The sequence below is a fragment of the Halovibrio variabilis genome (genome assembly GCF_007991175.1).
Taxonomy (GTDB): domain Bacteria; phylum Pseudomonadota; class Gammaproteobacteria; order Pseudomonadales; family Halomonadaceae; genus Vreelandella; species Vreelandella variabilis.
The window spans coordinates 1-57100 of the sequence record NZ_BJXV01000005.1 but is presented as its reverse complement, the minus strand read 5'-3'; the positions used below and the strand labels follow the sequence as shown (position 1 = coordinate 57100).

General features: G+C 57.0%; 51 protein-coding genes. 35 read left to right on the top strand and 16 right to left on the bottom strand.

Features of this window, described 5'->3' with window-relative positions:
* Nucleotides 1-69 precede the first annotated feature (69 nt).
* The 8 genes from nrdF to HVA01_RS05685 all read left to right on the top strand — a co-directional run bounded on the left by nrdF (nt 70) and on the right by HVA01_RS05685 (nt 6673).
* Complete coding sequence (nrdF, locus tag HVA01_RS05720; protein WP_146873821.1) at nt 70-1041, top strand: class 1b ribonucleoside-diphosphate reductase subunit beta; 972 nt, start codon at nt 70-72, stop codon at nt 1039-1041.
* A gap of 34 nt (nt 1042-1075) precedes the next feature.
* The gene (locus tag HVA01_RS05715) at nt 1076-1477 is read left to right on the top strand and encodes an NUDIX hydrolase (protein ID WP_146873819.1); all 402 of its coding nucleotides are present in this window, start codon (nt 1076-1078) and stop codon (nt 1475-1477) included.
* 209 nt (nt 1478-1686) lie between these two features.
* Entirely contained in the window at nt 1687-2469 is a 783-nt protein-coding gene (locus HVA01_RS05710; RefSeq protein ID WP_146873817.1) for a DUF3450 domain-containing protein, read from the top strand.
* Nucleotides 2470-2561: 92 nt separating this feature from the next.
* Complete coding sequence (locus HVA01_RS05705; RefSeq protein ID WP_246129496.1) at nt 2562-3887, top strand: MotA/TolQ/ExbB proton channel family protein; 1326 nt, start codon at nt 2562-2564, stop codon at nt 3885-3887.
* 1 nt (nt 3888) lies between these two features.
* Nucleotides 3889-4431 carry a MotA/TolQ/ExbB proton channel family protein gene (locus HVA01_RS05700; protein WP_146873813.1) on the top strand — a complete coding sequence of 181 codons (543 nt, stop codon included), beginning with the start codon at nt 3889-3891 and terminating at the stop codon, nt 4429-4431.
* Nucleotides 4424-4831, top strand: coding sequence for an ExbD/TolR family protein (locus tag HVA01_RS05695; RefSeq protein WP_146873811.1), 408 nt, complete (start codon nt 4424-4426; stop codon nt 4829-4831). The genes HVA01_RS05700 and HVA01_RS05695 overlap by 8 nt, the downstream gene beginning before the upstream one ends.
* Nucleotides 4828-5592 carry an energy transducer TonB gene (locus tag HVA01_RS05690; RefSeq protein ID WP_146873809.1) on the top strand — a complete coding sequence of 255 codons (765 nt, stop codon included), beginning with the start codon at nt 4828-4830 and terminating at the stop codon, nt 5590-5592. The genes HVA01_RS05695 and HVA01_RS05690 overlap by 4 nt, the downstream gene beginning before the upstream one ends.
* 4 nt (nt 5593-5596) lie before the next feature.
* On the top strand, nt 5597-6673 hold the full coding sequence (locus HVA01_RS05685; protein ID WP_146873807.1) for a tetratricopeptide repeat protein: 1077 nt from the start codon (nt 5597-5599) through the stop codon (nt 6671-6673).
* Between the two features lie 130 nt (nt 6674-6803).
* Here the strand turns inward: HVA01_RS05685 and xthA are convergent, their stop codons facing one another.
* On the bottom strand, nt 6804-7631 hold the full coding sequence (xthA, locus tag HVA01_RS05680) for an exodeoxyribonuclease III (protein ID WP_146873805.1): 828 nt from the start codon (nt 7629-7631) through the stop codon (nt 6804-6806).
* Nucleotides 7631-7888, bottom strand: a complete 258-nt coding sequence (locus HVA01_RS05675; RefSeq protein ID WP_146873803.1) for a hypothetical protein — start codon at nt 7886-7888, stop codon at nt 7631-7633. Before HVA01_RS05675 ends, xthA begins: the two co-directional genes overlap by 1 nt.
* 144 nt (nt 7889-8032) lie before the next feature.
* On the opposite strand from HVA01_RS05675, the gene rhlB reads away from it, so the two are divergent.
* Together rhlB and dinG are read left to right on the top strand one after the other, a co-directional pair.
* The gene (gene rhlB, locus HVA01_RS05670; protein WP_146873801.1) at nt 8033-9307 is read left to right on the top strand and encodes an ATP-dependent RNA helicase RhlB; all 1275 of its coding nucleotides are present in this window, start codon (nt 8033-8035) and stop codon (nt 9305-9307) included.
* A 5-nt stretch (nt 9308-9312) separates the two neighbouring features.
* Nucleotides 9313-11442: an ATP-dependent DNA helicase DinG gene (dinG, locus tag HVA01_RS05665; RefSeq protein WP_146873799.1), complete on the top strand. Its 2130-nt coding sequence runs from the start codon at nt 9313-9315 to the stop codon at nt 11440-11442.
* Nucleotides 11443-11492: 50 nt separating this feature from the next.
* Here dinG and HVA01_RS05660 read toward each other — a convergent pair whose 3' ends face one another.
* The gene (locus HVA01_RS05660) at nt 11493-12569 is read right to left on the bottom strand and encodes a 3-deoxy-7-phosphoheptulonate synthase (RefSeq protein ID WP_146873797.1); all 1077 of its coding nucleotides are present in this window, start codon (nt 12567-12569) and stop codon (nt 11493-11495) included.
* A gap of 395 nt (nt 12570-12964) precedes the next feature.
* Between HVA01_RS05660 and rpoE the strand changes: the two genes are divergently transcribed.
* The 5 genes from rpoE to HVA01_RS05635 all read left to right on the top strand — a co-directional run bounded on the left by rpoE (nt 12965) and on the right by HVA01_RS05635 (nt 17754).
* Nucleotides 12965-13564: an RNA polymerase sigma factor RpoE gene (gene rpoE, locus HVA01_RS05655; RefSeq protein WP_146873795.1), complete on the top strand. Its 600-nt coding sequence runs from the start codon at nt 12965-12967 to the stop codon at nt 13562-13564.
* 365 nt (nt 13565-13929) lie between these two features.
* Complete coding sequence (locus HVA01_RS05650) at nt 13930-14658, top strand: sigma-E factor negative regulatory protein (RefSeq protein ID WP_146873794.1); 729 nt, start codon at nt 13930-13932, stop codon at nt 14656-14658.
* 124 nt (nt 14659-14782) lie between these two features.
* Nucleotides 14783-15802: a MucB/RseB C-terminal domain-containing protein gene (locus HVA01_RS05645; protein ID WP_146873792.1), complete on the top strand. Its 1020-nt coding sequence runs from the start codon at nt 14783-14785 to the stop codon at nt 15800-15802.
* 42 nt (nt 15803-15844) lie between these two features.
* Nucleotides 15845-16282 carry a SoxR reducing system RseC family protein gene (locus HVA01_RS05640; RefSeq protein ID WP_246129492.1) on the top strand — a complete coding sequence of 146 codons (438 nt, stop codon included), beginning with the start codon at nt 15845-15847 and terminating at the stop codon, nt 16280-16282.
* 59 nt (nt 16283-16341) lie between these two features.
* Nucleotides 16342-17754 carry a DegQ family serine endoprotease gene (locus tag HVA01_RS05635; protein WP_146873789.1) on the top strand — a complete coding sequence of 471 codons (1413 nt, stop codon included), beginning with the start codon at nt 16342-16344 and terminating at the stop codon, nt 17752-17754.
* A 121-nt stretch (nt 17755-17875) separates the two neighbouring features.
* On the opposite strand, the gene HVA01_RS05630 is transcribed toward HVA01_RS05635, so the two are convergent.
* Nucleotides 17876-18376 (bottom strand): MgtC/SapB family protein, encoded by a 501-nt coding sequence (locus tag HVA01_RS05630; RefSeq protein WP_146873786.1) that lies wholly within the window; start codon nt 18374-18376, stop codon nt 17876-17878.
* Between the two features lie 318 nt (nt 18377-18694).
* Between HVA01_RS05630 and lepA the strand changes: the two genes are divergently transcribed.
* The 7 genes from lepA to acpS all read left to right on the top strand — a co-directional run bounded on the left by lepA (nt 18695) and on the right by acpS (nt 25040).
* Nucleotides 18695-20509 carry a translation elongation factor 4 gene (gene lepA, locus HVA01_RS05625; protein ID WP_146873784.1) on the top strand — a complete coding sequence of 605 codons (1815 nt, stop codon included), beginning with the start codon at nt 18695-18697 and terminating at the stop codon, nt 20507-20509.
* A gap of 14 nt (nt 20510-20523) precedes the next feature.
* On the top strand, nt 20524-21327 hold the full coding sequence (gene lepB, locus HVA01_RS05620; protein ID WP_146873782.1) for a signal peptidase I: 804 nt from the start codon (nt 20524-20526) through the stop codon (nt 21325-21327).
* Nucleotides 21328-21394: 67 nt separating this feature from the next.
* Nucleotides 21395-22087: a ribonuclease III gene (gene rnc, locus HVA01_RS05615; protein WP_146873780.1), complete on the top strand. Its 693-nt coding sequence runs from the start codon at nt 21395-21397 to the stop codon at nt 22085-22087.
* Nucleotides 22084-22983, top strand: coding sequence for a GTPase Era (gene era / locus HVA01_RS05610; protein WP_146873778.1), 900 nt, complete (start codon nt 22084-22086; stop codon nt 22981-22983). Before rnc ends, era begins: the two co-directional genes overlap by 4 nt.
* An 8-nt stretch (nt 22984-22991) precedes the next feature.
* A complete protein-coding gene (gene recO, locus HVA01_RS05605; protein ID WP_146873776.1) occupies nt 22992-23687 on the top strand; it encodes a DNA repair protein RecO in 696 nt (231 codons plus the stop codon).
* An 84-nt stretch (nt 23688-23771) separates the two neighbouring features.
* Entirely contained in the window at nt 23772-24614 is an 843-nt protein-coding gene (pdxJ, locus tag HVA01_RS05600; protein WP_146873774.1) for a pyridoxine 5'-phosphate synthase, read from the top strand.
* A gap of 48 nt (nt 24615-24662) precedes the next feature.
* Nucleotides 24663-25040, top strand: a complete 378-nt coding sequence (gene acpS / locus HVA01_RS05595; protein WP_146873772.1) for a holo-ACP synthase — start codon at nt 24663-24665, stop codon at nt 25038-25040.
* Nucleotides 25041-25078: 38 nt separating this feature from the next.
* On the opposite strand, the gene HVA01_RS05590 is transcribed toward acpS, so the two are convergent.
* Complete coding sequence (locus HVA01_RS05590) at nt 25079-27790, bottom strand: ATP-binding protein (protein ID WP_146873770.1); 2712 nt, start codon at nt 27788-27790, stop codon at nt 25079-25081.
* A gap of 91 nt (nt 27791-27881) precedes the next feature.
* On the opposite strand from HVA01_RS05590, the gene cysM reads away from it, so the two are divergent.
* The 8 genes from cysM to HVA01_RS05550 all read left to right on the top strand — a co-directional run bounded on the left by cysM (nt 27882) and on the right by HVA01_RS05550 (nt 38337).
* Nucleotides 27882-28778 (top strand): cysteine synthase CysM, encoded by an 897-nt coding sequence (gene cysM, locus HVA01_RS05585; RefSeq protein ID WP_146873768.1) that lies wholly within the window; start codon nt 27882-27884, stop codon nt 28776-28778.
* A gap of 3 nt (nt 28779-28781) precedes the next feature.
* On the top strand, nt 28782-30179 hold the full coding sequence (gene rlmD, locus HVA01_RS05580; protein WP_146873766.1) for a 23S rRNA (uracil(1939)-C(5))-methyltransferase RlmD: 1398 nt from the start codon (nt 28782-28784) through the stop codon (nt 30177-30179).
* A gap of 61 nt (nt 30180-30240) precedes the next feature.
* Nucleotides 30241-32517 (top strand): GTP diphosphokinase, encoded by a 2277-nt coding sequence (gene relA, locus HVA01_RS05575; protein WP_146873764.1) that lies wholly within the window; start codon nt 30241-30243, stop codon nt 32515-32517.
* Nucleotides 32517-33371 (top strand): nucleoside triphosphate pyrophosphohydrolase, encoded by an 855-nt coding sequence (gene mazG / locus HVA01_RS05570; RefSeq protein ID WP_146873762.1) that lies wholly within the window; start codon nt 32517-32519, stop codon nt 33369-33371. The genes relA and mazG overlap by 1 nt, the downstream gene beginning before the upstream one ends.
* Before the next feature lie 38 nt (nt 33372-33409).
* Nucleotides 33410-36058, top strand: coding sequence for a phosphoenolpyruvate carboxylase (gene ppc, locus HVA01_RS05565; RefSeq protein ID WP_146873760.1), 2649 nt, complete (start codon nt 33410-33412; stop codon nt 36056-36058).
* Between the two features lie 29 nt (nt 36059-36087).
* Nucleotides 36088-36633, top strand: coding sequence for a DUF924 family protein (locus tag HVA01_RS05560; RefSeq protein ID WP_146873758.1), 546 nt, complete (start codon nt 36088-36090; stop codon nt 36631-36633).
* Nucleotides 36634-36958: 325 nt separating this feature from the next.
* Entirely contained in the window at nt 36959-38014 is a 1056-nt protein-coding gene (gene rluF, locus HVA01_RS05555; protein WP_146873756.1) for a 23S rRNA pseudouridine(2604) synthase RluF, read from the top strand.
* Nucleotides 38015-38061: 47 nt separating this feature from the next.
* Nucleotides 38062-38337: a DUF1294 domain-containing protein gene (locus tag HVA01_RS05550; RefSeq protein ID WP_146873754.1), complete on the top strand. Its 276-nt coding sequence runs from the start codon at nt 38062-38064 to the stop codon at nt 38335-38337.
* 18 nt (nt 38338-38355) lie between these two features.
* Here HVA01_RS05550 and HVA01_RS05545 read toward each other — a convergent pair whose 3' ends face one another.
* The 3 genes from HVA01_RS05545 to HVA01_RS05535 are packed head-to-tail and all read right to left on the bottom strand — an operon-like array spanning nt 38356 to nt 40735.
* Nucleotides 38356-39036 carry an anthranilate synthase component II gene (locus tag HVA01_RS05545; RefSeq protein ID WP_146873752.1) on the bottom strand — a complete coding sequence of 227 codons (681 nt, stop codon included), beginning with the start codon at nt 39034-39036 and terminating at the stop codon, nt 38356-38358.
* Entirely contained in the window at nt 39033-40457 is a 1425-nt protein-coding gene (locus HVA01_RS05540; RefSeq protein WP_146873750.1) for an anthranilate synthase component I family protein, read from the bottom strand. Before HVA01_RS05540 ends, HVA01_RS05545 begins: the two co-directional genes overlap by 4 nt.
* Nucleotides 40454-40735, bottom strand: coding sequence for a Trp family transcriptional regulator (locus HVA01_RS05535; protein ID WP_146873748.1), 282 nt, complete (start codon nt 40733-40735; stop codon nt 40454-40456). Before HVA01_RS05535 ends, HVA01_RS05540 begins: the two co-directional genes overlap by 4 nt.
* 101 nt (nt 40736-40836) lie before the next feature.
* On the opposite strand from HVA01_RS05535, the gene HVA01_RS05530 reads away from it, so the two are divergent.
* Nucleotides 40837-42729, top strand: coding sequence for a monovalent cation:proton antiporter-2 (CPA2) family protein (locus tag HVA01_RS05530; protein WP_146873746.1), 1893 nt, complete (start codon nt 40837-40839; stop codon nt 42727-42729).
* Here the strand turns inward: HVA01_RS05530 and HVA01_RS05525 are convergent.
* The 8 genes from HVA01_RS05525 to HVA01_RS05490 form a co-directional block, all read right to left on the bottom strand.
* Complete coding sequence (locus HVA01_RS05525) at nt 42726-43289, bottom strand: hypothetical protein (protein ID WP_146873744.1); 564 nt, start codon at nt 43287-43289, stop codon at nt 42726-42728. The two genes, HVA01_RS05530 and HVA01_RS05525, sit on opposite strands and share 4 nt — an antisense overlap.
* A gap of 150 nt (nt 43290-43439) precedes the next feature.
* Nucleotides 43440-45137 carry an AMP-binding protein gene (locus tag HVA01_RS05520; RefSeq protein ID WP_146873742.1) on the bottom strand — a complete coding sequence of 566 codons (1698 nt, stop codon included), beginning with the start codon at nt 45135-45137 and terminating at the stop codon, nt 43440-43442.
* Between the two features lie 76 nt (nt 45138-45213).
* Entirely contained in the window at nt 45214-46119 is a 906-nt protein-coding gene (locus HVA01_RS05515) for a hydroxymethylglutaryl-CoA lyase (protein ID WP_146873741.1), read from the bottom strand.
* Nucleotides 46120-46129: 10 nt separating this feature from the next.
* A complete protein-coding gene (locus HVA01_RS05510) occupies nt 46130-48244 on the bottom strand; it encodes an acetyl/propionyl/methylcrotonyl-CoA carboxylase subunit alpha (protein ID WP_146873739.1) in 2115 nt (704 codons plus the stop codon).
* On the bottom strand, nt 48241-49065 hold the full coding sequence (locus HVA01_RS05505) for an enoyl-CoA hydratase/isomerase family protein (protein WP_146873738.1): 825 nt from the start codon (nt 49063-49065) through the stop codon (nt 48241-48243). The genes HVA01_RS05510 and HVA01_RS05505 overlap by 4 nt, the downstream gene beginning before the upstream one ends.
* Nucleotides 49066-49077: 12 nt before the next feature.
* Complete coding sequence (locus tag HVA01_RS05500; RefSeq protein ID WP_146873736.1) at nt 49078-50685, bottom strand: carboxyl transferase domain-containing protein; 1608 nt, start codon at nt 50683-50685, stop codon at nt 49078-49080.
* Between the two features lie 23 nt (nt 50686-50708).
* Nucleotides 50709-51878: an isovaleryl-CoA dehydrogenase gene (locus HVA01_RS05495; RefSeq protein ID WP_146873734.1), complete on the bottom strand. Its 1170-nt coding sequence runs from the start codon at nt 51876-51878 to the stop codon at nt 50709-50711.
* A gap of 63 nt (nt 51879-51941) precedes the next feature.
* Entirely contained in the window at nt 51942-52436 is a 495-nt protein-coding gene (locus HVA01_RS05490; protein ID WP_146873732.1) for a MerR family transcriptional regulator, read from the bottom strand.
* 255 nt (nt 52437-52691) lie between these two features.
* On the opposite strand from HVA01_RS05490, the gene HVA01_RS05485 reads away from it, so the two are divergent.
* From HVA01_RS05485 to HVA01_RS05470, 4 genes are all read left to right on the top strand, one after another.
* A complete protein-coding gene (locus tag HVA01_RS05485) occupies nt 52692-53846 on the top strand; it encodes an acyl-CoA dehydrogenase family protein (protein WP_146873730.1) in 1155 nt (384 codons plus the stop codon).
* A gap of 48 nt (nt 53847-53894) precedes the next feature.
* Nucleotides 53895-55010 carry an enoyl-CoA hydratase/isomerase family protein gene (locus tag HVA01_RS05480; RefSeq protein WP_146873728.1) on the top strand — a complete coding sequence of 372 codons (1116 nt, stop codon included), beginning with the start codon at nt 53895-53897 and terminating at the stop codon, nt 55008-55010.
* A 45-nt stretch (nt 55011-55055) separates the two neighbouring features.
* Nucleotides 55056-55949 (top strand): 3-hydroxyisobutyrate dehydrogenase, encoded by an 894-nt coding sequence (gene mmsB / locus HVA01_RS05475; RefSeq protein ID WP_146873726.1) that lies wholly within the window; start codon nt 55056-55058, stop codon nt 55947-55949.
* A gap of 301 nt (nt 55950-56250) precedes the next feature.
* On the top strand, nt 56251-56877 hold the full coding sequence (locus tag HVA01_RS05470) for a glutathione S-transferase family protein (protein WP_146873723.1): 627 nt from the start codon (nt 56251-56253) through the stop codon (nt 56875-56877).
* The last annotated feature ends 223 nt before the right edge of the window (nt 56878-57100 follow it).

Sequence of the window (57100 nt, the reverse complement as noted above, 5' to 3'; positions counted from 1 at the left end):
AAGCCCGGTTATCACCACCGGGTTTTGAAAGCTAAGTTTTGCGAGCTACGTTTTTTTGAGAGTAACGCCATGAATATGATGCAACGTTTATCGCGGGTTGACGCGATTAACTGGAACCGGCTTCAGGATGATAAAGACCTGGAAGTCTGGAACCGCTTGACGAGTAATTTTTGGTTGCCCGAAAAGGTGCCGCTGTCTAACGATATTCAGTCGTGGAACACCCTGACCGAAAAAGAAAAACAGCTGACAATTCGTGTGTTTACCGGTCTCACACTGCTAGACACGATTCAAAGCAGCGTCGGCGCACCGGTATTAATGGAAGATGCTCGCACGCCCCACGAAGAGGCGGTTTACACTAATATCGCCTTTATGGAGTCGGTACATGCGCGGTCCTACAGCTCGATTTTCTCGACGCTGTGCACGACTCGCGATGTCGACGATGCGTTCCGTTGGAGCGAAGAGAACCCGACGCTGCAGGCAAAGTCCCAGCTGATTTTAGAGCGTTACCGCTCGGATGACCCGCTGATGCGCAAAGTCGCCAGCGTTTTCCTTGAGTCGTTCCTGTTCTATTCCGGCTTCTACCTGCCAATGTACTGGTCAAGCCATGCCAAATTGACCAACACTGCCGACCTGATTCGTCTGATCATTCGTGACGAAGCGGTGCACGGCTACTACATTGGTTACAAATTCCAGCAAGCAATGGCAGAAGCCTCCCCAGAGCGTCAGCAGGAAGTAAAAGATTACGCTTACGAGCTGCTGCTGGAGCTTTACGACAACGAAGTGCGCTACACCGAGTCGCTGTATGACGAGGTAGGTCTAAGTGAAGACGTGAAAAAATTCCTTCACTATAACGCTAACAAAGCGCTGATGAACCTGGGCTTTGAGCCATTGTTCCCCAGCAGCGTCACCGATGTGGATCCGACTATCATGGCGGCGCTGTCACCTAACGCCGATGAGAACCACGACTTCTTCTCCGGCTCTGGCTCCTCCTACGTGATCGGTAAAGCCGTTGCCACCGAAGACGACGACTGGGCGTTTTAATATTGCCAGACGTTAGGAGCATAGAGGAGGATGCATGTCAGATAACGCAGCTAACGTACTGGAAATAGCCGCTGCCGTGGTGAGCGATCCCGATGGTCGCCTGCTATTGGTGCGGAAGCACAAGACGTCTTTCTTTATGCAGCCCGGCGGCAAGGTTGACGCTGGGGAAACCGCACTAAGGGCGCTGTGCCGCGAACTGAAGGAGGAGTTGGGCTTGCAGGTTAATGAAGATCAACTGATTCCGCTAGGCGTGCACAACGCTCCCGCTGCCAACGAGCCGGGCATGGTACTTGAAGCGCACCTGTTTAGCCTTGTTATTGATGGGCCTGTCGAGGCGTCGGCCGAAATTGCCGAGGCAAGATGGGTGACCCGTGAAGAGGCTTGGCAGCTACCGCTGGCGCCACTGACAAAAGAGTACGTAGTGGTAAAGCATTGATGTTGGATATTGTGATGAAGGGCGCCGATGGGCGCCTTTTTTGTGCGAGTAAGGCCAGTAAAATCGATTGATTGCTAATGATAAATATTGTCATTTATTCTATTAGTGGTAGGCTATGCAGCGTAAAAGATAAACGCAAATCGTTCTAATACCCAATTAGTTTCTAGTTGGGCGGTGCGCCGCCCGCTACTCAGTAACGGAGAGTCGACGTGCTGAACAGGCCTTTCTTTGCCTTGCGTGGATGGTGGCTAGCGGGAATGCTGGTCAGTGGCACGCTGTTGGCAAGTGAACAAGCAGTGGCTCAAGCGGCCGAAAGTGTAGAAGCCCAGCAGACCCAGGCAGCGCTCCAGGCGCAGATAGATGCCGCCGATGAGCAAACCCGCGAACAGCTGGAAGAGCTGCGCCGCTTGGAGCGCGAAACTCGCCAGATGAAAGCGGACAATGCCTCGCTGACGGGGCGCTTAGCACAAGCGGCCGAGCGCCAGCAGCAGCTGAAGACGGCGCTGGATACGCTGGATGAGACCCGTGCTGCGCTACCCGTGATCGAACAAAATATGTCTGCGCAGTTGAGCCAATGGATCGAGCGCGACTTGCCCTTTCTCCGCGAGGAGCGGTTGGCGCGGGTTGAGCGCCAGCCCGATGAACAGGGCGAAAACACCATCGAACGTATTAACGGGCTGCTCGAAGCGTGGCGCGTTGAGCTTGATTATGGCCAGGAGATGGACAGCTGGCGGGGGCGCTTACGCCAGGACAACAGCGAGCGCGAAGTGGACTTCTTGCGCATTGGGCGTATCGGCTTTTACTACCTAACGCCGGACGGCCGCGAAGGCGGGGTTTGGGATGCCGACAGTGACGCTTGGCAGCCGCTGAGCGACGAGTACCTGCGCGAAGTGCGCAGTGGGTTGCGGATGACCGAAGATCAGCGCGCCCCGGACCTCTTAACGTTGCCGCTCTCGATCAGTGCCAATGACCTGCCGGGAGAGCAGCCATGAGTCGTTTTAGCCAAGCAATCAATCGCTCAGCCATCTATCGGCAACCTGCCAATCGGTTCTCTGTTCGTCGGCTCGCTGCTATTGGCGCGCTAATGATGCTGGTGGCATTTAGCAGCGTGTCGATGGCGCAAACTGAAAGCGCAACGTCATTGCGCGAAGCCCGAGAGGCCGCAGAGCTGCGCGATCAGCAGCGGCTAATGGGTTTCCTGGATGATCAGCAGGCGTTAGAGGCCGCGCTGGAGCAGGCCCGCGCTGAGCACGAAGAGGCCCAGCAGCAACAAGAGGTGCTGGAGCAGCAGCAGGCAGAGCAAGCAGACCAAGCCAGCGAGCTAAACGCACGCCAGGCAGAGCAGGGCGAAGCGCTTTCAGGTCTGTTGAGTAACCTTGTCCGGCATAGCTCTGAGATTCGCAACGCGCTGGGTGAGGAGAGCCTGCTCACCCTCGAAGAGGAATCGCTGCCGCCACGCTTGGATGACGTGGAAGTGCTTGAGCGCCATCAGTTGGAAAACGTGGTAGACCGCTTGGCGACGCTCACCGCGCGTAGCGGTCGTGCCGAGCGGCTTTCCATGCCGGTCGCCGATGCTAACGGCGAGGTCACCACTCGCGAGCTGTTACGAGTGGGCGATTTTGCGGCATTCACCGAGTCTTCGCTGTTACAGCGCGGTGAACACGACGGCAGCCTGACGGTGATGCCGCGAACGCCCCCACAGATTGCTGAGCTGTTGCCGGACTACTATCAGGGTGAAAGCTCGCTGTTGGCCGTCGACCCTACTCAAGGCAGCGTGCTGAACGCCTTGGCGCAGCAGCCTAACCTATGGGAGCGTTTCCAGCAGGGCGGCTACGTTGGTTATGTGGTCGTGGCACTGGGTATTCTGGGCCTGATTATCGGCCTGGGCCAATACGGCTATCTGATCCTGGTCAGCATGCGCGTCAATCGCCAGCGGCAATCCCTCGGTCAACTGCAGGCCAATAATCCGCTAGGGCGGGTACTCCAGCGCTTTGAAGGCATGGATAAGCACCAAACCCCGGAAGCGCTGGAAGCACGGCTGGATGAAGCGGTGCTGGCCGAACTGCCCAAGCTTGAACGCAGTCAGCCGATGGTGAAACTGTTGGCGGCCATTGCACCGCTGCTCGGTTTGTTGGGGACGGTGACCGGTATGATCGTGACCTTTCAGGCGATTACCGTGTTTGGCACCGGCGACCCGCAGCTAATGGCGGGCGGTATCAGCCAGGCGCTGGTGACCACCGTGCTGGGCTTAATTACCGCGGTGCCGCTGCTGTTTGTGCAAACGGCGCTATCGGGCCGTAGTCGTTACTTAACTCATGTGATTGAAGGGCAGGCGAGCGCAGCATTGGCCGACCACCTTGAATCCCAGTCGCAAGCACAGTCGCAAACACACACGCCTGCGGTGACCTAATATGTCCACTCTTCCTCTTTGGCTCGAGCCCGTTGAGCGCCTGGTGGAGGCGGGTGGCGTAGTGTTGGTCGTGTTGGCCGTGGTCGCCGTGCTGGTATTTGCCATGGCCATGGAGCGCTGGTGGTATTACCGCATTACCTGGCGCATGGCGCGACGCCAGCTGCTGCGCCGCTGGGCCGCGCGCAGCGACCACACCAGTTGGAGTGCTCGCACGCTGCGTCAGGTGTGGGCGCAAGCGTTAGTCGCTAGGCTGCGCAAACCCTTGCCCTGGCTAAAACTGTTAGTCGCGTTGTGTCCACTGCTGGGTCTGCTAGGCACGGTAACGGGCATGATTAGCGTATTCGATAGCCTGTCGTTGAGCGAGACCCATCAAGCCCGCGCCATGGCAGACGGTGTTGCCCGGGCGACGCTGCCGACCTTAACGGGCATGGCGATTGCCGTGGTGGGGCTATTATTTATTAGTCGGTTAGAGCATGTCATTCGTCGTGAAGATCAGCGGCTGCATGATCGCCTAGCACGGGCACTGGAGGAGAGTGATGCGTAGACGTCGTTCCATGGACGCCGCAGAGGAGAGCAACGAGGTGAACCTAACGCCGATGCTCGATGTGGTATTTATCATGCTGATTTTCTTTATCGTGACCACCAGCTTTGTCAAAGAGAGCGGTGTTAAAATTGAGCGGCCGGAATCCAGCGCCGCTACCCCGCGCCCGAATGCTCAAGTGTTGGTCGCGGTTTCCCCTGACGGCGCTGTCTGGGTGGATGGTAGCCCGGTGGATGTCCATCGAGTCGGCCAGCAGGTGGCCGATATGCTGAGTAAAGATGGCTCGGTGGTGATTCAGGCGGATCGCCAATCCACCACCGGACTGCTGATCGAGGTGATGGATCGGCTGCGCGAAGCGGGCATTGACCAGGTGGCGGTGGCGGCGAGTCGGAGTGGGTCATGATACGTCATCTGCTGTCGCTGCTGGGCGGTGTGGTGCTTGCCGTCGGGCTGTTTTGGCTGCTTGCTCAGCTGGTGGCGCCCCCCGAGAAAGAGCCTGAGGAGTTAACCATGAGCATGGCGATGACCATGGTTGAAGCGCCGGAGGTGGCGCCTGAACAGGAAGCCCCTGCACCGCAGCCCGTTGAAGCGCCACCGCAACAAGCGCCGCCACCTATGCCAACACCCGAGCCGCCTCCGGTAGCAGAAAGCACGATTAGTTTGCCGGACGTCAAACTGCCGGATGAACCCGTTGAGCCGGTGGAAATGGACAGTGAGCTCCCTGAGCTGACCGAAGTGAAGCCGGAACCTACTCCAGAGCCAGCGCCGGAGCCTTTGCCGCGAGAAGCGCCTGCTGAGCCAGCGCCTACGCAAAACGCTCCTTCAAATATAGAGCAGAGTGAGCCTGCTGAGCGCGAGGCCGCGCCGGTGGCTGAGCCAGCTCCCTCTAACGAACCGGTTAGCGTTGGTCAGGCCACGCCGACCAGTCGGGTGAACCCTAACTATCCTGCGCGTGCACAGCGGCGGGGCATGGAGGGCTTTGTGGAAGTGGCCTTTATCATTCAGCGTAATGGCAGGGTTGATACTTCCTCAATTCGCATTACCAATGCACAGCCGCGGCGTGTATTCGATGATGCCGCGCGGGACGCGATTGCTCAGTGGCAATTTGAACCCAGTAATCGGTTGCGCAATGCCACCCAGCGGATCGAGTTTCAGTTGAGGTAGCCGTATGAAGCGTCCTTTAATGATTTGCTTACTAGGCGTCTGGTCGCTCTCAGCGCAGGCAAGCCCGGCGCTGCAAGGCGATGTGATTGCCGACCTCAACGCGCTGCAGGCCCAGTTGCAAGACGGCGCGTTAACCAGCGTTGTCGAGCGGGCAACCGCTCAGGCCGAGCGTTTCGCGCCGGGCAATCAGTCGGATCAATGGGCCAGCGCGCTCTATCAACAGCTGGCGGCAGGCGCCCTGGCACGGCAGGATAAGCACGCGGCGGCAGCGGATCGGCTTGCGGTTGCGCGTGGCTTAAGCGGCGTTGATGACGCTCAAGCGGCCCGCTGGCTGCGTGAGGAAGCCTCACTGCGTCGTGCGGCCGGCCAGCGCGATCAAGCTATTGAACTACTCAGTGAGTGGTTAGCCAACCGGCAAGATATCGATACTACCTGGCAGTTAACTCGCCTGTTGGCCCACCAGGCGCGCTGGGAAGAAGCTGCCCAGTGGCTCGACCGGGCGCTTGAGCAAATGTCCGCTCGCCATCAAGCGCTCAATGAAAGACAGCAAACGCTGACCCTGGCCGTTTATCGCCATGCGGGGCAGGGCGAGCAGGCGCTGGTCTGGCTGTTGGATGGCTTGAATGCGCAAAGCGATGCCGCCCAATGGCGCCAAGCCGCCGGACTTGCCCAGCAGGCGGGTCAGCAAGGTGTAGCCGCCGGCCTGTGGGAGACGGCGTGGCAATTAGGCAAGTTAACCGAACAGGCAGATTTTTGGCTCTTGATTCAGCTGCATCTTGCTGGCGGGACCCCCGCTCGGGCCGCCGAGCACCTTGAACAAGCGCTGGCGGATGGCGATATCGTGCGCGACGAATCAAATCTGCGCCTACTGGCGAACGCCTGGCAACAGGCTAAAGACGCCGAAAAGGCGCTAAATGCCCGGCGTGCCCTGGCAATAGCAACCCAATCTAGCGATGATTGGCGTGCCTATGGCCAGCTCGCCTACGCTTGGGGAGAAAATGAGCAAGCCCAGCAAGCCTTTACCCACGCCTCCGAGCTAGGTGACGACGAGGCGGAGCAGTGGCTGGCCAGCTTCAACTAGGTTGCTTGGTACTAAAAACAGGCGCCTCGTCACTCTGCAAAGAGTTACCTCTACCAGACTGATAGTTGCATTTGTGGGAGGTAGCTTTAGCTCGCGACTGTTTTAGTGGTGCCTACGAATAAGCTAAAAACTACGATTGAAGCGCAATATCAAAGTCACTCCAGGTGGGCGCGTGATCCGATGGTCGCTCCATGCCGCGCAGGTCGTAGTCGATGCCGGCGCCGGTGGCATGCTCGGCTAGCGCCTGGGTGACTAGGATATAGTCGATGCGCAGGCCACGCTTGGGCTCGCGATCAAACCCTTTCGAGCGGTAATCAAACCAGCTAAAACGGTCATCGCTGTGAGGGTGGCAGAGGCGATAGCTATCGTTAAGCCCCCACGCTTTGATACCCTCAAGCCATTCGCGCTCGATGGGCTGAAAACTGGTCTTGCCTTCGCGCAGCCAGCGCTTGCGGTTGGCCTCGCCGATGCCGATATCCTGGTCTTCCGGTGAGATATTAAAATCGCCCATGATCGCTAACCGCTCGTCAGGACGGCACTGCTGGTTAAGCAGTCGCGCTAACTGGCCGTAAAAATGCTTTTTATAGGGAAACTTGGTCGGGTGAGTGACGTTTTCACCCTGCGGAAAATAGCCGTTCCAGATTGTCACGGCTTCGCCGTCGTCAGCCAGCAGGCGAACGCCAATCATACGGCACTGAGCGTCTTCCTCATCGTCGGGAAAGCCGTAAAACACCTCTTGGGGTGCCTGGCGGCACATTAAGGCAACCCCGTAATGGCCTTTCTGGCCGTGATAAAACACGTGGTAGCCCATGGCTTCCACGTCGGCGATGGGGAATTCGCTATCCTGCACCTTGGTTTCCTGCAGGCCAATCACGTCTGGCTGCTGGGTGTCGATCAACGCCTGCAACTGGTGAAGGCGCGCCCGGATGCCGTTAATATTGAACGAAACCAATCGCATTACGAATCGTCCCCATGAGGTTTGTCGGTGCCGCTGTCATTTTTATCCGGGTGGATGGCGATCTGCTGGCCGCTTTGCTGGCGGGCGAGTTTTTTCACCGCCTGAAGCTTGCGCTGCTGCTGCTTTTTGGCCACAAAACGGCGCGAAGGGGCCACTTGGTCAGGGTTGTCGTGGCGCCACTTTTTATAATCCTTACGCCGGCCGGTACGAATAGTTACCTTGTCGGCCAGTGAACGAGTTTTTTTCTTACGCGTCATGTCGCGCTCCTTACGTCAATTTGACCGCTATTCTAGCAGGCCTTGGGACTCCTTCGACAGCAGGACGCGCTCTTATCGCCAAGCCCTGGTACAATGTGCGCTTCATGATGCCAACTTCCACAGCAATGGACAGATAGATAGCCTATGAGCGAGTCGGAACAGACCACAGCCCCGGCCCAGAATCGCAAGCCAAAACGCCGCCGTCGTAAACCGCGTCGTCGCCAGTCGAGCTGGGATCTTCGTCAGTTTCAGGTGCCTGCCGTGGCCGGCAAGTGGCGCTTTCATGACTTTGATCTGCCGCTACCTTTAATGCGCGCTATTCATGCCCAAGGGTTTGAATATTGCACGCCTATTCAGGCTGAGGCGCTACGCCAAACGCTATTAGGTGGCGACATTGTCGGTAAAGCACAAACTGGAACCGGTAAAACCGCCGCCTTTTTGATCTCGGTGATGGCCTACTTCCTGGAAGAGCCTACGCCAGACGGTCAAAAACCGGGTGCGCCGCGCGCCTTGATTATTGCGCCTACCCGCGAGCTGGCACTGCAGATCGAAAAAGACGCCAAAGCCTTAGCGCGCTTTACCCAGCTCAATGTGGCCAGTGTCGTCGGCGGTATGGACTACCAGAAGCAGCGCGAAAGCCTGGGCAGTAAAATCGATATTCTGGTGGCAACGCCAGGGCGCCTGTTGGATTTCCACCAGAAACGCGATATCGATCTCAACGAAGTTGAAGTGCTGGTGTTAGATGAAGCCGACCGTATGTTGTCGATGGGCTTTATCCCCGACGTGAAGCGGATTATTCGCTACACGCCGAAAAAAGAAGAGCGCCAGACCTTCCTCTTCTCGGCCACTTTTACCGACGATATCTTGAGCCTTGCCAGCCAGTGGACGCTAGACCCGGCCCACGTTGAGATTGAAGTCACCGTTGAGAACCAAGCGGATATCGATCAGCGCGTGTACCTGGTATCCGACGACGATAAACAACGCCTGTTGGTTAACCTGCTCAAGCAGGAAAGCTTTGAGCGCGTGATGGTTTTTTGTAATCGCCGTGACGTAGTGCGCAAGCTGGACGATCTGCTTAGAAAGGCTGGCGTCAGCGTCGCGATGCTATCGGGCGATGTGCCGCAGAATCAGCGTATCAACACTCTGGAAAGCTTCCGCGAAGGCGAAATTCAGGTGTTGGTCGCGACCGACGTTGCTGGTCGTGGGATTCACATTGAAGACGTTAGCCACGTCATCAATTACACCCTGCCCGAAGACCCGGAAGACTACGTGCACCGCATTGGTCGTACCGGTCGTGCCGGTGCCAAGGGTGTCTCGATCAGCTTTGTCGGCGAAGAGGATGCGTTCTCACTGCCGGAAATCGAGCGCTATATCAACGACAAGCTGCCCTGCGTGCATCCGCCGGAAGGTATGCTCTAAGCCACATGCTTGATACAGCCCTCAAAAGCGAGATTCAAGACGCGTACCGTCGTGTGGTGGATACCCTGGGGCTAACCCCACGCTACGGCCAGCGCATGATGATCGCCGAAATCGCCCGGACGCTGGGTAATATCGAAAGCGACGGCGAGGGTAAGCGAACGAGTGATACCCATGTCTGTGTGCTTGAAGCGGGCACCGGTACGGGTAAAACGCTGGCCTATTTGATTGCCGCTTTGCCAATCGCCAAAGCGCGCGGTAAGCGGCTAATCATCTCGACAGCGACGGTTGCGCTGCAAGAGCAGGTGCTCAATCAGGATTTACCTTCGCTGGCCAGCCACAGCGGCATCGCCTTTCGCTACGCGTTAGCTAAAGGGCGTGGCCGTTATGTGTGCGTGGCGCGGCTAGACCAGGCGCTTGAAGGCAGTGAACCCAACCCCACGCTGTCGCTGTTTGAGCAGTCGCTGCAAACGCAGAGCAGCGACTTTAACGTGATTGCCAGTGATATGGCCCAAGCCTATGGCCAGGGCGAGTGGGAGGGGGATCGCGATAACTGGCCTGAAGCGATTGACGATGCCCACTGGCGTCGACTAACGGTAGATCATCGCCAGTGTACGGGGCGGCGCTGCGGGCACTTTGGCGCCTGTGCGTTTTTTCGTTCGCGTCGCGAGCTGGAAAACGCCGATGTCATCGTCGCCAATCACGACCTTGTACTAGCTGATTTAGCGCTGGGTGGCGGTGCCATTTTGCCCGACCCGGCGGACTGCATCTTTGTCTTTGATGAAGGCCACCATCTCCCGGAGAAAGCGCTCTCCCACTTTGCCCATCGTTTTGCAGTGCACGGCTGTTTGCGCTGGTTGAAAACGCTGAAAAGTAGTTTGACCGACTTGCATCAAGCGCTGGCTATTCAGCCCACGGTGGCTCGCTTGTTGGGGAGTTTGCCGGAACTGATTCATAACCTGGAGCCCGCGTTAGGCGATGTGTTTAGCGTGGGGCACCAGTTGGCCGGGCGGCCCAACGGTTTGGCTGACGAAGAGGCCACGCATCAGTCGCGCTTTGAGAAAGGCCAAGTGCCTGGTGCCCTGCGTGAACAGGCGCAACAGCTATTGGTCATGTTTGCTTCGCTGTCGCGCTGTTTGGAGAGTATCAGCGATATTCTGCGCGAGAGTCTTGACCCCGATAAGCAGACCGGTCTTGACCGTGAGCAGGCAGAGGCCTGGTTGCCCTTGGTGGCACTGCTTCACGGGCGTTCTTTAGAAGCCCACGCGCTGTGGCAGGCGTTTAGCGAGCAGGATTTGGCCAATGAAGCGCCTAGCGCCCGCTGGATCACCCTGAGCCGTGTGGCCGGTGAACCAGAAGTGGAGTTTTCGGCCAGCCCGGTGTCAGCGGCGCATACCCTGGCCAAACATTTGTGGGGGCGCTGTCATGGGGCGGTGGTCACCTCGGCGACCTTGACCGCGCTGGGGCGCTTCGAGCGCCTGCAGGAGCGTGCAGGCCTGGCCAATCGCTATCGCTATCAGGCGCTGCCGAGCCCGTTTGATTACGCCAATGCGGTGCTGCGGGTGCCCCCAGAGGCCACCGACCCAGGCGACAGGGAAGCGCACGAGCGAGCCATCGTCACGTTTGTTTCGCAGTTGGCCGACAAAGAGGCGGCGCTGGTGCTGTTCTCTTCCCGTGCCCAGCTGCGGGCGGTGGATAAAGCCTTGCCAGCGACGGTGAAAGCGCGCGTGCTCGCCCAGGATGCGCTGCCTAAGCGAGAGCTTATTGAGCGCCATCGCGCGGCAGTGGATAGAGGCGAAGGCAGCGTGATCTTTGGACTGGCAAGCTTTGCCGAAGGGATTGATCTACCCGGCGACTATTTGACGCATGTGGTGATTACCCGCCTGCCGTTTGCGGTGCCTGACGATCCGGTAGGCGCTACGTTAGCGGAGTGGATAGAGAGCCAGGGTGGTAATGCCTTTATGCGTATTAGCGTGCCCGATGCGTCGATCAAACTGGTACAGGCCTGCGGGCGGTTGATTCGCAAAGAGAGTGACCGGGGGACGATTACCTTGCTGGATAAGCGGGTGATTACCCGCCGCTACGGGCAAGCGCTATTGGATGCACTGCCGCCTTTTCGGCGTGAAATTAGTCGCTAGCCAGCAATAAAAAAACCCCGCTACGGCGGGGTTTTCGACCTGCTTTTGACCTACTTTTCGGTGCGCTTGGTCAGCATGGCGGCAAGTTTGTCGTTCATGCGGTTAAACGCTTCCACCGTGGTGTCCCAGTCGATGCAGGCATCGGTGATAGAAACACCGTATTGCAGCTGGCTTAGGTCTTGGGTGAGTTTTTGATTGCCCCAACCAATGTTGGACTCAACCATCAGGCCAATGATGGAAGTATTGCCTTCCAAGATTTGGTTAGTGACGTTTTCCAGTACCAGCGGCTGAAGTGCTGCGTCTTTGTTGGAGTTGGCGTGGGAGCAGTCAATCATGATGTTGGGCGAAAGCTTGGCTTTCTCCAGCTCTTTTTCTGCCAGCGCAACGCTGACGCTGTCGTAGTTGGGCTTGCCGTTGCCACCGCGGAGGACGACGTGACCGTAGGCATTGCCGCGGGTGCGAATAATCGCCACTTGGCCTGCCTGGTTGATGCCCAGGAAATTGTGCGGGCTGGCGACAGATTGAAGGGCGTTAATGGCCACATCCAGGCTGCCGTCGGTGCCGTTTTTAAAGCCGACCGGGCAGGAGAGGCCAGACGCCATTTCCCGGTGGGTCTGCGATTCTGTGGTGCGCGCGCCAATCGCCGACCAGCTAATGCAGTCTTGCAGGTACTGGGGGGAAATGGGGTCGAGCGCTTCGGTGGCTAGCGGTAAACCGATTTCAGCTAAATCGACCAGCAGTTTGCGGGCGATGTGCAAGCCTTCATCAATCTCGAAAGAGTCGTTGAGGTGCGGGTCGTTGATCAGGCCTTTCCAGCCCACGGTGGTGCGCGGTTTTTCAAAATAGACACGCATCACAATATACAGGCTGTCGCTGACTTGATCGGCTAATTGACGAAGGCGGCGGGCGTAATCAAGCGCTGCTTCCACATCGTGGATAGAGCAGGGGCCGACCACCACCAGTAGCCGCGGGTCGTTGCCATCCAGAATGTTCTGAATGGTATGGCGGCCTTCAATGACCGTCCGTTCGGCCGCATCGGTTAACGGCACGGCGTTTTTGAGAGCTTCTGGCGTGGTAAGAACGTCTTGAGCGAGGACGTTAAGGTTATTAACCTGCTGTTCTGACATCTTGCTACCTGTGCTTGCGTAATGGCTGGAAAAGTGAGGGGCGATAGAAGTGGTGTCTACTATCGCTTGCCGAAGAGGTAAAAATCAATTGTTGTGGAAAAATGTTGTGGAACTATAGATGCATCAAAAGTGTCAGCCGCAGGGTTTGGTCGAAGGCGGGTAAGCGCTTGATGCGCCGCGCAGAACGCGTAAGACTAGGTGTTAAATCGTAATAAAATATAGCATTGTCATACCATGTTGCAGTAACCGGTTAGGGCGATACATTGGCCTTTTTATTTCACTCTATTGTTAATTAATGCCCAAGGGACGCTATGCTGCTCGCTGTGAACGCCCAAGTGTTAGGGCTAATAGGAATGAAGCTCGGCGCACGCCGTACGAGCTGGAGGAGCGTGTGAATGGGCACTCGGGAAACAGACCAACAGCTTGTTGAACGTGCCCAAAAAGGCGACACGCGCGCGTTTGATCTGCTGGTGAAAAAATATCAGCATAAAATTATTGGTCTTATTGGCCGCTATGTACACGATCATTCTGAAGTGCAGGATGTGGCTCAGGAGGCATTTATTAAGGCGTATCGCGCCTTAGGCAAGTTTCGTTCAGAAAGTGCGTTTTATACCTGGATGTACCGCATTGCGATCAATACGGCGAAAAACTATCTGGTGTCGCGGGGCCGGCGTCCTCCCGGCAGCGATTTGGATATCGTTGATGCTGAAATTGTTGATCAAAGTGGCAGGTTGGCGGATTCCGAATCGCCTGAAGCGGCGATTGCCAGGGATCAGTTGGAGGCCGCGGTCTATCAAGCCATCGATAACTTGCCCGATGACCTGCGTACGGCGATTACTCTGCGCGAGTTGGATGGCCTTGCTTACGAAGATATCGCACAAGTGATGCAGTGCCCGGTGGGCACGGTGCGTTCGCGTATATTTCGCGCTCGTGAGGCGGTTGATGAGCATATTCGTCCTCTTGTGTCGACGTCGCGGAACAGCCGCGACGAGTAGTGGTCTGAGCGTAAGAGGCGATATGATGAGCGTGAATGGCGGCCATAAAAATTGAGCTTTTGCTTTTTTTGTGAACTGTCTGGCAGGTAACGCGTCATATAGCCTAACGATTTCGATTAACTCGCTTGGTTATGATTTCAAGCATTTATAATCGTGTCGTGACGTGATGCACAGCGGCCATGCCACATAGCGTGTTTGATGTGTCGAATGTGCCAAGCGTCGTGAGTTTAGCGTTTGCCACCTTAGGGACTTCAGCCTTAGGGGTCACAGCAAGGGCTTGGCCTGTGAAGTAATCGGTGTGGCGGTGCGCGTAATCTGTACCGGTCACGCCAGTACTTCTTTTAAACAGTGTGAGGGTGTGAAGTATGAGTCAAAACACACGGGAATCACTTTCGGTGTTAATGGATGGCGAAAGTGACGAGCTTGAGCTTCGCCGAGTGTTGAAATCACTGCCAAAAGACGACGATGCTGCTGACACGTGGCGCCGTTACCATCTCGCGCGCAGCATGATGCAGCGCGAGCGAGGGGTCGATGTAAGCGTTGACCTGTCTGCCGGTGTCATGGCTCGACTGCGTGATGAACCGGCTCCCTCTGCTCAACAAACGGAGCCGGCTGCTAACCGCGCAGGCGGTATCTCGTTTGCCCGCGGGGCGAGCGTCGCGGCGGCCGTTTCGTTGATGGTTATCACCGGTGTGCAGTTCTTTGGTAATGACGCTTCGGTTAATCAAAGCGGCAGCGATGTTGCAACCTCGGTTTCTGGTGCCAACGGGGCGCCGCAAGTTCAGCCCGTTAATTTGGCCTCCCAGCCTGCAGCAACATCACGCACTGAGATGCCCATGTTTGAGCAGACCCCTTTTAGGGTTAGCGGTCAGTCAGCCCAAAGCGGCTTGATGAATATTAGCGAGTCTGGCTTTTCTGCGCAGAGTTCGCGGGGTGTTACCGCTCAGCAAGGCACCAGCATTGATGTCGACCAGATTGGCATGCTCCGGTCTTACTTGGAGCAACATACCCAAGGCGCTGCGTACGGCAGTGGTGACAGCTGGATGCCGCTGATGCGCTCATCTGCCGTCACTGAGCCATTGGGCCAGCGTTAAATCGGGGTAGCGCTAACCCTACGTCAGTGCTTTCGGTAATGGTCGCCGGGATAATGGACGCTGGTGATAATCCGTTGAGTAGCGAAGGCTGCAAACGGGAGTGCCTGGCATTGGAGTGTGCAAAATGATGGTTCTCTGGCGAGCTAAGCAATTAGGGGTACTTGTCTTAGCCGTAGGTCTATTCCCCTTTCAGGCGCATGCTGAAAACGCTGAGAACCGCTCTGAAAGCCACCCTGGCTATGAGTGTTCAGGGTCAGCAAAGGCCATGCCGAGTAATGCGATACAGTGGCTTGAGCGCAGTTTGTGGGCTAGCCACTGCTACGCCTTTCAGGCAAGAGCGGTCGCGATTGACGCCATCAATGTGCGAACACTCGCGCTTTCTCACCGCATTCAAGACGGTATTCGGCAACAAGTAGTGCAATATCTAGACGGGCCTTCTGTCAGCATTGAGCGACGTTCGCCCGTGGGACGCTTGGCCTGGACCCAAGAGAACAGTAATGGCGAGCTGCCCACACCCGCGAAGTGGGCGGCACACCTGGACCAATACTATACGGTTGAGCTTGAAGATAATGAGCGTGTTGCCGGGCGGGACGCGGTGAAACTTGATTTTGATCCCCGCGACGAATGGCGTTTCTCCCACCAGTGGTGGGTAGACCGTGAGACGGGCCTGTTACTTAAGCATGTCCTCAGTGATAAGCAAGGCCGCATCATTGAAACCTTTCAAATCACCCAACTGCAGTCACCCCAGCAATATACCGGTAGCGTTCGGATGGACGCCGCTAAGAGTGTTCTTAGCACTCCTTGGCGTGTTACTTGGCTGCCCGACGGTTTTGTGGCCCAGCCGGCTACCTTTGCTGGCGATGATGGTCATCAACGTTTGTATAGCGATGGCTTGGCCACGGTCAGTGTCTTTGTCGAACCTCTTGGCGAAGAAGAAACGACCGCTTTGCGTGAGGGGGTTCAGCAGCTCGGCGTCTCTGCCGTTGCTATTGAGCACTACGTTACTACGCAAGGGCGTTGGCAATTAGTCGCTATTGGTGAAATGCCCGTTACCACGCTTCAGCGGATTGCGCGTTCAATTACGTTCGATCAAGCCGCTGTTGATAGCGTGGAAGAGACCGAGCAAGTCGATACGGGTGAGTAGGCTTGCCCGCAAAGCATACGATTGAGATATTTGAAAATGGTAATGGCATCTTCCTGTCCCTCTTTGCAACGCACGGGTACGGTTGCCGATTATACGCAGCACGGCCTTGTGGTTGAAATGCGCGCCCAGGAACGTTGCGAGCAGTGCGCGCAAGGCCGTGGCTGCGGGGTAGGGCTGCTGTCACCTCAACGTAGCCATCGGGTGGCGGTAGCGCTTACCGAGAAGTCGCAACACGCCTATCCGCTTGGCAGCCATGTCACCGTTAGCCTGCCCCGCGCCTCCCTTACGTTGCTGGCTTTTTTTGTGTATGCACTGCCGCTGTTGATGGCGTTGCTGCTATCCGGATTGGCGTCTTTCATGAATGCGGGTACTTGGATCGCGCCGTTGATCTTTTTTAGCACCTTGGGAGGTGGCGTGATAAGCGTTAAGTACCTATTGTGTGGGCGAAGGGAACGCTTTCGTCCACGCTTGGTCAATTAATGTCTATGTAACTCACTGTGAGTTGCTTGCCCTCGATCACCTAAAGTAGGAGCTCTTGCATGAAACGCTTGATTCTCCCTTCCACACTCTGGATATGTGTGGTGGCGTTGCTAACCGTTGGCCAAGCTGCCAATGCGCAAAACCTGCCTGATTTCACCCAACTTGTCGAAGACGCCGCCCCTGGGGTGGTGAATATCGCTACCAGTCGAACGGTTCAGCGTTCTAGCATGCCCGGTCTTGAAGGGTTTGGTGGTCAGGACGTCCCGGAAATTTTCCGCCACTTTTTTGGCGATAGCTTTCCCACGCCGCCCGGCAATGAGCGCGGCCGCACCGAAGAGCGCCAATCGCTAGGTTCGGGATTTATTATCAGCGAAGACGGCTATGTGATGACGAATGCTCATGTGGTCCAAGACGCCGACGAAATACTCGTACGCCTGAATGATCGCCGTGAGCTAAGCGCGGAGGTGATTGGCAGCGATCCCCAAACCGATGTGGCCGTGTTGAAAATCGACGCCAGCGACTTGCCAACGCTTGCCTTAGGCGACTCCGACGGCCTTCAAGTTGGTGAGTGGGTGGCTGCCATTGGTTCCCCTTTTGGTTTTGACCACTCGGTAACGGCGGGTATTGTGAGTGCTATTAACCGCACCTTACCCCGCGATGCCTACGTACCGTTTATTCAGACTGATGTTGCGATCAACCCCGGTAATTCCGGTGGCCCGCTGTTTAATCTCGACGGTGAAGTAGTGGGCATCAACTCACAAATCTTTACCCGCAGCGGCGGCTTTATGGGCGTCTCCTTTGCCATTCCTATCAATGTCGCTATGGAAGTCGCCGAACAGCTGCGTGACGAAGGCCGAGTTAACCGCGGTTGGTTGGGGGTAATGATCCAGCCCGTGTCTGACGATCTGGCCGAGTCCTTTGGCATGGAACGGGCGGTGGGCGCCTTGATTGCTGACCTTGACCCCGAAGGTCCGGCGGCGCAGGGTGGCCTGCAGGCTGGCGATGTGATTCTTGAGGTGGATGGTGAAGAGGTTGAGCGCTCAAGCTCACTGCCCCGCCTGATTGGTAAGGTGTCGCCAGGTACTGAGGTAGAGCTTACCTTAATGCGAGACGGTGAAGAGATGTCTGAAACCGTCGAGTTAGGCAGCTGGCCTGATGCAGAGCAACAAACCGCTCAAAGCAGCAGCGATAATCAAGTCCGTCTCGGTGTGAGGGTGGCAGAGCTTGATGAAACCATGCGCGAGCAGCTCAATGTGCCGGGTGGTGTGGTTGTTCGTCAGGTAGAGCCTGGCAGTGTGGCGGCAGAGGCCGGTATTCGCCCAGGCGATGTGCTGGTCAGTATTGATCATCGCAGCGTGTCTTCTTCAGACGAACTGGTAGAGATTGTCGAAGGACTACCCACTGACCGTGCCATTCCGGTGCGCCTGTTCCGTGATGGGCGCTCGCTGTTTGTGGCGCTACGTCTGGAATAACACAGCCATTTTCACACTTGGTCCGGCGCTTTTCGCCGGACCGCTGTTGTTAGCCTGCGTCCACCATAGCTTCGCACCACGTATTTCTTTCTATCTCGCCTCGCTTTCCTGCCTCTTTTAATCATTCCTTAGTGTTTTTCTTACCCTCATCACTACGGCCTTTTTTCTCATTACGGTCCGCTAACATATCGTGTTCGAACCAGCCTAGGATCACCATGATGGTCAATCCCAAGAGGGTGACCATGCCAGCCAATGGGAAATTATTGGTACCTGCGGCAACACCGATGGCACCCGCCAGCCAGATCGAAGCGCCAGTTGTAATGCCTTGAATGTGGGCACCGCTGCGAATAATGCTGCCAGCGCCCAGAAACCCAATACCGCCAATCACCCCCTCAACCACTCGATTGGGATCAATACTTGCTGCGTGCCCCTCGCCACCCGTGTCAAACAGAACGCTCAAGCCCACAATGATGAACGCAGACGAGCCTAGTGATACCAGCATATGCGAACGAAGACCCGCGGGTTTACCGCGAAGCTCTCGCTCCAAGCCAAGACACAAGGCCAAGCCGGTGGCCACCATCAGTCGGGTTAGCATGTCCAGTATGGGAATTTGCGTATCCATGACGCTCCTTTCTCTTTTGTCCTTCCTTAATCTTAGTTGATAACACATCGCCCCAACAGGCAGCACACTTAGCGTAGAAGCAAGCCTATGCAATGAAATAGGTAAAACAGGCCTGTCTCTATACCGGCTAAGTGCATAGGGTTTGAAGAAAGTGGTGGGCAGGTTATGTGTGGGGCAGTCGCTATTTTTTTACATTTTTTGATGAACATAGCACCGGAACCCTGCTAACGGTACAATGTCAGCAAATTTCGACTGCGCATACCGTGGTACTTTTTTTAAACGTACTCAACTGCGTACATACCCGGATTAAAACGGCAAATGACCCAAGAAAACGATAGTAAAATCAAGCACATTAGAAATTTCTCTATCATCGCCCACATTGATCACGGCAAATCAACGCTCTCTGATCGTTTGATTCAGACCTGCGAAGGGTTAACCGATCGCGAGCTTAAAGAGCAAGTGCTCGACTCCATGGACATCGAGCGCGAACGGGGTATTACCATCAAAGCGCAGTCGGTTACGCTGGACTATACCGCTGCCGATGGGCAGGTTTACCAGCTGAACTTTATCGATACGCCTGGTCACGTCGATTTCTCCTACGAAGTATCCCGTTCACTCTACGCCTGTGAAGGGGCGCTGCTGGTAGTGGATGCCGCGCAGGGCGTCGAAGCGCAGTCGGTCGCCAACTGCTACACCGCGATCGAGCAGGGGCTTGAAGTGCTGCCTGTGCTCAATAAGATCGATTTGCCCCAGGCGGATTGTGACAAGGTTGCCCAGGAGATCGAAGAAATTATCGGCTTGGACGCGACCGATGCCTGCCAGGTGTCCGCTAAAAGCGGGATAGGCATTGATGCGCTGTTAGAACGCTTGGTGCGGGATATTCCGCCGCCCCAAGGCGACCCGGAGGCGCCGCTGCAGGCGCTGATTATCGACTCCTGGTTTGATAACTATCTCGGCGTTGTCTCACTGGTTCGCCTGTTTGATGGCACGCTGCGTAAAGGCGATAAAATTCGCATTAAATCGACGGGGCGCGATTGGGGCACCACGGAAGTAGGCATTTTTACCCCGCAGCGTAAGCAGACCGGTATTTTGCGTGCCGGTGAAGTCGGCTTTATTGTTGCCGGTATCAAAGAGATTCACGGGGCGCCGGTGGGCGATACCATTACCCATACCAAGACGCCCGATGTCGCCCGTCTACCCGGTTTCCTAAAGGTAAAACCGCAGGTCTATGCCGGCATGTTCCCGGTCAGCGCAGATGATTACGAAGACTTCCGCGATGCGCTGGAAAAACTGGCGCTGAACGATGCCTCGCTTGCCTACGAGCCGGAAAACTCCGATGCCCTTGGCTTTGGCTTCCGGGTGGGCTTTCTGGGCACCCTGCACATGGAAATCGTCCAGGAGCGCCTGGAGCGTGAGTACGATATCGACCTGCTCACCACGGCACCCACGGTTGTCTATGAGCTAGCCATGAAAAATGGCGACATCAGCTATGTCGCCAACCCTTCCAAGCTACCCGACATGGCCGATGTGGATGAAATGCGTGAGCCGGTGGTGCGCGCCAGTATTCTGGTTCCCCAGGAGTACGTCGGCAACGTGATCACCGAGTGCGAGCAGCGCCGTGGCACGCAGCTGGATATGCAGTTTCTGGGTAACCAAATTCAGCTGGCCTACGAGCTGCCGATGTCGGAAGTCGTCATGGACTTCTTTGACCGCCTGAAATCGATCTCCAAGGGTTACGCGTCGCTTGAATATAACTTTGAGCGCTTTGAAGAAGCCAAGTTGGTGCGTCTTGACGTACTGATTAATGGCGACAAGGTTGATGCGTTGGCGGTCATCATTCACCGTGACCATGCCCACCATCGTGGCCGTTTGCTAGTGGAAAAGATGAAAGAGCTGATTCCGCGGCAAATGTTTGACGTAGCGATTCAGGCCGCGATCGGAGGGCAGGTCGTCGCCCGCTCGACCGTGAAGGCGCTGCGCAAAAACGTCACCGCCAAGTGTTATGGCGGCGATGTCAGCCGTAAGAAGAAACTGCTCGAGAAACAGAAAGCAGGTAAGAAACGCATGAAACAAGTGGGGCGTGTGGAAATTCCCCAAGATGCCTTCCTTGCCGTGCTCAAGGTTAACGACTAGGAAAGACACCTCCCATGGATTTTTCATTACTGCTGGTTATTGCTGTAGCGCTCTCGGGCGTTGTTTATCTACTGGATGTGCTGCTCTTAAAGCCCAAGCGCCGCCAGCGCTTCGAAGAAGCGGAATCCAAGGCCCAAGGGGAGCTGGATGCCGCCACCAGCGAAAAGCTACTGAAAGAGCCTTGGCCGGTCGACTACGCGCGCTCGTTTTTCCCGGTATTGCTGGTAGTGCTGGTGGTGCGTAGCTTTGTTATTGAGCCCTTTCAGATTCCCTCGGGGTCAATGCGGCCGACGCTGGAAGTGGGTGACTTTATCCTGGTCAATAAGTTTGCCTATGGCCTGCGCTTGCCGGTGGTGAATACACGCTTTATCGAAGTGGATGACCCCGAGCGCGGCGATGTAATGGTGTTTCGTTTTCCTGAAGAGCCATCGGTGAACTTTATCAAGCGTGTGATTGGGATGCCTGGCGACCGTATCCGTTACGAAGGCAAACAGCTTTTTGTCAACGGTGAGCCGGTCGCTAAAGATTTGATCGAAGAGGGCCCCGGTGCTTCGCCTCAACAGCTATTGTTAGAAGAGCAGCTTGGCGACGCTGAGCACTTTATCTATAACAATCCGCGCGACCCTGGTCCGCAAATGCGCGAAGTCGAAGTGCCCGCAGGCCACTATTTCATGATGGGTGATAACCGCGATCACTCCAACGATAGCCGCTACTGGGGCTTTGTGCCGGAAGCGAACATTGTCGGCCGTGCCTTTGCGGTGTGGATGCACTGGAATGGCGGGCTACCCAGTTTTACCAGCGTAAGGCGGATTGAATGAAACCCCTGCCTGCGCTGTGTTTAGTCAGTTATGTCACTTTAGTTAACGTCAATGACGTAGGAGAGCTGTGAGTAATTCCTTGAACGCTTTTTGCCGACGAATCGGCCATACCTTTGGCGATGATATGCTAATGGAATTGGCCATGACCCACCGCAGCTTCGGTGGTCGCAACAATGAGCGCCTGGAGTTTCTGGGTGACTCTATCGTCAACTTTGTGATCGCCGAAGCGCTGTTTCAGCGCTTTCCCCAGGCGCGCGAAGGCCAGCTTTCGCGCTTGCGTGCGCGGTTGGTGAAAGGCCAAACCTTGGCCGAGCTGGCTCGCGAAATGGAGTTTGGCGAATGCTTAAAGCTGGGTTCCGGCGAGATGAAAAGCGGCGGGCACCGACGTGAATCAATCCTGGCGGACGCCGTTGAAGCCGTTATTGGTGCTATCTACTTGGATGCCGGGATGGATGTGGTACGCGACCGCGTGCTGGATTGGTACGCCGAACGGCTGGGCAATATTTCTTTGCAAGATACTCAAAAAGACCCCAAAACCCGGCTGCAGGAGTTTCTCCAGTCGCGCCAAGCGGCGTTGCCGCGTTATGAAGTTGTCTGCGTGAAGGGCGAGGCGCATGCCCAGACCTTTACCGTGGAGTGCTATATTGATTTATTGGTTGAGCATACCACTGGTAAAGGCCCTAGTCGCCGCCATGCTGAACAGCAAGCGGCAGAAGAAGCGCTGTCGTACCTTGAAAAAAGCCCTGGAGAGAAATCATGAGCCAAACCTGCGGATTCGTTGCCATTGTGGGCCGACCCAACGTGGGCAAATCGACCCTCATGAACCGCATTCTGGGGCAAAAAATATCGATTACCTCACGGCGGCCGCAAACCACGCGCCATCAGGTCATGGGCATCAAAACGCTTGAGGAGAAGCAGTTCATCTACGTCGATACCCCAGGCATGCATATTATGTCCAAGGATCGTAATAAGGCGATTAACCGCTTTATGAATCAGGCCGCTACCCAGGCGTTACGCGATGTCGATTGCGTGGTGTTTATTATCGACCGCACCCGCTGGACCGAAGAAGATCAAGCCGTTTTGAAGCGCCTGGAACACGTTAAAGCACCGGTGATTCTAGCCGTCAATAAAGTTGACCGTCTGGGTGAAAAAGGCGACTTACTGCCGTGGCTGGCAGAGGTGGGAGCGCGTCGTGACTTTGCCGCTATCGTGCCGATTTCAGCCAAACACGGCACCCAGGTCGATACCTTGGAAGAGGAGGTGGCCACGCATCTTCCCGAGAGCGTTCACTTCTTCCCTGAAGATCAAGTTACCGATAAAAGCCTGCGCTTTATGGCCGCTGAAATGGTGCGTGAAAAGGTCATGCGCCAACTCGGCGATGAGCTGCCTTATCAGATGACCGTGGAAATTGAAGAGTTTCGCGAAACCGAGCGCATCACCCATATCAGCGCCTTGATTCTGGTCGAGCGTCAGGGCCAGAAGGTCATTCTGATTGGTGAAAATGGCGACCGAATTAAGAGCATCGGCCGCGAAGCGCGCCTGGATATGGAGCGCGTGCTGGGTACCAAAGTCATGCTCAATTTATGGGTCAAAGTGAAGCGCGGCTGGTCGGATGATGAACGCGCGCTGAAAAGCTTGGGTTACAACCTCGATTGAGGGTGGCAATGGCGCCAGAGCCGGCATTTCTGCTTCATCGTCGGCCCTATCGTGAAACCAGTGCGCTGGTGGACCTATTAACGCTCAATCACGGTAGGGTACGCGCGGTGGCCCATGGTGGTCAGCGGCCCGGTTCAAAATCCCGCCAGCGCCTGCAGCCGTTCACGCCGCTGTTTGTGACTTGGCAGGGCAGCCGTGAGCTAAAGCGGCTCACGCTGATGGAGTCCCGCGGCCAGACCGCACTGCTCGCAGGCGAAGGGCTGCTTTGCGGGCTATACGCCAATGAGATTGCCACCCGGCTGCTGCCGTTAGAACTACCAGCGGCCGAGGTATTTGCGTTTTATACCGCGTTGTTAGAGGCGTTGCCGGCTCCCGCAGAGCGTGCGCTAGCGCTGCGCCGCTACGAGTGGGCGTTGCTGGAAGCGCTGGAGGCCACCCCGCGCTTTACGACGCCAGACGGCAGCGGATTAGACCCCCAGGTCCGTTACCGCTTTGACGCCGCGTCTAGGGCCTTTATACCGGCTGATCGCGGCCTTGATGGGCGTACGCTGCGCTATATTGAGCAGGGCGACTGGCAGCATGAAGGGCTTGCCAATGCGCTTAAAAACGTCATGCGCGCGGCGTTAGCGCCTCATCTGGGCACGACTGTTTTACGTTCGCGAGAGCTGATGCTCGATTTAGCGCGCCGCCGTCATCGCCCCTAATTTTTGAACTTCCTGTTTTTTGAACTTCCTGATTTTGAACTTCCTGGCTACAAGCTCTTATCTTATCGCTGCGTTGGAGGCACTATGCACCCCCCTCGGATCCTGTTAGGCGTCAATATTGATCACATTGCGACACTTCGCCAAGCCCGAGGTACGCGCTACCCGGACCCCGTTCAGGCGGCATTAGTGGCTGAAGAGGCGGGCGCCGATGGCATTACGGTGCACTTGCGTGAAGACCGGCGGCATATCCAGGCCCGTGATGTGCGCATTCTGGCCGAAGTGCTGAACACGCGCATGAACCTGGAAATGGCCGTTACCGACGAGATGCTGGCGCTCGCTGAAGACATGCGCCCTGCGCATGTCTGCCTAGTGCCGGAAAAGCGCCAAGAATTGACCACAGAGGGCGGTCTGGATGTTGTCGCCGGCTTTGATGCTATCGCCGGCGCCTGCCAGCGGTTGAACGCAGCGGGGTGCGATGTGTCGCTGTTTATTGACCCTGATGTGGCGCAAATTGAGGCGGCCCAGCGTGCTGGTGCGCCGACCATTGAGCTGCACACGGGCGCTTACGCCGAAGCGCGGCCTGGCAGCGAAGCGGCTAACGGCGAATATCAGCGCCTAACCGCCGCCGCGACTCACGCTGTTTCTCTGGGGCTGGTGGTTAACGCTGGCCACGGCCTGCATTACCACAACGTCGAAGCGATAGCCGCGCTGCCCGGCATCAATGAACTGAATATTGGTCACGCGATTATTGCGCGGGCGCTGTTTGTTGGCTTGAAAGAGGCCGTTCAGGAGATGAAGCGCTTGATCATCGCAGGTCAGGAAGCCGGCTTGATGGCAGCGCTCGATGCCCACGACCTTGAGCATCAGCACGACCACCATCATGAAGACCATTCTGAGCATGTGCATAATGGTTGCTGTGGGCATTAACCCGAGGTTTTCTATTCAGCGGTTTTCTATTCAGGGGCTTGTTAGGCGATGATCGTGGGGATTGGCTCGGATATTGCCCGTATTGAGCGTTTTACCCGGGCCGTGGTGCGCCACGGCCCGCGTTTTGCGCAGCGGATTTTAGGCCCCGAGGAGCATGCCGTCTGGCTGTGTAAGTCGCAACCGGCCGCTTTTCTGGCCAAGCGATTTGCCGCTAAAGAAGCGTTTGTTAAGGCGTTGGGCCTAGGGCTGCGTGACGGTATGCAGTGGCGTGATATTCAGGTACTCAACGACGCCTTGGGCAAGCCGTACTTGCTGCTTAACGGCGAAGCCGAACGGCTCTTGCTGGCGGCGGGTGTCACTGCCAGCCACGTTACCCTGAGCGATGAAGCCGACTATGCGGTGGCGTTTGTGGTGTTGGAACGCTAGCGCTCCCATCCATTTTTCGAGCTGGTAGCCCCGTTAACTTAATGCCTAAGCAGTTGCGGACGATGCGCGCGTAACCGTGCCATCGCGCGGTATACATTGTCGAGCAGCTCCTCTGCGCGGCTTAACCCACCGGTGCGCAGGCGGGTTTCCAGGGTTTCCACCAGCAGGGCGAGTTCGGGGGCGCCGCAGTAACGGCTGGCGCCGTTAAGGCCGTGTACCCAGTCGAGTAGCGTGGGTAAATTTTGCTGCGCAAAAGCGGCACGCATGTGTTGTTCGCTCTCGGCAAGGCTGTCAGTCAGACGTTTTAGCTGCTCGCGGGCTAAGTGCTCTTTTCCGCCTGCCAGGCGTGCTCCCATCTCAAGGTCGACCACGGGTAGCATGGCGGGAGCTTTATGGCTATGGCCCGGCTTATGGGTATTTTGTGAAGGGGGTGGGTCAGTGCTGACGCGTTGCCGCTGGGTAACCCCTAAAAAGCGATTGAGCAATTGATTTAGCTGCGCTTCGTCAATCGGTTTGATCAGCACGTCGTCCAGGCCTGCCGCCAGCCACTGCTGGCGTTCACTGCTGAGCACGTGAGCGGTAACGGCAATAATCGGGCAGCGTGCCCAGGTGGTACTGAGTCGGCGTAGCGCTTGAGTCGTTTGTATCCCATCCATTCCCGGCATACGAATATCCATTAATACCATGTCAGCGTTATCGCTATGCGCGAATGCCAGCGCCTGCTGGCCGCTTTCCACCGTGGTAATAGCCAGGGTAGGGTGTTCAAGCATGCTTTTGAGCAGCTCACGGTTGGGCTGGTTGTCGTCAACAATAAGCAGCTTGAGTGTCTGAGACGCTACTTGCAGGGCGGGCAATGAGCCGACGGGTTTGTCCGGCTCAAGCGTGGGCAGCAGCTGCTGCTTCAGGGATGCCACCAACTGCGCCCGGGAAAACGGTTTATAGAGGGTCTCGCCGCCATGCGGTAAGCGCAGCGTGGGCAGGTCAAAACTGTTGCCATTGGCTAAAATTAAGACGGGACAAGCGGTTTGGTCAATCACCGTTTGCCAGTGGTGGTAACGCTCGGGGCTAAAATCGTTGGGTTCTAATCCCAGTATCAGCAACTGGGCTCGTTCAGGGGCGTCAAACGCCAGTGGCTGCGCTTCCCAGCGGTGCAGAAAATGCGCTAGTACATACCGAGTCGGCGCGTGGTTTTCGTACAAGCGAACAGGTGCATTGGACAGGTTAATTTCCGCTGGCCGCTCGATGGCTTTATGGGCCAGCATAGGCAGCGTAAATGAGAAGGTGGAGCCGCTGCCAAGCTCGCTCTCAACGCTGATTTCGCCCCCCATGCGCTCAATTAACTGGCGGCAGATGGTCAGCCCCAGGCCGCTGCCGCCAAATTGCCGTGAGTGGCTGGGTTCGGCTTGGCAAAAAGCGCTAAATAGCGCCTGCTGCTGGGCGTCGCTTAAGCCAATCCCGGTGTCACTAACGCTGAGATTAAGCACGACATGCTGGCCTTCCAGGTTATCCAGCATCACGCGCACAATCACTTCGCCTTTATGCGTGAATTTGAGCGCATTGCTAATTAAATTATTTAATACCTGATGGATACGTAACGGGTCGCCGCACAGTGGAGTAGGCACGTCGTCATACACCATGGCCACCAAGTGCAACTGCTTGCGCTGGGCTTCCGGGGCGTGCAAGCCCAGCACTTCATCGACCAGGGCGACGATATCGATATCCGCCTCTTCCAGGGTCAGGCGGTTAGCCTCAAGCTTGGAAAAGTCGAGCACATCGTTAACCAGCATAAGCAGGTTATCGGAGGCGCGCTGGACGTGCTGCAGCCACTCTTGCTGGCGCGTATCCAACGCCGAGCGGCCGAGCAGTCGGCAAAAGCCGATAATACCGTTGAGCGGGGTGCGGATTTCGTGGCTCATGTTGGCCAGAAATTCAGATTTTACCGCGTTTGCCTGCAGCGCGCTGCGATGGGCTAAATCGAGCTTGATATTCTGCTCTTCGATGGTGTCCATCGACTCTTGCAATTCGCTGGTGGCCTGCTCGATTTGCGTTTGCATATCCCGCTGGGCCTGTTGAAAGTGCTCAGCCAAGACGTTGATACGGCTAGAAAGCTGGTCGAGCTCCGTCGCCTGGGAAGGCTCCAGGTGCAGCCGATAATCGCCGCGAGACAAGCGATAAAGAGCGTGGTTGGCCTCTTCAATGGGGCGGGTAACATAGCGGCTGATGGCAAAGGCAACTAAAAACATCAGCATCCCTAGCAGCATGCCACCCAGGCTTAGGCTCGCCATAAGCTTGTAACGCTCAAGGGTGAGCGCGCGGGTATCCGTTTCGGCCGTTAGCCAGCCGAGCGGAGTAGATCTGCTACCCTCAGACGGCGTTAGCGCTAAGCGCAACCGCCCCGCCTCTTCGTCGATAGCGAGTTGGCTGTCAACGGGGGGGCTAGGCGATGTGGGCGCGGCTGCGGACGGCCCCAGCGACAGCAGCTGATTGCCCTGCGCGTCATAAAGCGCCACCGTGCGTAGATCATTAAGGTTGAGCAGCTGGCGCGCTAGCTGTTCCAGCTGCTGTGAATCTTGCCTGGCGACGGCGTCAGCAAGGCTTGGGGCCAGCAGCTCACCGGCACTTTCTAAGCGCTCTTGGTGCTCTGCGCGCGCCTGCGTATCGCTTTGTACCACCAGAAGAATGCCCATCAGTGCATACACCAGTAGCGGTAAACCGAGTAGGGCGAACAGAAGGCGGGTGTTCAAAGACATGAAAGAAGCTCGCTAATTCAATGAGGTTACCTGTCAAGCCAAAGGCGACACCGATATAATGCAGCATAACGGTTACGATAAGGAGCGTGCGATGAAATATCCCACCTTGGAAGAGATGGTTGGCAATACGCCGCTAGTGCGCCTCAAACGCATCAGCGCAGGGCGCAACAATACCCTGCTGGCCAAACTCGAAGGTAATAACCCCGCCGGGTCGGTCAAAGATCGCCCGGCGCTTTCCATGCTCAGCGAAGCGGAAGCCCGCGGTGACATTACCCCAGGCGATACGCTGATTGAAGCTACGTCCGGCAATACGGGCATCGCGCTGGCCATGGCCGCGGCGATTAAAGGCTACCAAATGGTATTGGTGATGCCGGAAAACGCCTCCGAAGAGCGTAAGCAGGCCATGGCGGCCTACGGCGCCAAATTGATCTCGGTGAGCAAAACCGGCGGCATGGAGCAGGCGCGGGATATCGCCGATGGCATGATTGCCAGGGGGGAGGGTAAGCCGCTTAATCAGTTTGCCAATCCGGACAACCCGCTAGCGCACTATCGCACCACCGGCCCTGAAGTCTGGCAGCAAACCGGCGGCGAGGTAACCCACTTCATTAGCTCCATGGGCACCACCGGGACTATCATGGGCGTGTCGCGCTATCTGAAAGAGCAAAACCCGGCTATTCAGATTGTCGGTTTGCAGCCCGCCGATGAGGCGAGCATTCCCGGCATCCGCCGCTGGCCAAAAGAGTACCAGCCCGCCATTTTTGAACCCCCTCGGGTGGATACAACCCTGGATATTGGCCAGCAAGAAGCCGAAGAGCACATGCGGCGTTTGGCGCGTGAAGAGGGCATCCTGGCGGGTGTGTCCTCGGGCGGCGGCTTGGTAGGCGCGCTGCGGATTGCCGAACAAACCGAAAACGCGGTGATTGTGTTTATTGTCTGTGACCGTGGTGATCGCTATCTCTCCACTGGCCTCTTTGCCCCAGGAGTTTAATCTATGGCCATGTTGGGAAAACGGCGGCCAGCGCGGCCTGCGTCGGGTCATTCTGGTCTCGCCCGCTCGCCGAGTGGCAAGGCGCACACGACCAGTGAGGACACCTCGCCGCTTCAGATTGAGCGCCTGGCTCACGATGGCCGCGGCGTTGCGCACACGGCCAATGGTAAAACCGTGTTTGTGGATCAGGCGCTGCCCGGTGAACAGGTGGAAGTGGCGGTCCATCTCACCCGCAAACGCTTTGACGAAGCGCATATTAAATCGCTGTTGACCACATCCGAGCAGCGCGTTACGCCCCTTTGCCCGCACTTTGGCCACTGTGGCGGCTGTGATTTGCAGCACTTAAACGTTGCCGCCCAGCTTACCCATAAGCGCGAAGTGGTGCGCGAGCTGTTTTCTCGCCAGGGCATAACACTGACGGACATTGGCTCGATTCATAGCAGCGATCAGGGCTACCGACGCCGTGCGCGGCTGGGGGTCAAAGTTGATAGCCAGGGCAATACCCGACTTGGCTTTCGCGCCGCGCACAGCCACCGGCTGGTGGATATTGAACGCTGCCCGGTGCTGGTTGACGCCTTGCAGCAGCTGCTAACGCCCCTGCGCGCTTTGTTGGGAACGTTAGACGCGCCGCGCCAGGTAGGTCATATCGAGCTGCTGGCGACGGCGACCACACAGGTGGTGCTGGTACGCCAGCTAAAAGCGCACCCCCACGATGCCGCGCGCTGGCAAGCCTTTGCCGAGCAGCAGCAGGTGGTGTTAGGCACTTGGTTGGGGCGTGAAACGCCGGCGCTGCACTGGAATGATGCAGTCCCGGTGCTGGAAGAGACGCTGGCACTCGATGGTCACCCGCCGCTGACGCTGGCGTTTTCACCGGGCGATTTTTTACAGGTTAACGCCCCGGTTAACCAGCAAATGGTCGCCCAGGTGATCCAATGGCTAGCGGTGAAGCCTGGGCAAAAGCTACTCGACCTATTTGCCGGCATTGGTAATTTCAGCCTGCCGATGGCGGCTGTCGGCGCCGATGTGCACGCGGTAGAGGGCAACCCCGCCATGGTCGGGCGTATTGCCACTAACGCGCAGCGCAATCAACTAATGGTGAGCGGTCAACAGGCCGATTTAGCCGACCCGTTCAGCGTTAATGCGTTATTAACCGAGCATCGCGCTAGCGATGCCGTGGTGCTCGACCCGCCGCGCAGTGGCGCCGAAGCAATTTGTCAGGCGTTGGCACGCCACCCGGTGCCCAAGGTGGTCTATATTTCCTGTGATCCGGCAACGCTCGCCCGTGATGCGGCACACCTTGTGCATGCGGGGTACCGGGTTAAGCAGGTAGTCGTGGCGGATATGTTCCTTCACACTGCGCATTTAGAAACGCTAATGTTGTTTGAATTTGATGCTGGTTAAAATATCAAGCCACGGCGACGGCCGAGCGCAGACCGTTGCCCTGAATGGATGAGTTAACGTCATGGTAAAAGTGCGTGAAGACCAGCCGCTCACCGCTAGTGGAAAGGTGGATATACAACAATGGTTAACGCGCCTGCAAGAGGATGTGCGCCTCTGGGATCCTGAGCGTTTAGGCGCCGCCTGTGAGCTTGCCGAGACGCTGGAGCTTGAGGCCCCGCGCGCGCATCGGGTATGGCTATCGCCCGGTTCTAGCTTCCGTATGGGACTGGAAATGGCCGATATTCTGGGCGAATTAAAGCTCGATCAAGCCACCCTGGAAGCCGCCGTTTTATACCGTGCGGTACGCGAGGGCTTGCTCAGTTTAGAGGGGGTCACAAAACGCTTTGGCGAGGAAGTGGCCAACCTGATCGATGGCGTGCTGCAAATGGCTGCCATCAGCTACCCGCTGGCGCCGGATCATGGCATGGGTCAGCACAACCAGCAGGAAAACCTGCGCAAAATGCTGGTCAATATGGTCAGCGATGTGCGCGTGGCGTTGATCAAAATTGCCGAACGGACCTGCGCGCTGCGTCAGGTTAAAGACGCTCCGCGTGATAAATCCTTACAGGTGGCGAGGGAAGTCGCCGATATTTACGCCCCGCTGGCCCACCGCCTGGGCGTCGGCCAGCTCAAGTGGGAGCTGGAAGACCTCTCGTTTCGTTACTTGCACGAAGAGGAATACAAAGCGATCGCCAAGCTGCTGGCGGAAAAGCGCCTAGACCGCGACCGCTATATTAACGATGTGGTGGAAACCATCAAAGGCTTGATGGAAGCCCAACATATCCACCGCTACGACGTGGATGGCCGCGCCAAACATATTTACTCGATCTGGCGCAAAATGAAGCGCAAACGGATCGATTTTTCCCAGGTAAACGACGTGCGAGCGGTGCGCATCCTGGTCCCTGACGTTGCCGATTGCTACACCGTGCTGGGGATTATTCACTCGCGTTGGCACCATGTGCCCAACGAGTTTGACGACTACATTGCCAACCCCAAAAAGAACGGCTATCAGTCGCTGCATACCGCCGTCATGGGCCCGGAAAACAAGGTGCTTGAAATCCAGATTCGTACCTTCGCCATGCACGACGAAGCGGAGCTGGGGGTCTGTGCCCACTGGCGTTATAAAGGCCACGATACCAATGCCAAAAGCCGTAGCTACGAAGAGAAGATCGCCTGGCTGCGCCAGGTGTTGGAGTGGCAGGACGAAGTGGGTGGCTTTGGCGATCTGCGCGAAGGGCTTTCCAGCGATGTAGCCCCTGACCGCATCTACGTGTTTACCCCTGACGGCCACGTGATCGACCTGCCGCGGGTTGCCACGCCGATTGATTTCGCCTACCGGGTGCATACCGAAATTGGCCACCGCTGCCGGGGCGCCAAGATTAACGGGCGTATCGTACCGCTCACCTACAAGCTGAAAACCGGCCAGCAGGTTGAAATTCTTACCGCCACCAAAGGCGGCCCAAGCCGCGACTGGCTAAACCCCAGCCTGGGCTACGTGCGCACCTCACGAGCGCGGGCCAAAATCCAGGCGTGGTTTAAACACCAGGCGCGGGATCAGAACCTGGAAGAAGGGCGCGCGCTGTTTGACCGTGAGATGCGTCGCCTGGATGTTGAGGGGCTTGATCTCGCCAAGCTGGCCAAGGCCGTTAACTATCAAAACGCCGACGATATGTACGCCGCCATCGGCGCCGGTGATCTGCGCATTGGCCAGGTGCTGCATCAGGCCCAGCAGCTATTCGGCGAAAGCGACGACCAGGAGCAACTTGACCGCCTGCTCGCCAAGCCGAAACGCCAATCCAGCAAAGCCACCAAAAGCGATATCACGGTGCTGGGTGTCGGCAACCTGAAAACCAGTATGGCCAACTGCTGCCGCCCGGTTCCCGGCGAGCCAATTGTCGGCTTTATCACCCAGGGGCGCGGGGTTACGGTGCACCGCCAGGACTGCAGTAATATTTTGCAATTGCGCCTGGACGAGCCCCAGCGCATTATCGAAGTGGAGTGGGGCGAGCGCGCCCAGACCCGCTATCCGGTCACCATTGAGATACAAGCCTGGGATCGCTCCGGTCTGCTGCGCGACGTCACCGGGCTACTGGGTAATGAAAAAGTCAACGTACTCGCGGTGAACACGCTAACCGATACCGACGAAGGCATTGCCAGGCTGCGCATTACCCTGGAAGTCGACGGTCTTGAAGCCCTGGGGCGGCTGTTCTCGCGTATTCAGCAGTTGCCCAATGTCACCGAGGTACGCCGTTTACGCGATACCGACCCCGATAAAAACACCCGTGGAGGAGCGGCCTGATGCGTTACTCGCTGGACGATTTGCTCACCCTAATGCACGTGTTGCGCGACCGCGAGCAAGGCTGCCCCTGGGATATCAAGCAGGATTGGGACAGCATTGTGCCCCACACCCTGGAAGAGGCCTACGAGGTTGCCGACGCCATTGAGCGGCGCGCCTTTGACGAGCTGCCTGGTGAGCTGGGCGATCTACTCTTTCAAGTGGTTTACTACGCTCAGTTTGGCGCGGAAGAGCAGCGCTTCGACTTTGCCGATATCGTCGATACGCTGACCGCCAAAATGCTGCGCCGCCATCCGCATGTATTTCCAGAGGGCACCTTAGCTTCGCGTCGGCCACCCGGGGTCAGCGCCGAGGAGGTACAGGCCCAGCAGGTCAACAGCCGCTGGGAGTCACTTAAAGCCGACGAGCGGGCGGAGCGGACAAACGATACCCCTTCTGTTCTCGACGATGTGCCACGCACGCTGCCTGCGCTAAGTCGCGCCGCCAAGCTGTCTAAGCGCGCGGCGCGGGTCGGCTTTGACTGGCCCGATGCGCGCGGCGTGATAGCGAAAATTCGCGAAGAGCTGGCCGAAGTAGAAGAAGCACTCGCCGCCGGTGATCAGCGGCATGCTCAGGAAGAAGTCGGCGATTTGCTGTTTGCGGTGACCAACCTTGCTCGCACGCTGAATGCCGACCCTGAACAGTGCCTGAGGGCTACCAATGCCAAGTTCGAGCGCCGCTTTCGTTTTGTCGAGAGCGCGCTTAGCGTTGCCCAGCGACCCTTGGCGGAGGCTTCGCTAGACGAGATGGAAGCCCACTGGCAGGCGGCTAAAGCAAAAGAAACCCTGGCAAAAGAAAAACAACCTACCCATCCCTGATTTAATAATGATGCGACCCCTGCAAGGAGGCCATGCCAATGAGTCACGACCTACACGAATCTCTGCGCGATAACGTGCGTATTCTAGGCGACAGCCTGGGGCGCACCATTGCCGATGACTTGGGCCAGACATTTGTCGATAAAATTGAAACCATTCGCGCCCATGCCAAGCGTGGTCGTCAGGGCGACTCGCTGCAGCAGCGCGAACTGATCGAATACCTGCGTGACCTGCCCGAGCAAGACCTGCTGCCGGTCACCCGGGCGTTTAACCAATTTTTAAACCTCGCCAATATTGCCGAACAGCACTACCGGGCGCGCTTTCGTCGCGTCGAAGATTACAAACCCGGCTCCCAGCCGGTGCTGGGCGAGTTGCTTGAGCGTGCTCAGCAGGCGGGCAATTCACCGCGCAAGCTGGTCGAAACGCTGGCCAATATGCGCGTGGAACTGGTGCTTACCGCCCACCCCACCGAGGTTATCCGGCGTACGTTGATTCAAAAATATGACGCTATTGATGAGTGTCTCACTGCCATTGAGAGCTCAGACGATTATCCAGAGCGCGGTACCCGCGCCCAGGGCCGCCTGGAAGAGCTGATTAGCCAAGCCTGGCACACCGACGAGATTCGCCACGAGCGGCCCACGCCGGTCGATGAAGCCAAATGGGGCTTCGCGGTGATTGAAAACTCGCTGTGGCAGGCGGTGCCCGATTTCCACCGGGATTTGGATAACCTGCTGCTGGATACGGCCGGTGAGCGCCTGCCGTTGGATGCCGCGCCGATACGCTACGCTTCCTGGATGGGTGGCGACCGCGACGGCAATCCCAACGTCACCGCCCGGGTGACCCGTGAAGTCTTGCTGCTGGGCCGCTGGATGGCCGCCGACCTTTATCTACGCGACCTTGAGCAGCTAAAAACCGAGCTTTCCATGTGGAAAGCCAATAGCGCGCTCAAAGCCGAGGCGGGCGATGTGGCCGAGCCGTATCGCGAAATAATAAAACGCCTGCTGGCGAAGATGGAGGCGACGCGGGAGTGGGCCAAAGCCGAGCTGGAAGGGCGCCTTTATAATGGCGGGCCGATTATCGAGACTCGCGATCAGCTGTATGCGCCGCTACTCGCCTGCTACCGCTCGCTGTGCGATGTGGGCCTGGATACCATCGCCAACGGTGCGCTGCTGGATACGCTGCGCCGAGTGGCGGTGTTTGGCGTTACGCTGACCAAGCTTGACCTGCGCCAGGAAGCCAGCCGCCATGCCCAGGTGATTGAAGAGTTGACCAGTACCTTGGGTCTTGGCCACTATCGCGAGTGGGACGAAGCGCAGCGCCAGGTATTTCTGCTCGCGGAGCTTGCCTCACGCCGCCCGCTGATACCGCGCCGCTGGGAGTGCTCTGCCGAGTCCCGAGAGGTGCTGGATACTTTTAGGGTGATCGCCAAGGAGCAAAACGAAGCGCTGGGCACTTATATTATTTCCATGGCCGCTGAACCTTCGGATGTGCTGACCGTGGCGCTGTTAATGAAAGAAGTCGGTGGGCAGGTCACGCTACCCATCGCGCCGCTGTTTGAAACCCTCAACGACCTTGATCATGCCGGCGATGTGGTGGATCAGCTGCTTGCCATACCGGGCTACCGCGCGCTGATTGATGACCGCCAGGAAGTCATGATCGGCTACTCCGACTCGGCCAAAGACGCCGGCCAATTGGCCGCCGCCTGGGCGCAGTACCGCGCCCAGGAGTCGTTGGTTAATGTGTGTAACCGTCACGGTGTCGATTTAACCCTTTTCCACGGCCGCGGCGGCACCGTTGGCCGTGGCGGCGGCCCCGCCCACGCGGCAATTCTCTCCCAGCCACCCGGGTCAGTGAACGGCAGCCTGCGGGTGACCGAGCAGGGTGAGATGATTCGCTTCAAGTTTGGCCAGCCGGATATTGCCCTGCGGTCCATGGAGATCTACGCCTGTGCGGTGCTGGAAGCCACATTGCTGCCACCGCGTACCCCAGAACCCCACTGGCGCGAAGAGATGGATCAGCTCGCCAAAGTGGCGCATGGCGCCTATGTGGGCGTAGTGCGCGAAGACCCCGATTTTGTGCCCTACTTTCGGGCGGTCACGCCGGAAGGCGCGCTCGGCAGGCTGCCGTTGGGGTCACGCCCCACCAAACGCCGCCAGGATGGCGGGGTCGAAACCCTACGTGCGATTCCCTGGATTTTCGCCTGGACGCAGATTCGCCTGATGCTACCCGCGTGGCTGGGCAGCGGCGAAGCCTTTTCACGGCGTTTAGAGCAGCCTGGCGGTCGTGATGTACTGCAAGAAATGCGTAACGAGTGGCCGTTCTTCGGCACTTACCTGGACATGCTTGAAATGCTGCTGGCCAAAGCCGATGTGGCGATCTCTGCGTACTACGAGCACCGCTTAGTCGACGAGCCTGCGCTGAAGGCGTTGGGTAAACAGTTACGCCAGCGTTTCGCGACGCTGGAAGAGGCGGTGCTGGATATTCTTCAGCAGGAGAAGCTGCTGGAGAATACGCCGCTGATTCGCCAGGCGATTGATGTGCGTAATCCCTACATCGACCCGCTGCATGGGTTGCAGGCCGAACTGCTCCAGCGTAACCGCGATGCCGACGGGGCGATTAGCGCGGATCTTTCACGGGCGTTGATGGTCACCATGGCGGGCATTGCTGCTGGTCTACGTAATACGGGCTAGTTTTTATTTACGCTAAGAAGGAGGCGTCAATGCCCTCAGATGTTCAAGCGATACTCGATTTTTGGTTTGAGGAATTGACGCCTGCTCAGTGGTTTAAAAAAGACCCTGAGATGGATCGCACCATTTTGCAGCGGTTTGGTGAGCTGCATGCCCAGGCTGCGCAGTGCGAGTGTTACGCTTGGCGAAGCACCGCACAGGGTCGGTTGGCAGAGATCATTGTGCTGGATCAATTCTCGCGCAATATCTACCGCCATGACGCCCGCGCTTTTGCCACCGATGCCTTAGCGCTGGCGCTGGCCCAGGAAACGGTGGCTGCGGGAGCAGACGCTAAGCTGACCCGTCAGCAGAGGGTGTTTGTGTATATGCCCTATATGCATAGCGAATCCGCGACGATTCACGAATTGGCGCTGCCGCTATTTGATCAGCCGGGACTAGAAGAAAACTTCAATTATGAAGTCAGCCACAAGGCAATTATTGATCGTTTTGGGCGTTACCCGCACCGCAATGCACTTCTGGGGCGGACTTCTAGCGACGAGGAACTGGCTTTTCTGAAGCAGCCCGGTTCGTCTTTTTAAGCTTTAGCTTTTCGTCACCCAGTGTGGAATTAACTCATGCCAGCATGATGGTAACTCTCGTGGGAGGGAGCTTCAGCTCGCGAATGTTTGGGCTACTAGCATGATGAAACCAAGAGGGTGCCTGCGGCACCCTTCGCCGAAGTGTCGAACCACCGAAGTGTCGGACCACGCTGAAGCGGCCTCCCACAACAGATAGCTGGCTTAGCGGTTGCGATCTGAACCGTGAGATACAAAATAGCCAACCAAACTTAAATCCACATTAGAATGGCGGATAACCTAAGCTTTTTAACTGTTTGTTTATCCTCTTTTAGCCACATGGCGTTTTATGTCGTTACGAAAATCTACCCGCATCAATAAGTACATTAGTGAGAGTGGCATGTGCTCGCGCCGTGAAGCCGACCGCTTTGTGGAGCAGGGCAACGTGTGGATTAACGGTCGTCGCGCTACCACCGGCGATCAGGTGGTGGCAGGGGACCTGGTTAAGGTCAATGGTCAGGAGATCGAGCCCCAGGAAGAGGAAGATTTAGTGCTTATTGCGCTGAATAAACCGGTGGGGATTGTGAGTACCACCGAGTCCAGCGAAAAGGACAATATCGTAGAGTTTGTGAAGCATGGCGTGCGTATTTTTCCCATTGGGCGGCTCGATAAAGACTCCCAGGGGCTGATTTTTTTAACCAATAACGGAGACTTGGTTAATAAGATTCTGCGCGCCAATAACAACCACGAAAAAGAGTACCAGGTGACGGTGAACAAGCCGATTACCGATGAGTTTATTGACGGCATGCAGAAGGGCGTGCCGATTCTGGGCACAGTGACCAAGCGCTGCAAGGTGCAAAAAGAGTCCACCTTTGTGTTCACTATTACTCTGGTGCAGGGGCTCAACCGTCAGATTCGCCGTATGTGTGAATATTTTGGCTATGAGGTTACCCAGCTTATTCGCACCCGCATAATGAACGTTTCGCTCAAAGGTTTAGCTTTGGGGGACTGGCGCGACCTTACACCCAAAGAGATCGATACCATCATCGCGCTGACCGAACGCTCAGAGGCCGCGCCCGAGAAGAAAAGTAAGCCTAAACCTGAAAGGCCCAACTACAGCGGAGGGGCAGGCTCATGCAAGGGCAATCAGTCAGAGGCCAAAGGGCGCCAGAAACCGGCAAAAGCTGGCGCCAAAGCCGCAGGTGCTAAGCCACCCCCTAAGGGTAAAAAAGCCGCTAGCGGTAAAGTGCGCACCGGTCCAAACGCCAGTGCGCCAAGCAAGCACCCCAAGGCCCCCGGTGTTAAAGCTAAACCAGGTGCTAAAGGCAAAGCAGGCGCTAAACCGGTTGGCAAAGGGCGCGGTAAGCCAACGGCTAGCGGCAAGCCTTCTCAGCGACGCAAGTAGTTGGCTAACCTTTGTGTCGACTATAAACCCTTTAGAGTGACTCGCTATTGATCTTCATTGCCGTTTTTTACGCTGCGGTCAGCGTGCTCGCTTATAGCATCTACGCTATCGATAAACGGGCGGCGATGAAGCACCGTCGGCGAGTAAGCGAGCAGTCGCTGCATCTGCTTGGGGTGTTAGGTGGCTGGCCGGGTGCGCTATTAGCCCAGCAGCACCTGCGCCATAAAACCCGCAAAACCGCCTTCCAACTCATTTTTTGGCTAACGGTGGCCCTAAACCTTGCGTGCGTAGGGTGGTTAATGTCTTGGCTAGAGATTGTTTAGCCACCCAACGCTTCGTGCTTACGCCCTGGCTTGATCGTGGGGTGCGAAAAGAAAGTTAGCGATCAGCTCTTTGCCGCCTTCAGTGGCAAACGATTCTGGGTGGAACTGAATGCCGTGAATCGGGTAATCCCGGTGTTTAACGCCCATCAGCTCGAATTCACCCATTGCCTGCCAACGGCTGCGCTGCTCAAAATTATCTGCTTCCAGGGCCCCCACGGTGGCGGTCACCTCCAGGCACTCGGGCAGGGTGGTCGCATCGGCAATCAGCGAGTGATAGCGCATCACCTCAAGCTGGTCGGGCACACCGTTAAACAACGAGCGGTTATTGTGGTGGATCGGGCTGATCTTGCCGTGCATGGGTAGCGGTGCTTTAACCACCTTGCCGCCGAACACATGTACAATGCCCTGCATGCCCAGGCAAACGCCCAACAGCGGCGTGGTTTTACCTAACTTTTCAATCACTTCAGCGCACACGCCAAAGTAGCGCGGGTCGTCCGGCGAGCCGGGGCCGGGGGAGATAATGATGCGATCCGGGGCCATGGCTTCGATGGTCTGGAAATCGATCTGGTTGTTGCGCTTAACGAGTATCTCGAAATTGGCCAGCCCGCCGCGGTTCTTCTCCGTGGTTAGAATCTCACCAATGAACTGGTAGAGGTTATAGGTGAAGGAGTCGTAATTATCAATGATCAGTACCTTCATGCTGGGCTCTCCATGTCCGTCTCCATAAAGGGGGCAAGGGCTTTGCGGGTGCCGGCAAATTTGCGGCGAATCTCTTCGTATTCATCTTCAGCATTGCTATCAAACACATTGCCACCGCAGGTTTGCACGTAGGCACGCTCACCATTCACAAACACCGTACGAATCGGAATCGCAAAGGTGCAGTCGCCGTTAAACGAGAACTGACCCACCGCGCCGCCGTAGGGGCCACGCCCGTCATTTTCCAAATCGTCGATAATCTTCATCGCTTCGATCTTCGGCGCGCCGGTGAGTGTGCCTGCTGGGAAGTTACTGGCCAGCGCGGTAAACATATCGTCGCCTTCGGCGATAATGCCGACGATCTCGCTGGAGATATGCTGAACGTGGCTAAATCGCTTGATATCCATCAGGCTGCGCACTTTGACGGTGCCGAACTGGGCCACGCGGCCAATATCGTTGCGGTGGAGATCCACGATCATATTGTGCTCGGCGATCTCTTTGGGGTCGTTGAGCAGCGTCCGGGCAAGCTGGGTGTCTTCCTGCGGCGTTTGGCCCCGAGTGGTGGTGCCCGCCAGCGGGAAGGTCTCCATTTCGCCCTGGCGCAAGCGGAACAGTAGCTCGGGACTTGCGCCGATCAGCTTCTGCTCACCGAATTTAACGTAGTACATCTGCGGCGAAGGGTTAATGGTGCGCAGCTGGTCATACAGCGCCAGGGTGTCGCCCTGAATCTGAAAGCGCTTTTTAAAGCCCACCTCGCACTGGAACACCTTGCCGTCGATAATATCCTGTTTCACCTTGGCCACTGCCTCGGCGTGCTCATCCTGGCTCATGGTGTCGCCAAGAGACGTGATATGCAGCGGGCCGGGGGGCAAATCGTCGGCGTCGATCAGGGTTTGCAGAAATTCATAACGGCTGTTGTCGTAGTAAAAGTAAGTCACTTCCCCGGTCATCTTGTCGAGGATAAGGCCATCTTTGTAGAGCCCAAAGCGAAAGGTATCGAAGTCATCGCTGGCTTTTAACGCAAGCGATGGCTCGAAATACTGCATGGCGTCGTAACCCAGATAACCGCTGAGTCCACCGGCGTATTTCCGCGAAATAATATTTTGCGGGATCAGGCTGCGCAGCAGTTCGTAAGGGTTGTCGCTTGGGTAGTGGCTGGCATTGCCGTCACGATCTTCAATGGTCAGCGTGTTGCCGTTAGCGTAGAGCGTGTACTCGGGATCAAAGCCGATGATCGAGTGGCGCGCCATATGGCTATCTTCGCCTAATGATTCCAGCATGTAGCAGGTATCAAATTGCCGCTCGATTTTTTGAAACAGTGCAAAGAAGTCGCAGTCCGCCGCCAAGGTGACATAGTGAGGTTTGCGCGGCAGCGTAAAAGGCTGCGGGCCTGGCGCAACGGCGTGCGTATCGGCAGTGGTCATAGCTGCTCCTGTGATGAAGGTGGCGATGTTGAAGACGGTAACGCGGTCAAGGCGCGTGATCCACGAGAAACGGTGGCGATGCCCACGCCCAGGGTCTCGGCAATTTTGCGGTGGGGCACACCTTCGCGCAGCAGTTTAAAAATCTGTAGGCGTTTACTGATTTCTTGGTACTCTGCAGGCGTTAGCAGGCTGGCCAGCGCTTCATCCATTGCCTCTGGAGAGTCAATGGCGAGCAAATAGCGAATGAGCTCAGCCTGGTAGTGTTCGTTTGAGGGCATGGTCGAGACCGGTTAATAAAGCGTGTACTAGCGTACTAGTACAGTATATTGTTGGCTAGAAAAGTCAAGCAATGCGTGTTGATTTACGTTAAGGAAACCTGATGACCGGCTATTTTATTCAAGCCTTTATTTATCTTGTCGCCGCGGTGATTGCGGTGCCGCTTGCCAAGCGTTTTGGCCTGGGGTCGGTGTTGGGCTATCTGGTCGCCGGGGTGGTTATCGGCCCGACTCTGGGGCTGGTCGGCCAGGAAACCGCCACTATTCAGCACTTTGCCGAGTTTGGCGTGGTCATGATGCTGTTTTTGGTGGGCATGGAGCTTGACCCCAAGGGCCTTTGGGCGATACGCGTGCGGCTAATCGGTCTGGGTGGGCTTCAGGTAGTGCTTACGGTTGTCGCTGGCACGGCCATCGCCTGGTGGCTGGGACTGGTTTGGCAAACCGCTTTGGCCGTTGGGCTAATCTTTGCGCTTTCATCGACCGCTATCGTGTTGCAAACCCTCAACGAAAAAGGACTCGCCAAAACCGAAGGCGGGCGTAGCGCTTTTTCGGTGCTGCTGTTTCAAGATGTTGCGGTGATTCCCATGCTGGCGCTAATACCGCTGCTAGCGCTGCCTGAGTTAATGGCTGCAGGCGGCGATGAGAGCCACACCAGTTTAAGCTTGGTAACGCATCTGCCGGGCTGGGCGCACGCCTTGGTCGTAGCGGCTGCGATTGGTAGCGTGATTTTAGGCGGCTATTATTTGGTGCCGCTGCTGTTTCGTTATGTGATTAGTTCCGGCCTGCGCGAGGTGTTTACCGCCACGGCGCTGATGCTGGTGATAGGTATCGCCGCACTAATGAGTGTGGTCAATTTATCGCCTGCTCTAGGCGCGTTCCTGGCTGGAGTAGTGCTCGCCAATAGCGAGTTCAAGCATGAGTTGGAAGCTAATATTGAGCCCTTCAAAGGACTGCTGCTGGGGCTGTTCTTTATCACCGTAGGCGCGGGCATCAACTTTTCGATATTGGCAGCAGAGTGGGCCACGGTGCTGTCATTAGCTGTCGTCGTTATCGCTGTAAAAGCGGCTATTCTATTAGCACTCGCGCTACTCTTTCGGGTACACGGTAGCAACGGCTGGCTATTTACCCTAAGCCTTGCCCAAGCTGGTGAATTCGGCTTTGTGCTGCTCACCTATAGCGTGCAAAACCGCGTGATTCCGACGGACATTTCTCAGCTGCTCTCGTTAGTCGTAGCGCTGTCGATGTTCTTAACCCCGCTACTGTTTATTGCCTACGATCGCTTAGTGCTGCCGCGTTACCAAACAGCCAAAAACAACGACCGAGAGGCCGATACCATTGAAGAGCAGGCGCCGGTGATCGTGGCGGGGGTAGGGCGGTTTGGGCAAATTATCTGCCGCTTGCTGCGCGCCAATAATATTCCCATCGTGGCGCTTGATCATGAGATCGAACAGATCGAAAACCTGCGTAAAATTAACATCAAAAGTTACTTTGGCGATGCCAGCCGCTCCGACCTGCTGGAAACCGCGGGGATCGAGCACGCCCGGCTGTTTGTCATCGCCATAGATGACCGTGACCGCGCGGTGAAGATGGTCAAGCATGTGAAGCATTACTACCCTAGGGTATGGGTGCTAGCCCGCGCTTTTGACCGTGGGCACGGCTACCAGCTGCGCGAAGCAGGCGCCGACGATGTCGTTAGCGAAACCTACCATTCAGCGCTGGAGTTAGGTGGCCATGCGCTTACCGCCATGGGCGTTCACCCCATGCGCGCTAAGCAAATGACCTGGGCATTTGTGCACAATGAAGATGCCCACGAAGACGAGCTGTTTGAATCCTGGAAGGAAATTGAAGGGGGAATGGCGTTTAGCCCTCGCTACGGTGAGCTGTTTATGAAATTAGAAGAATCGCTCAATAGCGCCATGCAGCAAGATTGGCCAGAGCCCCAGCGGGAAGATGTGCCCATCTGGACGCCGCCTGATACGCAGGAAGAAAGCCGCTAAAAAGGCAAGTGCAGAGAAGCGCTCAACATGTTGAGGTGGCTGAGGGTGGGCGCGTCGATGCGTTCGTACTCTATACGGCTGACCAAGCGGTTGATCGTCATTGTGGCGCCGAAGCCTTGCAGCATCGCGGTGCCGTTTTCTTCAGCACCTTCCCGGTAGCTTTCGCCGCGCCACTCGGTGATACCAGATTTCGCATAGACGCTAAAGGCGCCCATGCGAACACCGGCAACAAGCGCGCCGCCCAAGCTCAATGTATCCATTACAAGCGGATTAACATTGGCGTCGACGGTGACTTCTTCGCTTTCCCGATAGGCGATTTCGGCGCCAATATCCAGTTGGGGAAGCCGCCAGGGGCTATAGCCTGCGGTGACTCGAAAACCGCTGGTATAGTTATCAAGGCTTTGAAGGTCGCTGCCTTCTAAGATAACGCCGTTATCCAACTGCATAATCTTGCTGTCGGGGGCGGTATAAGCCATCACCGGCAGATTATCGTCGGCGAAGCAGCTGAGCAAAGGCGCTGAGCAGCAGAGCAAGTTGCTTGCCAAGCGTTTCATTGGCATATTTTTACACCTAAAAGCGTAAAGTAAGGATACCCCATAAAGCGTAGCAACTGGTCTTGGTTTCTACCAATGTAATTGCGCCGTTTTTCGACCAGATGCCTTCTATGAGCGCAAAACTATGAGCGCAAAACGTTCGCTGCGTTAGGCTAACTAGTCGTCTAACCCCAGCTCCTGAATGGAAATTTCACGCATTTTGAATTTCTGGATTTTACCGGTGACGGTCATCGGGAATTCATCGACGAATTTGAAGTAGCGTGGAATTTTGAAGTGGGTGATCTTGCCTTTGCAGTACTCGCGCAGCTCTTCGCCGGTCACTTCGCCAGCGGTGCCGTTGAGTTTGACCCAGGCAATCAACTCTTCGCCGTATTTCTTATCCGGTACGCCGGTGACCTGGACTTCTGAAATGGCCGGGTGCGCGTAGAGAAACTCCTCAATCTCTTTGGGGTAAACGTTTTCGCCGCCGCGAATCACCATGTCTTTGATACGCCCGACGATCTGTAGGTAGCCTTCGTCATCCATCGTGGCCAGGTCGCCGGTGTGCATCCAGCCCGCCTCATCAATCGCCTCAGCCGTGGCTTTGTCGTTATTCCAGTACTTGAGCATCACGCTGTAGCCGCGGGTGTACAGTTCGCCGATTTCACCCCGGGGCAGTATGCCGCCGTTGCCGGGATCGACGATTTTATTCTCTAAATGGGGCTGGGTTCGGCCGACGGTGGAAACACGTTTTTCAATACTGTCATCGGCGCCGGTCTGGGTGGATACCGGGCTGGTTTCGGTCATGCCATAGGCAATCTGCACGCCCTTCATGTTCATCTTGCTGATGACCTGCTTCATGATTTCCGCCGGGCAGATCGACCCCGCCATAATCCCAGTGCGCAGCGACGAAAGGTCCGCACTCGGAAAATCAGAGTGGTCCAGCTCGGCAATAAACATGGTCGGCACGCCGTATAGCGCCGTGGCTTTCTGTTCATGTACTGCTTTGAGTACTTTGCCGGGGTCAAAGCCTTCATCCGGGTAGATCATGGTGGCGCCGTGAGTCATACAGCCCAGGTTGCCCATCACCATGCCGAAGCAGTGATAGAGCGGCACGGGAATCACCAGGCGGTCTTCGCTGGTAAAGCCCATGCTCTCCGCCACAAAAAAGCCGTTGTTGAGAATGTTGTGGTGGGAGAGCGTGGCGCCTTTCGGGAAGCCGGTGGTGCCCGAGGTGTACTGAATATTGATCGGGTCATCGAACTGGAGCGTGGCCTGCAGGTCGTCAACGTCGGTTTGGCTGACGTGGTGGGCCGCATCCATCATGTCGGCCCAGCGCCACATGCCGTTATGTTTATCGGTACTTAAGTTAATCACACACTCAAGCTCGGGTAGTTTTTGTGACTTAAGCTTGCCCTCGGCACAGGCCGTTAGTTCGGGCGCCAGTTCATACAGCATGCCGCGATAGTCCGACGTTTTGAAGCTGTCCGCCGTCACCAGAAAGCGTGTGCCGGACTGGTTGAGCGCGTACTCCAGCTCGTGGGTGCGGTAGGAGGGGTTGATGTTGACCAGAATCGCGCCGATTTTGGCAGTGGCGAATTGCGTCACCGTCCATTCGCTGCCGTTGGGCGCCCAAATGCCCACACGGTCGCCCTTGTTAACACCAATAGAGAGCAGGGCGCGGGCACAGCGGTTAACCTCTTCCTGGAGCTGGCGATAGCTCCAGTGGATATTCTGATGCAACACAATCAGCGCATCATTATCGGCATGTAGGGTGGCGATCTGGTCAAACTTATCGCCAATGGTCATGCCCAGCAGTGGTTTATCGGCAGTGCTGCTGGTGTAGCTGGGGAGGGTAAGTGCGGGTGATGCCATGATCTGTGTCTCCGGTGTTTTTCTTGTCCGAACGGGTAGGCAGCGGTTATTTATTGGTTGTTATGGGCTCACTATCTTAACGACTAGGGCCTTTTGCCAGGGCGACCTTGGCGCTTGGCTTGCGGCCTAGCTCACTGGTGATCCAGTAGCCGGTATCAATCACCGCTTGCAGGTCGATGCCCGTTTCAATGCCTAGCCCTTCAAGCAGGTAGAGCACGTCTTCGGTGGCCACGTTGCCGGAAGCACCCTTGGCATAGGGGCAGCCACCCAGGCCTGCTGTCGCCGTATCAATCACGCTGACGCCCTCTTCCATTACCGCGTAGAGATTGGCCAGCGCCATACCGTAGGTGTCATGGAAGTGGGCAGCCAGGAACTCTATCGGCACCTGCTGCTGAACGGCTTCAATCATGCGCTTGGCGGACAGTGGCGTGCCGACGCCGATGGTGTCGCCTAGTGACACCTCGTAACAGCCCATCTCATAAAGCGCTTTGGCTACCTCGGCCACTTTGTGAGGCGCAATCTCGCCTTCGTAGGGGCAGCCCAATACGCAGGAGACGTAGCCCCGTACCCGCACGCCTACATCGCGGGCGCGATCAAGTACTGGCTCAAAGCGGGTCAGTGACTCAGCAATCGAGCAGTTAATGTTTTTTTGCGAAAAGGCTTCAGACGCCGCACCAAATACCGCCACCTCTTCAACGCCAACCGTTAGGGCGTTTTCCAGCCCTTTCAGGTTAGGCGTCAGCGCGGAGTAGACCACGCCTGGCTGGCGCTTGATGCCGGCCATCACCTCAGCGGCATCGCCCATTTGCGGCACCCACTTGGGTGACACGAAGCTGGCGGCTTCTATATGGGTGATGCCCGCGTTGGCAAGCCGCTCAACCAGCGCAATTTTGGTGGCGGTGGGCACACTATTCCCCGGCTCGTTCTGCAAGCCGTCTCTCGGAGCCATCTCAAACAGTTTGACCGACGTCGGCAGTGCCATGATTGAGCTCCTATTCCCTGGGGGCAAATTCGAGCAGTACATCGCCCTGGCTGACGGTATCACCTGCCTGGAAGTGGAACGCCGCCACGCTGCCATCGGCCGGTGCCATCATGGTGTGCTCCATTTTCATGGCTTCCATGACCATCAGCGGCATGCCTTTCTCGATGGCTGCAGCGGGTGCTACCAGTAGGGCAACCACAGTACCGTGCATAGGTGCGGTGAGGGTCGATTCGGCTTCGTGGTGGCCGTGATTGATGGCATCAATGCGCCGCCAGAACAGGCGCGTTTCACCGCTTGGGTCAGCCATGATCACTACATGACCGTCGCGGCGCGCTTGCAGGCGGCGGCGATGGCCGTTCAGCGTGACGGCCACGGCATCGCCGGTAAGTGGCTGCAGGCTGGCGGTGAGCGTTTCATCATTAATGGTCAGGTTCCACAGTGACTCGCCCGCGTTACGCTTACCTTCGACGATCACCACCGCTTCATCGCTGTCCGGCGCTTGAGCAGGCCCTTGGGAGAGCCAAGGGTCACATAGGGCGATGCGAATGGTGTGGGGCGCATTGAGGCGGAAGCCGTCATGACGATCCCAGGGCGAGTCGCTTTCGCACTCCTGAGCAAGCTGGTGCAGGCCAATCAGGGCGGCACTGGCGTAGGCTTCCATGCTGTAGGTGCGGGGTGCAAACAGCGTGGCTTCATTGCGCTCGATAAAGCGCGTGTCCAGCTCAATGTTTTTAAAGCCAGTGTTTTTAAAACCTGGGTGTGTGGCTAGGCGCATCAAAAAGGCGCGGTTGGTAACAACGCCTTGTACGTCCAGCGCTGCCAGAGCGCGGTTAAGCGTCGCCAGCGCGGCGCCACGATCGGGTCCGTGCACAATCAGCTTGGCGAGCATAGGATCGTAGTGCATCGACACCGTATCGCCGCTTTCTACGCCGCTATCCAGGCGTACTTGGTCAGCGCTCAAGCCCGCGCCTGCTAAATCCAGCGCAAAGCGGGTAAGCAGGCCGGTGGCCGGCAGGAAATCCTGATCCGGGTCTTCGGCGTAGATGCGTGCTTCAAAGCTGTGTCCGGTGATCGTCAGCTCGTCTTGCGTGCAGGGTAGCGGTTCGCCCATGGCCACACGCAGCTGCCACTCGACCAGATCTTGCCCGGTGATCATCTCGGTGACTGGGTGTTCGACCTGCAGGCGGGTGTTCATCTCCATAAAATAAAAAGCACCGTCCCGCCCTGGTGAACCGTCTAATAGAAATTCGACGGTGCCCGCGCCTACGTAGCCGATTTCCTGGGCGGCGCGCACCGCGGCATCGCCCATGGCGCTGCGCAGTTCCGCCGTCATGCCGGGCGCGGGGGCTTCTTCGATCACTTTTTGATGGCGGCGCTGGATGCTGCAGTCCCGCTCGAACAGGTAAACGCCGTTGCCGTCATGGTCGCAAAACACCTGCACTTCCACATGGCGTGGCTGTACCAGGTACTTTTCGATCAGCATGCGGTCATCGCCAAACGCGGCTTTGGATTCACGGCGGCAGCCGTCTAACGCGGCCTGGAAGGCCTCAGTGGATTCAACAACACGCATCCCTTTACCACCGCCACCGGCGCTGGCTTTGAGCATCACCGGGTAGCCGATCTTGTCAGCCTCGGCGCGCAGCAGCGTGTCCTCTTGGTCATCACCGTGGTAGCCGGGCACCAGCGGCACGCCCGCATTGGCCATTCGCACTTTAGCGGCGGATTTATCGCCCATGGCGGCAATCGCCGAGGCGGGCGGGCCGACAAAGGTAACGCCTGCTTCTTCAAGGGCTTTAACGAAGCCGCCGTTTTCAGACAAAAAACCGTAGCCGGGGTGAATGGCGCCGCTGCCGGTGCGCTTGGCGGCGTCAATCACGGCATCGATATTAAGGTAGCTCTCCCGGGCGGCGGCGGGGCCTAAACGCACGGCTTCATCGGCTTCTCTTACGTGGCGGGCGCTGGCATCGGCGTCGGAGTAGACCGCGACGGTTTTTAGCCCCATACGGCGCGCCGTGCGCATCACCCGACAGGCAATTTCACCGCGGTTAGCCACCAAAAGCGTATCAAAAGGCGTCGTGCGAGCGGCTTTTTCGTTCTTTTCGAAAAAGGGAGGCGAATGACTCATGAGCGACGCTCCGAAGCGTGAGTTGTGTTATTAGAATCAGCCCAGGCGGGGCGGCGCTTCTCAAAAAAGCTGGATAAACCCTCCTGGCCCTGCTGGCTTACCCGCAGCTTGGCGATGACCTGGCAGGTATGCTCGCGGGTGGAGTCAGCGTCAGGCGCTTGAGCCACCGTGGCCAGCAGTGCCTTGGTAGCGCGCTGGGCCTGGGGAGAACCCTTCAGCAGTGTTGCCAGCATGGCATCGACTGCGCTGTCTAACGCGTCGTGCTCTACTACCTGATGGGCTAAACCGAGGGCGAGGGCTATTTCGGCGTCGATTACTTCTGCCGTTAACGCGTAGCGGCGCATCTGCCGTTCGCCCAGGGCGCGCTGTACGTAGGGGCTGATGACCGCAGGCGAGAGGCCAATGTTGACTTCCGAGAGGCAGAATTTGGCTTTTCCTGAGGCGATCACGATATCGCAGCAGGCGGCCAGGCCCACTGCGCCGCCAAAGGTGGCGCCCTGAACGCGGCAAAGCGTGGGGCAGGGCAGTGTGTCCAGGCCGTGCATCAGCGCGGCAAGTTTGCGGGAATCGGCGAGGTTATCCTCCAGGTCGTAATCGACCATGCGCTTCATCCAGTTCAAATCGGCGCCAGCCGAGAAGCTTTTGCCTTCTGAGCCCAGCACTACCACGCGCACTTCGCCCGCTTCAGCAAGGGCGTGCAACTGGTTGAGGTGTTCATTCAGCTCGGCGATTAAGCTGTCGTCAAAGGCGTTATGTACCTCGGGGCGGTTTAAACTCAGGCGTGCCACACCCGCTTCTATATTCAGTGTTGAGTAAGCCATGGTGATTGCCCCTTACATCCGAAACACGCCGAAGCGCGTCTCTTCAATGTCTGCATTCATCGCCGCGGCTAACGACAGCCCCAGCACATCGCGGGTTTGCAGCGGATCGATCACGCCGTCGTCCCACAGCCGGGCGCTGGCGTAGTAGGGGTGGCCTTGGTGCTCGTATTGGTCGCGGGTGGGCTTTTTAAACGCTTCCTCTTCCTCAGGCGTCCACTCGCGGCCTTCGCGCTCGTGCTGTTCGCGCTTTACCTGGGAAAGCACGCCGGCGGCCTGTTCGCCGCCCATCACCGAAATACGCGCGTTGGGCCACATAAACAGTAGGTTGGGGTCATAGGCCCGGCCGCACATGCCGTAGTTTCCGGCGCCGAAGCTACCGCCTATGAGCACGGTATACTTGGGCACCTTGGCGCAGGCCACGGCAGTCACCAGCTTGGCGCCGTGCTTGGCAATACCTTCGTGCTCGTACTTGGAGCCGACCATAAAGCCGGTAATGTTCTGCAGGAAGATCAGCGGAATCTGGCGCTGAGCGCATAGCTCGATAAAGTGCGCGCCTTTTACGGCACTTTCCGAAAACAGCACGCCGTTGTTGGCCAAGATGCCCACCGGGTAGCCGTGAATATGCGCAAAACCGGTGACCAGCGTTTCGCCGTAGTAGCGTTTGAACTCGTCGAAGTCAGAATCGTCGACGATGCGGCCAATCACTTCACGCACATCAAAAGGCTTTTTCAAATCGGTACCGACGATGCCATACAGCTCGGTGGGGTCGAGCTTGGGTGGCTTGGGTGCCTGCATGGCAAGCTTGCCGCGCTTTTGCCAGTTCAGCCGCGACACGCAGGCGCGCGCCAGCTGGAGCGCATGGGCATCGTTTTCTGCATAGTAGTCGGCCACGCCGCTGACTCTGGCGTGCACATCAGCACCGCCTAAATCTTCAGCGCTGATGCTTTCGCCGGTAGCGGCTTTGACCAGGGGCGGGCCACCGAGAAAAATCGTGCCCTGTTCTTTTACGATGATCGACTCATCCGCCATGGCAGGCACATAAGCGCCGCCCGCGGTGCAAGACCCCATGACCACGGCAATTTGCGGAATGCCTTCGGCAGACATCGTCGCCTGGTTATAGAAGATGCGCCCGAAATGGTCGCGGTCGGGAAACACTTCATCCTGACGGGGCAGGAAGGCGCCGCCGGAATCGACCAGATAAAGGCACGGCAGGCGATGCTTGCGGGCGACCTCCTGGGCGCGAAGATGCTTTTTCACCGTGAGCGGGAAGTAGGTGCCGCCTTTTACCGTGGCATCGTTGGCCACGATCACGCACTCGACGCCGGAAACGCGACCAATACCGGTCACCACGCCTGCCGCCGGTATCTCGCTTTCATAAACGTGGTGGGCGGCAAGCGCTGAAAATTCGAGAAACGGTGAGCCTTCATCGATCAAGTGATCGATACGGTCACGCACAAACAGTTTGCCCCGGCTTTCGTGACGCTTGCGAGCTTTAGCGCCGCCGCCCTGGGCAATAGCGGCGGTCAGCTCACGAAGTTTGCCGACTTCATTCAGCATCGAGGCTTCGTTGGCTTGAAAGACGTCGCTGCGTGGGTTGATCTGAGTGGAAATGGTACTCATGGCGCGGCCCTGCTGAGTTTCATTTAAAGGCTTTCGGTGAAGAGTTCGCGGCCAATCAACATCCGCCGAATCTCGCTAGTGCCCGCGCCGATTTCATACAGCTTGGCGTCGCGCAGCAGCCGCCCGGTGGGGTATTCGTTGATATAGCCGTTGCCGCCGAGTAACTGGATGGAATCAAGTGCTACCTGGGTGGCTTTTTCAGCGCAGTAGAGAATCACCCCGGCGGCGTCTTTGCGGGAAGTCTGGCCGCGGTCGCAGGCGTCCGCGACTGCATATAAATAAGCGCGACAGGCGTTCAGCGTGGTGTACATATCCGCCACTTTGCCCTGTACCAACTGGAACTCACCAATCGACTGGTTGAACTGCTTACGCTCGTGGATATAGGGCAGCACCACGTCCATCGCGGCCTGCATGATGCCAATGGGGCCTGCCGCCAGTACGGTACGTTCATAGTCCAGCCCGCTCATCAGGACGCTGACGCCTTTGCCTTCATCGCCGAGAATGTTCTCGGCGGGCACAGCACAGTCTTGGAATACCAGCTCACAGGTGTTAGAGCCGCGCATACCCAGCTTGTCGAGCTTCTGGGCGGTGGAGAAACCGGGCATGCCTTTTTCGATAATAAAGGCGGTGATGCCTTTGGAACCGGCGTCTGGGTCGGTTTTCGCGTAGACCACCAGCACATCGGCATCGGGGCCGTTGGTGATCCACATTTTATTGCCGTTAAGGATGTAGTGATCGCCGTCTTTTTTGGCCCGTAGCTGCATGGATACCACGTCGGAACCCGCGCCGGGCTCGGACATGGCCAAAGCACCCACGTGGTCGCCGCTGATCAGTTTGGGCAGGTACTTGGCTTTCTGCGTGGCGGAGGCATTGATCTTGATTTGGTTGACGCAAAGGTTGGAGTGGGCGCCGTAAGAGAGCGCTACCGAGGCACTGGCGCGGGAGATCTCTTCCATGGCAATGCAGTGGGCAAGATAGCCCATGCTACTGCCGCCGTCTTCTTCTGAAACGGTAATTCCTAATAACCCCATGTCGCCAAACTTTTTCCACAAGTCGTTAGGAAACTCGTTGTTGCGATCGATCTCGGCGGCGCGCGGTGCAATCTCGCTGGCGGCAAAGGCGTTGACCTGTTCGCGCAGCATATTCAGCTCGTCAGCAAGGCCGAAATTGAGTTCTGAGTAGTGTGAAAACATGGTCAATCACCTGTTGTAAATTATTAGTGTTTGCTATCTATGCTGGCTAGCCGTGTCGGCGAGTCAGTGCATGATGGCGGAAGAGGCGCTGGCGGTTTTTTCAGCAGTGCCATCAGAAGTGCCCGCTTGCTCCTCTTCGCTGTGTTTTTCGCCTCGTTCTTTTTCATCTAGCTCTTTTTCATTTAACTCTTCCAGCGCTTGGCGGCAGCGAATCTCGGCGCTTTCAAGCTCAAGCTGCACCATGGTGATGTCTTTCAGCTGCTGGTCGAGAGCCGCTCGGCGCTCGGCTACTTTGCTGAGCATTAAATGCAGCTGCTTTTTACTGCCGCTGCGGGTTTCATCCCATAGCTCGAACAGCTCGCGGATTTCGGCCAGTGAAAACCCGAGACGTTTACCGCGAAGGATCAGCTTTAGCCGCACTCGGTCTGTGCTGCTGTAAATGCGGGTTTGCCCACGGCGAGCGGGGTGCAACAGCGCTTGATCTTCATAGAAGCGGATACTGCGGGTGGTTAAATCAAACTCGTTGGCCAATTCGCTGATCGAGTAGGTTTTGCTCATGATCGACATTCTCTTAAAAGGGCACAAAGCCGCCGAGGAAAAGCAGGCTTACGTTAACGTAAATAAAAATTTGTTGGCGGTACGTTGCTTGCCGTTACCTCGCATTAACTAAGTAGTTGATGGTCTGCGCCAAAGGTCGAGGGGGATAAGTGGTTGCTTGTGGTAAGAGTAAAATATAAGTTAACGTAAACGTCAACTATCGATACAGCTACAAATACAACAACCAGTGCGCAAGCGCATGAGCGGAGAGTCGCCATGGATTTTGAGCTGAGTGAAGATCAGGTCGCCTTCGCCGATATGGCGCGGGCTTTTGCCCAAAACGAGCTAGAGCCCCATGCTGCCGAGTGGGACCAAACCGCCTTCTTTCCCGTCGACGTTATCCGTAAAGCGGGGGAGCTGGGTTTTTGTTCACTTTACGCGCCGGAAAGCGTGGGCGGGTTGGGGCTTTCGCGCTTGGATGCCAGCATCATCTTCGAGCAGCTCTCCATGGGTTGCACGTCGACTACCGCCTATCTGACCATTCACAATATGGTTACCTGGATGCTGGCGAATTTTGGCAAGCCGGTGGCCGTCGCGCAGTGGGGTGAAAAGCTGGCTACGGGGGAACTGCTCGGCTCATACTGTTTAACCGAACCCAATGCTGGCTCCGATGCGGCCTCGCTAAAAACCACCGCCAAGCGCGACGGCGACGACTACCTGCTTAATGGCAGCAAAATGTTTATTTCCGGCGCCGGTAGCACCGATTTTCTGGTGGTGATGGCGCGCACCGGCGGCGAGGGCGCAGCGGGCGTCTCGGCGTTTGCAGTAGGTGCCCAGGCTGACGGCATCAGCTACGGGCGCAAGGAAGAGAAGATGGGCTGGAACAGCCAGCCCACGCGTATGATTACCTTTGAAGACTTACGGGTGCCTGCCAGTCACCTGCTCGGCAACGAAGGAGACGGCTTCAAAATCGCCATGAAGGGTCTAGACGGCGGGCGCATTAATATTGCTAGCTGCTCCATTGGCACCGCCCAGCAGGCGCTCAACAAAGCGCGCGACTATATGCTGGAACGCAAGCAGTTCGGTAAACGTCTCGCCGAGTTTCAAGCGCTCCAGTTCCGCTTGGCTGATATGGCCACCGAACTGGTCGCTGCCCGGCAGCTGGTGCGCATGGCGGCTGCCAAGCTGGATGCTGGCCACTTTGATGCTCCCACCTACTGCGCCATGGCCAAGCGCTTTGCCACCGATGTAGGCTTTAACGTGTGCGACGAGGCGCTGCAGCTATACGGCGGCAATGGCTATATTAAGGAGTACCCCATGGAGCGTTACGTGCGCGATACTCGGGTACACCGAATTCTTGAAGGCAGCAACGAAATCATGCGGCTGATCATCGCCCGCCGGGTACTGGCTGAAGGGGCTACGGCGCTTTAGCGTCAGTGACGCGAAAGAGAAGCTGTTAGTGACAGATAAGGAATGCCAATGAGTAGCGTAGAGTTTACCGAACACCCCACCCAAGATGACCATGTAATAGCCGAGATTACGCTCAATGCCGAGCGCTCGCTCAATGCGTTAACGCTTGAAATGATTGAGGCAATATTACCTCGCTTAAAAGCGTGGGAAAGCGATGAGCGGGTGGTGGCGGTGCTGCTGGATAGCGCAGGCGAGAAAGCGTTTTGCGCCGGTGGCGATGTGGTCAGTCTGTATAAAGCGATCAAAGGCGAGGGCGACCCAAGTTTTCCCACGCAGTTTTTTGAGCACGAGTACCGGCTCGATTTTTTGTTACACACCTACCCTAAACCGGTGATCTGCTGGGGCAGCGGCATTGTGATGGGCGGCGGCATGGGGCTGTTAAGCGGCTGCAGCCACCGGGTGGTGACGGAAACCTCGCGCCTGGCGATGCCGGAAGTCACCATTGGGCTCTACCCGGATGTAGGTGCCAGCTGGTTCCTGAACCGCCTGCCCAACGGCACCGGACGCTTTTTAGCCATGACCGGGAGTCAAATCAACGCCCCAGACGCCGTCCACCTGGGGCTGGCTGATCGCGCTATCGCCAGTCATCATCGTGAGGCCATGGTGCAACAGCTCTCTGACGCTCGCTGGGGAAAAGGCGAAAATACCGACGCCAACGGTGTGGTCAACCGCATTATGCGGGAACTCGAACAAACATCGCAGCCGGTGTTCGCCGGGATGGAAGCTCCCGTTTACCAGCACTCACCGCTGATTCGCGAGTTGATGGACCACGACAGCGTAGAGCAAATTGTGGCGGCCATTGCAGCGGTAAAAAGCGAAAATCAGTGGTTTAGCAAAGCGCAGAAGACGCTAGCTAACGGCAGTCCGGTTTCCATTAAACTAATTGATGAGCAGCTTAAGCGCGCCAAACACATGTCACTGGCGGAAGTGTTCCAATCTGAGCTGGCGCTTTCGGTACAGTGCTGCCGCCATCGCGAGTTCCCCGAAGGCGTGCGGGCGCTGTTGGTCGACAAAGACGCCCAGCCGGCCTGGACGTACCCGGATGTGGCCTCGGTAGAGGATAGCTTTATCAACCAACTGTTAGCGTCTCCTTGGGCAGAAAACCCTTTGGAAGATCTACGTTAACTCACTCTATCAACCCTCTATCCACCAATAATAAGGACAAGACAAATGGCGACGATAGCGTTTATTGGTTTAGGCAACATGGGCGGCCCCATGGCGGCTAATTTGCTCAAAGCAGGCTTTAGTGTACGCGCGTTTGATCGTTCTCCCGATGCCCTGGATGCCGCCAAGTCAGACGGCTGCGAGGTGGCGTTCTCGGCTCAGGAAGCTGCCGATGGGGCGGATTTTGTGATCTCTATGCTACCCGCGGGCAGGCACGTGCGCGGCCTTTACGCAGAGGGCGATACGCCTCTGTTCGAGGTGATCAAGCCAAGCGCGCTGGTCATCGACTGTTCCACCATTGATGCCGACACCGCCCGCAGCGTTGCCGCTGAAGGTGAAACGCTGGGTATCGGCTTTGTGGATGCGCCAGTTTCCGGGGGTGTAGCGGGTGCTCAGGCGGGCACCTTGACCTTCATCGTCGGCGGCTCTGATGCCCAGTTCGCACAGGCCAAGCCGGTGCTGGAAGCCATGGGCAAAAATATCTTCCACGCCGGGGGGCACGGTGCAGGGCAGGTGGCCAAAGTGTGCAACAACATGCTGCTATCGATTCTGATGGCGGGCACTTGCGAAGCCATCAATATGGGGGTTAAAAATGGTCTCGACCCTGCGGTGCTGTCAGAAATCATGAAGCAGAGCTCCGGCGGCAACTGGGCCCTCAACGTGTACAACCCCTACCCAGGGGTGATGGACAATGCCCCAGCCTCGAAAGGTTACCAAGGCGGCTTCCAGGTCGACTTGATGATCAAAGACCTGGGGCTTGCCATGGATGTCAGCCAGAACAGTGCCTCGCCCGTGCCCATGGGCTCCGCCGCCCGCTCACTTTTCACCCTGCATAAAGCCAAAGGCAACGGCAAACTTGACTTCTCAAGCCTGATGAAGCTTTATCACGATGAGGCGTGAGGCGTGAGGCGTGAGGCGTGAGGCGTGAGGCGTGAGGCGTGAGGAGAAAGGAGTGAGGGGATGATTGGGTTTTGTAGCGCGTGGTAACGAGTAGCGAGCGCAGCGAGAAACGAGGCACCCGCGAAAGGGCAGCGAAGCTGCCCCAGGCAAAATGCACCGATTATAATCATGCACCGTGGGAGGGCGCTTCAGCGCGCGAAAGGGTGGCGAAGCCACCCCTGTTCTAACACCCCAACTTGCCACCCAACCCCGAGCGCGGCAAACTCAACTTCCTCACTTTGCGAAAAATTTAAGGACTACCATGATCACGCTTTGGGGCCGCAATAACTCCACCAACGTCAAAAAAGTGCTTTGGGTGCTAGAAGAGCTGGAACTGCCTTTCGAGCAGATCCAGGCCGGTCTTGAACATGGCGTCAATAACACCCCGGAATTTCTAGCCATGAACCCCAACGGCCTGGTGCCGCTACTCAAAGACGACGCCACCAACAGCGTGCTGTGGGAATCCAATACGATTATTCGCTACCTTGCCGCCCAATATGGGCAAAGCAAGCTATGGATCGAAGCCCCCGCCGAACGGGCGCAGGCAGAAAAGTGGATGGACTGGGCGAACAGCACACTGTCGCCAAGCCACCGCGTTATTCTGATGGGTTACGTTAGAACGCCACCGGAGCAGCGCAATCCCGATGCGCTTGAAGCAGGCGTGCAGGCCTGTGAGAGACTTTTCGAAATACTCGATAACGTGCTAGCCGAGCAAGCCTTTTTATCCGGTAAAGAATTTGGCCTGGGCGATATTGCCGTAGCCCCCTTTATCTACAACTTATGGCATATCGGCCTAACCTGGCAGCCGCGCACCCACCTGGAGCGCTGGTACCAACAAATCGCTGAACGCCCCGCCTACCAAAAAGTGGTGGTGATTCCTGTTACGTGATGTGTGAATCTGAATGAGATAAGTGTGCTTGTGGCACGCTCTAAATGCCTGGCTAGGAAGAGGTTTTTATGTAGCGCGTGGTAACGAGTAGCGAGCGAAGCGAGAAACGAGGCACCCGCGGGAGGTCAGCGAAAGTGAGCTGACCTAGGCAAGAGGCACTGATCTCACTCATGCATTGTGGGAAATGGGATGGACCCGTCCCTCTGTGCCAAGATGAAGAAGT

Excerpts from the sequence above, each read along its gene's own strand:
- nrdF (WP_146873821.1), top strand. The coding sequence starts at position 70 with ATGAATATGATGCAACGTTTATCGCGGGTTGACGCGATTAACTGGAAC.
- HVA01_RS05715 (WP_146873819.1), top strand. The coding sequence starts at position 1,076 with ATGTCAGATAACGCAGCTAACGTACTGGAAATAGCCGCTGCCGTGGTG.
- HVA01_RS05705 (WP_246129496.1), top strand. The coding sequence starts at position 2,562 with ATGATGCTGGTGGCATTTAGCAGCGTGTCGATGGCGCAAACTGAAAGC.
- HVA01_RS05700 (WP_146873813.1), top strand. The coding sequence starts at position 3,889 with ATGTCCACTCTTCCTCTTTGGCTCGAGCCCGTTGAGCGCCTGGTGGAG.
- HVA01_RS05695 (WP_146873811.1), top strand. The coding sequence starts at position 4,424 with ATGCGTAGACGTCGTTCCATGGACGCCGCAGAGGAGAGCAACGAGGTG.
- HVA01_RS05690 (WP_146873809.1), top strand. The coding sequence starts at position 4,828 with ATGATACGTCATCTGCTGTCGCTGCTGGGCGGTGTGGTGCTTGCCGTC.
- HVA01_RS05685 (WP_146873807.1), top strand. The coding sequence starts at position 5,597 with ATGAAGCGTCCTTTAATGATTTGCTTACTAGGCGTCTGGTCGCTCTCA.
- xthA (WP_146873805.1), bottom strand. The coding sequence starts at position 7,631 with ATGCGATTGGTTTCGTTCAATATTAACGGCATCCGGGCGCGCCTTCAC.
- HVA01_RS05675 (WP_146873803.1), bottom strand. The coding sequence starts at position 7,888 with ATGACGCGTAAGAAAAAAACTCGTTCACTGGCCGACAAGGTAACTATT.
- rhlB (WP_146873801.1), top strand. The coding sequence starts at position 8,033 with ATGAGCGAGTCGGAACAGACCACAGCCCCGGCCCAGAATCGCAAGCCA.
- dinG (WP_146873799.1), top strand. The coding sequence starts at position 9,313 with ATGCTTGATACAGCCCTCAAAAGCGAGATTCAAGACGCGTACCGTCGT.
- HVA01_RS05660 (WP_146873797.1), bottom strand. The coding sequence starts at position 12,569 with ATGTCAGAACAGCAGGTTAATAACCTTAACGTCCTCGCTCAAGACGTT.
- rpoE (WP_146873795.1), top strand. The coding sequence starts at position 12,965 with ATGGGCACTCGGGAAACAGACCAACAGCTTGTTGAACGTGCCCAAAAA.
- HVA01_RS05650 (WP_146873794.1), top strand. The coding sequence starts at position 13,930 with ATGAGTCAAAACACACGGGAATCACTTTCGGTGTTAATGGATGGCGAA.
- HVA01_RS05645 (WP_146873792.1), top strand. The coding sequence starts at position 14,783 with ATGATGGTTCTCTGGCGAGCTAAGCAATTAGGGGTACTTGTCTTAGCC.
- HVA01_RS05640 (WP_246129492.1), top strand. The coding sequence starts at position 15,845 with ATGGCATCTTCCTGTCCCTCTTTGCAACGCACGGGTACGGTTGCCGAT.
- HVA01_RS05635 (WP_146873789.1), top strand. The coding sequence starts at position 16,342 with ATGAAACGCTTGATTCTCCCTTCCACACTCTGGATATGTGTGGTGGCG.
- HVA01_RS05630 (WP_146873786.1), bottom strand. The coding sequence starts at position 18,376 with ATGGATACGCAAATTCCCATACTGGACATGCTAACCCGACTGATGGTG.
- lepA (WP_146873784.1), top strand. The coding sequence starts at position 18,695 with ATGACCCAAGAAAACGATAGTAAAATCAAGCACATTAGAAATTTCTCT.
- lepB (WP_146873782.1), top strand. The coding sequence starts at position 20,524 with ATGGATTTTTCATTACTGCTGGTTATTGCTGTAGCGCTCTCGGGCGTT.
- era (WP_146873778.1), top strand. The coding sequence starts at position 22,084 with ATGAGCCAAACCTGCGGATTCGTTGCCATTGTGGGCCGACCCAACGTG.
- recO (WP_146873776.1), top strand. The coding sequence starts at position 22,992 with ATGGCGCCAGAGCCGGCATTTCTGCTTCATCGTCGGCCCTATCGTGAA.
- pdxJ (WP_146873774.1), top strand. The coding sequence starts at position 23,772 with ATGCACCCCCCTCGGATCCTGTTAGGCGTCAATATTGATCACATTGCG.
- acpS (WP_146873772.1), top strand. The coding sequence starts at position 24,663 with ATGATCGTGGGGATTGGCTCGGATATTGCCCGTATTGAGCGTTTTACC.
- HVA01_RS05590 (WP_146873770.1), bottom strand. The coding sequence starts at position 27,790 with ATGTCTTTGAACACCCGCCTTCTGTTCGCCCTACTCGGTTTACCGCTA.
- cysM (WP_146873768.1), top strand. The coding sequence starts at position 27,882 with ATGAAATATCCCACCTTGGAAGAGATGGTTGGCAATACGCCGCTAGTG.
- rlmD (WP_146873766.1), top strand. The coding sequence starts at position 28,782 with ATGGCCATGTTGGGAAAACGGCGGCCAGCGCGGCCTGCGTCGGGTCAT.
- relA (WP_146873764.1), top strand. The coding sequence starts at position 30,241 with ATGGTAAAAGTGCGTGAAGACCAGCCGCTCACCGCTAGTGGAAAGGTG.
- mazG (WP_146873762.1), top strand. The coding sequence starts at position 32,517 with ATGCGTTACTCGCTGGACGATTTGCTCACCCTAATGCACGTGTTGCGC.
- ppc (WP_146873760.1), top strand. The coding sequence starts at position 33,410 with ATGAGTCACGACCTACACGAATCTCTGCGCGATAACGTGCGTATTCTA.
- HVA01_RS05560 (WP_146873758.1), top strand. The coding sequence starts at position 36,088 with ATGCCCTCAGATGTTCAAGCGATACTCGATTTTTGGTTTGAGGAATTG.
- rluF (WP_146873756.1), top strand. The coding sequence starts at position 36,959 with ATGTCGTTACGAAAATCTACCCGCATCAATAAGTACATTAGTGAGAGT.
- HVA01_RS05545 (WP_146873752.1), bottom strand. The coding sequence starts at position 39,036 with ATGAAGGTACTGATCATTGATAATTACGACTCCTTCACCTATAACCTC.
- HVA01_RS05540 (WP_146873750.1), bottom strand. The coding sequence starts at position 40,457 with ATGACCACTGCCGATACGCACGCCGTTGCGCCAGGCCCGCAGCCTTTT.
- HVA01_RS05535 (WP_146873748.1), bottom strand. The coding sequence starts at position 40,735 with ATGCCCTCAAACGAACACTACCAGGCTGAGCTCATTCGCTATTTGCTC.
- HVA01_RS05530 (WP_146873746.1), top strand. The coding sequence starts at position 40,837 with ATGACCGGCTATTTTATTCAAGCCTTTATTTATCTTGTCGCCGCGGTG.
- HVA01_RS05525 (WP_146873744.1), bottom strand. The coding sequence starts at position 43,289 with ATGCCAATGAAACGCTTGGCAAGCAACTTGCTCTGCTGCTCAGCGCCT.
- HVA01_RS05520 (WP_146873742.1), bottom strand. The coding sequence starts at position 45,137 with ATGGCATCACCCGCACTTACCCTCCCCAGCTACACCAGCAGCACTGCC.
- HVA01_RS05515 (WP_146873741.1), bottom strand. The coding sequence starts at position 46,119 with ATGGCACTGCCGACGTCGGTCAAACTGTTTGAGATGGCTCCGAGAGAC.
- HVA01_RS05510 (WP_146873739.1), bottom strand. The coding sequence starts at position 48,244 with ATGAGTCATTCGCCTCCCTTTTTCGAAAAGAACGAAAAAGCCGCTCGC.
- HVA01_RS05505 (WP_146873738.1), bottom strand. The coding sequence starts at position 49,065 with ATGGCTTACTCAACACTGAATATAGAAGCGGGTGTGGCACGCCTGAGT.
- HVA01_RS05500 (WP_146873736.1), bottom strand. The coding sequence starts at position 50,685 with ATGAGTACCATTTCCACTCAGATCAACCCACGCAGCGACGTCTTTCAA.
- HVA01_RS05495 (WP_146873734.1), bottom strand. The coding sequence starts at position 51,878 with ATGTTTTCACACTACTCAGAACTCAATTTCGGCCTTGCTGACGAGCTG.
- HVA01_RS05490 (WP_146873732.1), bottom strand. The coding sequence starts at position 52,436 with ATGAGCAAAACCTACTCGATCAGCGAATTGGCCAACGAGTTTGATTTA.
- HVA01_RS05485 (WP_146873730.1), top strand. The coding sequence starts at position 52,692 with ATGGATTTTGAGCTGAGTGAAGATCAGGTCGCCTTCGCCGATATGGCG.
- HVA01_RS05480 (WP_146873728.1), top strand. The coding sequence starts at position 53,895 with ATGAGTAGCGTAGAGTTTACCGAACACCCCACCCAAGATGACCATGTA.
- mmsB (WP_146873726.1), top strand. The coding sequence starts at position 55,056 with ATGGCGACGATAGCGTTTATTGGTTTAGGCAACATGGGCGGCCCCATG.
- HVA01_RS05470 (WP_146873723.1), top strand. The coding sequence starts at position 56,251 with ATGATCACGCTTTGGGGCCGCAATAACTCCACCAACGTCAAAAAAGTG.